Annotated in this window: 55 protein-coding genes and 1 other RNA gene (2 of these 56 cut by a window edge); 21 read left to right on the forward strand and 35 right to left on the reverse strand. The window is 44.7% G+C overall.

Annotated features, from left to right (window positions below):
* On the forward strand, positions 1-659 hold the 3' portion of the coding sequence (locus ABJF92_RS05435; RefSeq protein ID WP_446814806.1) for a quaternary amine ABC transporter ATP-binding protein. Its footprint begins 517 nt before the window's first position; 659 of the gene's 1,176 nt are visible here — the last part of the coding sequence; its start codon lies off the left edge, out of view; the stop codon is at positions 657-659.
* An 88-nt stretch (positions 660-747) separates the two neighbouring features.
* On the opposite strand, the gene dapB is transcribed toward ABJF92_RS05435, so the two are convergent.
* The 3 genes from dapB to pomA all read right to left on the reverse strand — a co-directional run bounded on the left by dapB (position 748) and on the right by pomA (position 3,468).
* Positions 748-1,548, reverse strand: a complete 801-nt coding sequence (dapB, locus tag ABJF92_RS05440; RefSeq protein ID WP_446814807.1) for a 4-hydroxy-tetrahydrodipicolinate reductase — start codon at positions 1,546-1,548, stop codon at positions 748-750.
* Between the two features lie 133 nt (positions 1,549-1,681).
* The gene (locus tag ABJF92_RS05445) at positions 1,682-2,686 is read right to left on the reverse strand and encodes a flagellar motor protein MotB (RefSeq protein WP_446814808.1); all 1,005 of its coding nucleotides are present in this window, start codon (positions 2,684-2,686) and stop codon (positions 1,682-1,684) included.
* Positions 2,687-2,712: 26 nt separating this feature from the next.
* Entirely contained in the window at positions 2,713-3,468 is a 756-nt protein-coding gene (gene pomA / locus ABJF92_RS05450; protein WP_446814809.1) for a flagellar motor protein PomA, read from the reverse strand.
* A 172-nt stretch (positions 3,469-3,640) separates the two neighbouring features.
* Between pomA and ABJF92_RS05455 the strand changes: the two genes are divergently transcribed.
* The 4 genes from ABJF92_RS05455 (at position 3,641) to ABJF92_RS05470 (ending at position 7,445) form a co-directional block, all read left to right on the forward strand.
* Positions 3,641-3,883, forward strand: coding sequence for an exodeoxyribonuclease VII small subunit (locus tag ABJF92_RS05455; protein ID WP_445977422.1), 243 nt, complete (start codon positions 3,641-3,643; stop codon positions 3,881-3,883).
* Positions 3,880-4,764 (forward strand): (2E,6E)-farnesyl diphosphate synthase, encoded by an 885-nt coding sequence (ispA, locus tag ABJF92_RS05460; protein ID WP_446814810.1) that lies wholly within the window; start codon positions 3,880-3,882, stop codon positions 4,762-4,764. The genes ABJF92_RS05455 and ispA overlap by 4 nt, the downstream gene beginning before the upstream one ends.
* Positions 4,765-4,812: 48 nt before the next feature.
* A complete protein-coding gene (gene dxs / locus ABJF92_RS05465; protein ID WP_446814882.1) occupies positions 4,813-6,696 on the forward strand; it encodes a 1-deoxy-D-xylulose-5-phosphate synthase in 1,884 nt (627 codons plus the stop codon).
* A gap of 77 nt (positions 6,697-6,773) precedes the next feature.
* The gene (locus ABJF92_RS05470; protein WP_446814811.1) at positions 6,774-7,445 is read left to right on the forward strand and encodes a GntR family transcriptional regulator; all 672 of its coding nucleotides are present in this window, start codon (positions 6,774-6,776) and stop codon (positions 7,443-7,445) included.
* 73 nt (positions 7,446-7,518) lie between these two features.
* Here ABJF92_RS05470 and ABJF92_RS05475 read toward each other — a convergent pair whose 3' ends face one another.
* The 6 genes from ABJF92_RS05475 to ABJF92_RS05500 form a co-directional block, all read right to left on the reverse strand.
* Positions 7,519-8,538 (reverse strand): Ldh family oxidoreductase, encoded by a 1,020-nt coding sequence (locus ABJF92_RS05475; protein ID WP_446814812.1) that lies wholly within the window; start codon positions 8,536-8,538, stop codon positions 7,519-7,521.
* Between the two features lie 70 nt (positions 8,539-8,608).
* Positions 8,609-9,862: an NAD(P)/FAD-dependent oxidoreductase gene (locus tag ABJF92_RS05480; RefSeq protein WP_446814813.1), complete on the reverse strand. Its 1,254-nt coding sequence runs from the start codon at positions 9,860-9,862 to the stop codon at positions 8,609-8,611.
* Positions 9,863-9,884: 22 nt separating this feature from the next.
* Positions 9,885-10,835 (reverse strand): 4-hydroxyproline epimerase, encoded by a 951-nt coding sequence (locus ABJF92_RS05485; protein WP_446814814.1) that lies wholly within the window; start codon positions 10,833-10,835, stop codon positions 9,885-9,887.
* Positions 10,823-11,785, reverse strand: a complete 963-nt coding sequence (locus ABJF92_RS05490) for a dihydrodipicolinate synthase family protein (protein WP_446814815.1) — start codon at positions 11,783-11,785, stop codon at positions 10,823-10,825. Before ABJF92_RS05490 ends, ABJF92_RS05485 begins: the two co-directional genes overlap by 13 nt.
* A 463-nt stretch (positions 11,786-12,248) precedes the next feature.
* Entirely contained in the window at positions 12,249-12,719 is a 471-nt protein-coding gene (locus ABJF92_RS05495; protein WP_446814816.1) for an effector binding domain-containing protein, read from the reverse strand.
* A 95-nt stretch (positions 12,720-12,814) separates the two neighbouring features.
* Complete coding sequence (locus tag ABJF92_RS05500; protein WP_446814817.1) at positions 12,815-13,687, reverse strand: LysR family transcriptional regulator; 873 nt, start codon at positions 13,685-13,687, stop codon at positions 12,815-12,817.
* A gap of 100 nt (positions 13,688-13,787) precedes the next feature.
* Here ABJF92_RS05500 and ABJF92_RS05505 point away from each other — a divergent pair, with 100 nt between their 5' ends.
* Entirely contained in the window at positions 13,788-14,288 is a 501-nt protein-coding gene (locus ABJF92_RS05505; protein WP_446814818.1) for a lactoylglutathione lyase family protein, read from the forward strand.
* A gap of 65 nt (positions 14,289-14,353) precedes the next feature.
* On the opposite strand, the gene ABJF92_RS05510 is transcribed toward ABJF92_RS05505, so the two are convergent.
* The 5 genes from ABJF92_RS05510 to ABJF92_RS05530 all read right to left on the reverse strand — a co-directional run bounded on the left by ABJF92_RS05510 (position 14,354) and on the right by ABJF92_RS05530 (position 17,656).
* On the reverse strand, positions 14,354-15,094 hold the full coding sequence (locus ABJF92_RS05510; RefSeq protein WP_446814819.1) for a DUF1499 domain-containing protein: 741 nt from the start codon (positions 15,092-15,094) through the stop codon (positions 14,354-14,356).
* Positions 15,095-15,192: 98 nt separating this feature from the next.
* Entirely contained in the window at positions 15,193-16,074 is an 882-nt protein-coding gene (locus tag ABJF92_RS05515) for a DMT family transporter (RefSeq protein ID WP_446814883.1), read from the reverse strand.
* A 146-nt stretch (positions 16,075-16,220) separates the two neighbouring features.
* A complete protein-coding gene (locus ABJF92_RS05520; RefSeq protein ID WP_446814820.1) occupies positions 16,221-16,928 on the reverse strand; it encodes a ZIP family metal transporter in 708 nt (235 codons plus the stop codon).
* Positions 16,929-16,968: 40 nt separating this feature from the next.
* Positions 16,969-17,214, reverse strand: coding sequence for a Rho-binding antiterminator (locus tag ABJF92_RS05525; protein WP_446814821.1), 246 nt, complete (start codon positions 17,212-17,214; stop codon positions 16,969-16,971).
* A gap of 46 nt (positions 17,215-17,260) precedes the next feature.
* The gene (locus ABJF92_RS05530; protein WP_446814822.1) at positions 17,261-17,656 is read right to left on the reverse strand and encodes a hypothetical protein; all 396 of its coding nucleotides are present in this window, start codon (positions 17,654-17,656) and stop codon (positions 17,261-17,263) included.
* 130 nt (positions 17,657-17,786) lie between these two features.
* Here ABJF92_RS05530 and ABJF92_RS05535 point away from each other — a divergent pair, with 130 nt between their 5' ends.
* Positions 17,787-18,986 (forward strand): putative manganese transporter, encoded by a 1,200-nt coding sequence (locus tag ABJF92_RS05535; protein WP_446814823.1) that lies wholly within the window; start codon positions 17,787-17,789, stop codon positions 18,984-18,986.
* Between the two features lie 43 nt (positions 18,987-19,029).
* Here the strand turns inward: ABJF92_RS05535 and ABJF92_RS05540 are convergent, their stop codons facing one another.
* Together ABJF92_RS05540 and ABJF92_RS05545 are read right to left on the reverse strand one after the other, a co-directional pair.
* Positions 19,030-19,380, reverse strand: a complete 351-nt coding sequence (locus ABJF92_RS05540) for a Fis family transcriptional regulator (protein WP_446814824.1) — start codon at positions 19,378-19,380, stop codon at positions 19,030-19,032.
* 54 nt (positions 19,381-19,434) lie between these two features.
* Complete coding sequence (locus ABJF92_RS05545) at positions 19,435-20,340, reverse strand: LysR family transcriptional regulator (RefSeq protein ID WP_446814825.1); 906 nt, start codon at positions 20,338-20,340, stop codon at positions 19,435-19,437.
* A gap of 413 nt (positions 20,341-20,753) precedes the next feature.
* On the opposite strand from ABJF92_RS05545, the gene ABJF92_RS05550 reads away from it, so the two are divergent.
* From ABJF92_RS05550 to ABJF92_RS05565, 4 genes are all read left to right on the forward strand, one after another.
* A complete protein-coding gene (locus tag ABJF92_RS05550) occupies positions 20,754-21,734 on the forward strand; it encodes a TRAP transporter substrate-binding protein (RefSeq protein WP_445977435.1) in 981 nt (326 codons plus the stop codon).
* 82 nt (positions 21,735-21,816) lie between these two features.
* Positions 21,817-22,314 carry a TRAP transporter small permease gene (locus ABJF92_RS05555; protein ID WP_446814826.1) on the forward strand — a complete coding sequence of 166 codons (498 nt, stop codon included), beginning with the start codon at positions 21,817-21,819 and terminating at the stop codon, positions 22,312-22,314.
* A gap of 39 nt (positions 22,315-22,353) precedes the next feature.
* Positions 22,354-23,628, forward strand: coding sequence for a TRAP transporter large permease (locus ABJF92_RS05560; RefSeq protein ID WP_446814827.1), 1,275 nt, complete (start codon positions 22,354-22,356; stop codon positions 23,626-23,628).
* Between the two features lie 57 nt (positions 23,629-23,685).
* Positions 23,686-24,522 (forward strand): aspartate dehydrogenase, encoded by an 837-nt coding sequence (locus ABJF92_RS05565; RefSeq protein WP_446814828.1) that lies wholly within the window; start codon positions 23,686-23,688, stop codon positions 24,520-24,522.
* Between the two features lie 71 nt (positions 24,523-24,593).
* Here ABJF92_RS05565 and hisC read toward each other — a convergent pair whose 3' ends face one another.
* From hisC to prfB, 3 genes are all read right to left on the reverse strand, one after another.
* Positions 24,594-25,652: a histidinol-phosphate transaminase gene (hisC, locus tag ABJF92_RS05570; RefSeq protein WP_446814829.1), complete on the reverse strand. Its 1,059-nt coding sequence runs from the start codon at positions 25,650-25,652 to the stop codon at positions 24,594-24,596.
* A gap of 83 nt (positions 25,653-25,735) precedes the next feature.
* Positions 25,736-27,238 (reverse strand): lysine--tRNA ligase, encoded by a 1,503-nt coding sequence (lysS, locus tag ABJF92_RS05575; protein ID WP_446814830.1) that lies wholly within the window; start codon positions 27,236-27,238, stop codon positions 25,736-25,738.
* 37 nt (positions 27,239-27,275) lie between these two features.
* Positions 27,276-28,371, reverse strand: a protein-coding gene (prfB, locus tag ABJF92_RS05580) for a peptide chain release factor 2 (RefSeq protein WP_445977441.1) whose coding sequence is annotated in 2 segments (ribosomal slippage) — positions 27,276-28,298 and positions 28,300-28,371 — 1,095 coding nt in all. Because the reading frame shifts where the segments join, the coding sequence is not laid out codon by codon here.
* A 144-nt stretch (positions 28,372-28,515) separates the two neighbouring features.
* Between prfB and ABJF92_RS05585 the strand changes: the two genes are divergently transcribed.
* From ABJF92_RS05585 to ABJF92_RS05595, 3 genes are all read left to right on the forward strand, one after another.
* Positions 28,516-28,809, forward strand: a complete 294-nt coding sequence (locus ABJF92_RS05585; RefSeq protein ID WP_446814831.1) for a cell division protein ZapA — start codon at positions 28,516-28,518, stop codon at positions 28,807-28,809.
* Positions 28,810-28,943: 134 nt separating this feature from the next.
* A non-coding RNA gene (ssrS, locus tag ABJF92_RS05590) (6S RNA) lies at positions 28,944-29,121 on the forward strand.
* A gap of 4 nt (positions 29,122-29,125) precedes the next feature.
* Complete coding sequence (locus ABJF92_RS05595) at positions 29,126-29,713, forward strand: 5-formyltetrahydrofolate cyclo-ligase (RefSeq protein WP_446814832.1); 588 nt, start codon at positions 29,126-29,128, stop codon at positions 29,711-29,713.
* On the opposite strand, the gene traF (ABJF92_RS05600) is transcribed toward ABJF92_RS05595, so the two are convergent.
* From traF (ABJF92_RS05600) to astE, 8 genes are all read right to left on the reverse strand, one after another.
* Positions 29,710-31,014, reverse strand: a complete 1,305-nt coding sequence (gene traF, locus ABJF92_RS05600) for a conjugal transfer protein TraF (RefSeq protein WP_446814833.1) — start codon at positions 31,012-31,014, stop codon at positions 29,710-29,712. The two genes, ABJF92_RS05595 and traF (ABJF92_RS05600), sit on opposite strands and share 4 nt — an antisense overlap.
* Positions 31,015-31,115: 101 nt before the next feature.
* Positions 31,116-32,429, reverse strand: coding sequence for a conjugal transfer protein TraF (gene traF / locus ABJF92_RS05605; RefSeq protein WP_446814834.1), 1,314 nt, complete (start codon positions 32,427-32,429; stop codon positions 31,116-31,118).
* Positions 32,430-32,659: 230 nt separating this feature from the next.
* The gene (kdsB, locus tag ABJF92_RS05610; RefSeq protein ID WP_446814835.1) at positions 32,660-33,454 is read right to left on the reverse strand and encodes a 3-deoxy-manno-octulosonate cytidylyltransferase; all 795 of its coding nucleotides are present in this window, start codon (positions 33,452-33,454) and stop codon (positions 32,660-32,662) included.
* Entirely contained in the window at positions 33,454-34,035 is a 582-nt protein-coding gene (locus ABJF92_RS05615) for a KdsC family phosphatase (protein ID WP_446814836.1), read from the reverse strand. Before ABJF92_RS05615 ends, kdsB begins: the two co-directional genes overlap by 1 nt.
* A 2-nt stretch (positions 34,036-34,037) precedes the next feature.
* Complete coding sequence (kdsA, locus tag ABJF92_RS05620) at positions 34,038-34,895, reverse strand: 3-deoxy-8-phosphooctulonate synthase (RefSeq protein WP_446814837.1); 858 nt, start codon at positions 34,893-34,895, stop codon at positions 34,038-34,040.
* Positions 34,896-34,951: 56 nt separating this feature from the next.
* The gene (locus tag ABJF92_RS05625) at positions 34,952-35,926 is read right to left on the reverse strand and encodes a KpsF/GutQ family sugar-phosphate isomerase (RefSeq protein WP_446814838.1); all 975 of its coding nucleotides are present in this window, start codon (positions 35,924-35,926) and stop codon (positions 34,952-34,954) included.
* A gap of 97 nt (positions 35,927-36,023) precedes the next feature.
* Positions 36,024-36,998, reverse strand: coding sequence for a zinc ABC transporter substrate-binding protein ZnuA (gene znuA / locus ABJF92_RS05630; protein WP_446814839.1), 975 nt, complete (start codon positions 36,996-36,998; stop codon positions 36,024-36,026).
* 95 nt (positions 36,999-37,093) lie between these two features.
* Positions 37,094-38,107: a succinylglutamate desuccinylase gene (gene astE, locus ABJF92_RS05635; RefSeq protein WP_446814840.1), complete on the reverse strand. Its 1,014-nt coding sequence runs from the start codon at positions 38,105-38,107 to the stop codon at positions 37,094-37,096.
* Positions 38,108-38,304: 197 nt separating this feature from the next.
* Between astE and ABJF92_RS05640 the strand changes: the two genes are divergently transcribed.
* From ABJF92_RS05640 to glnK, 4 genes are all read left to right on the forward strand, one after another.
* Positions 38,305-38,820, forward strand: a complete 516-nt coding sequence (locus ABJF92_RS05640) for an NUDIX hydrolase (RefSeq protein WP_446814841.1) — start codon at positions 38,305-38,307, stop codon at positions 38,818-38,820.
* Positions 38,795-39,598 (forward strand): DUF2927 domain-containing protein, encoded by an 804-nt coding sequence (locus tag ABJF92_RS05645; RefSeq protein ID WP_446814842.1) that lies wholly within the window; start codon positions 38,795-38,797, stop codon positions 39,596-39,598. The genes ABJF92_RS05640 and ABJF92_RS05645 overlap by 26 nt, the downstream gene beginning before the upstream one ends.
* 172 nt (positions 39,599-39,770) lie before the next feature.
* On the forward strand, positions 39,771-40,880 hold the full coding sequence (gene hemE / locus ABJF92_RS05650; protein ID WP_446814843.1) for a uroporphyrinogen decarboxylase: 1,110 nt from the start codon (positions 39,771-39,773) through the stop codon (positions 40,878-40,880).
* A 104-nt stretch (positions 40,881-40,984) separates the two neighbouring features.
* The gene (gene glnK / locus ABJF92_RS05655; RefSeq protein WP_446814844.1) at positions 40,985-41,323 is read left to right on the forward strand and encodes a P-II family nitrogen regulator; all 339 of its coding nucleotides are present in this window, start codon (positions 40,985-40,987) and stop codon (positions 41,321-41,323) included.
* An 86-nt stretch (positions 41,324-41,409) separates the two neighbouring features.
* On the opposite strand, the gene ABJF92_RS05660 is transcribed toward glnK, so the two are convergent.
* The 5 genes from ABJF92_RS05660 to ABJF92_RS05680 form a co-directional block, all read right to left on the reverse strand.
* A complete protein-coding gene (locus ABJF92_RS05660) occupies positions 41,410-42,120 on the reverse strand; it encodes an ABC transporter permease (RefSeq protein WP_446814845.1) in 711 nt (236 codons plus the stop codon).
* A 3-nt stretch (positions 42,121-42,123) separates the two neighbouring features.
* Positions 42,124-42,813 carry an ABC transporter permease gene (locus tag ABJF92_RS05665; protein ID WP_446814846.1) on the reverse strand — a complete coding sequence of 230 codons (690 nt, stop codon included), beginning with the start codon at positions 42,811-42,813 and terminating at the stop codon, positions 42,124-42,126.
* Positions 42,814-42,890: 77 nt separating this feature from the next.
* The gene (locus tag ABJF92_RS05670; protein WP_446814847.1) at positions 42,891-43,646 is read right to left on the reverse strand and encodes a transporter substrate-binding domain-containing protein; all 756 of its coding nucleotides are present in this window, start codon (positions 43,644-43,646) and stop codon (positions 42,891-42,893) included.
* A 73-nt stretch (positions 43,647-43,719) separates the two neighbouring features.
* Positions 43,720-44,487 (reverse strand): ABC transporter ATP-binding protein, encoded by a 768-nt coding sequence (locus ABJF92_RS05675; protein ID WP_445977459.1) that lies wholly within the window; start codon positions 44,485-44,487, stop codon positions 43,720-43,722.
* A 177-nt stretch (positions 44,488-44,664) separates the two neighbouring features.
* Entirely contained in the window at positions 44,665-45,684 is a 1,020-nt protein-coding gene (locus ABJF92_RS05680) for a GlxA family transcriptional regulator (protein ID WP_446814884.1), read from the reverse strand.
* A 294-nt stretch (positions 45,685-45,978) separates the two neighbouring features.
* Between ABJF92_RS05680 and ABJF92_RS05685 the strand changes: the two genes are divergently transcribed.
* The 3 genes from ABJF92_RS05685 (at position 45,979) to sbmA (ending at position 53,592) form a co-directional block, all read left to right on the forward strand.
* Positions 45,979-50,796 carry an NAD-glutamate dehydrogenase gene (locus tag ABJF92_RS05685; RefSeq protein WP_446814848.1) on the forward strand — a complete coding sequence of 1,606 codons (4,818 nt, stop codon included), beginning with the start codon at positions 45,979-45,981 and terminating at the stop codon, positions 50,794-50,796.
* A gap of 51 nt (positions 50,797-50,847) precedes the next feature.
* Positions 50,848-52,062: an aspartate aminotransferase family protein gene (locus ABJF92_RS05690; protein WP_446814849.1), complete on the forward strand. Its 1,215-nt coding sequence runs from the start codon at positions 50,848-50,850 to the stop codon at positions 52,060-52,062.
* 243 nt (positions 52,063-52,305) lie between these two features.
* Complete coding sequence (gene sbmA, locus ABJF92_RS05695) at positions 52,306-53,592, forward strand: peptide antibiotic transporter SbmA (protein WP_446814850.1); 1,287 nt, start codon at positions 52,306-52,308, stop codon at positions 53,590-53,592.
* A 73-nt stretch (positions 53,593-53,665) separates the two neighbouring features.
* Here the strand turns inward: sbmA and ABJF92_RS05700 are convergent, their stop codons facing one another.
* The 3 genes from ABJF92_RS05700 to ABJF92_RS05710 form a co-directional block, all read right to left on the reverse strand.
* The gene (locus tag ABJF92_RS05700) at positions 53,666-53,878 is read right to left on the reverse strand and encodes a hypothetical protein (protein ID WP_446814851.1); all 213 of its coding nucleotides are present in this window, start codon (positions 53,876-53,878) and stop codon (positions 53,666-53,668) included.
* Between the two features lie 63 nt (positions 53,879-53,941).
* On the reverse strand, positions 53,942-56,881 hold the full coding sequence (glnE, locus tag ABJF92_RS05705; protein WP_446814852.1) for a bifunctional [glutamate--ammonia ligase]-adenylyl-L-tyrosine phosphorylase/[glutamate--ammonia-ligase] adenylyltransferase: 2,940 nt from the start codon (positions 56,879-56,881) through the stop codon (positions 53,942-53,944).
* Positions 56,882-56,974: 93 nt separating this feature from the next.
* A protein-coding gene (locus tag ABJF92_RS05710) for a CYTH domain-containing protein (protein WP_446814853.1) crosses the window boundary here: on the reverse strand, positions 56,975-57,671 show its 3' portion. Its footprint extends 269 nt past the window's final position; only the last 697 of its 966 coding nucleotides appear in the window; its start codon lies beyond the right edge, outside the window — the gene reads right to left on this strand; its stop codon occupies positions 56,975-56,977.

Consider the following 57,671-nt stretch of genomic DNA (forward strand, 5'->3'; position numbering starts at 1 on the left):
GACAACAACAACGTGTCGGCCTTGCCCGCGCCTTGTGTACGGATGCCGAAATCCTATTGATGGACGAAGCCTTTTCTGCGCTTGACCCGCTCATTCGTAACGAGATGCAAGAGCAGCTAATCGAGCTACAAGAAACGCTGCAAAAGACCATCATCTTTATTACCCACGATTTGGATGAAGCTTTGCGCATTGGCGATCGTATTGCGGTATTAAAAGACGGTAAATTGATCCAAGTTGGTACACCGGTAGATATCGTATTGAAACCAACAGACGACTATGTAAAAGCCTTTGCAAAAGGGGTTAACCGAGCTCGTGCATTGACGGCCCATACGATTATGACCCCATGCCAGAACGTGGTAGAAGGTAGCACAGTCGGTCAAATTAAAGCGCAAATCACAGATAGCAATAAGCAATTGTTCGTGGTTGAAAAGGGTGTGTACAAGGGCGTTATTCCGGCTCAAGCCATGGCGGAAGCGGCAGACGATGTCAGCCTAGAAAGCCTATTTACACCACTTAAAACTTTCCACTCAGCCAGCCCGTTACAAGACATTGTACCGGTGGCATTAGTGACACCTTATTCTTTGCCTATCACGAATAAGAAAGGTGAGCTAAAAGGTCAGATTGAAGCCCATAAATTAGCCAAGGTATTGGATAACTAATTTCGGGGCCAAAAAAAAGCGGTTGTATGAGACATCATACAGCCGCTTTTTTATGTCTACTTCTCAGCCGGGAAAAGCGAAAGAAAATCTACTTAAGGTTCAACACATCTTGCATGTCATACATGCCTACTGGCTTACCTTCTAACCATTTCGCGGCACGTACCGCACCTTTAGCGAAAGTCATGCGACTGCTGGCTTTATGAACGATTTCAATGCGTTCTCCTTCTGTGGCAAACCAAACACTATGTTCACCGACAACGTCTCCGGCACGAATGGTCTCGAAGCCAATTTCTTTCTGGGTGCGCGCACCCGTTTGGCCTTCACGACCATACACAGCACACTCTTTTAAATCGCGCCCCAAAGCCTCTGCTACGACTTCCCCCATACGCAAAGCCGTACCGGAAGGAGAATCAACTTTATGTCTATGGTGAGCCTCAACGATTTCCACATCGTAATCATCTCCAAGGATCTGCGCTGCCGTCGCTAAGAGTTTAAGAGTTAGGTTAACGCCAACACTCATGTTAGGAGCAAAAACGACCGCTGAATCGCCAGAGGCATCGTCTAACGCTGCTTTTTCTGTATCACTAAGACCCGTGGTGCCTACCACAATAGCTTTATTATGCTGTGCACAAAATGCGGCGTTTTGAAGCGTTAGCGCTGGTGTAGTGAAATCAATCAACACATCAAAATCGTCGACACAATCAGCAAGACTTGCGACGGCGCTTACACCTAATTTACCAACGCCGGCGATCTCGCCTGCATCGGCACCCAACAAACTACTGCCAGGTTTTAAAATGGCCGCGCCCAAACTAACGGCTTGTTCATCGACAATAGCACTAATTAGGTTTTTTCCCATGCGTCCAGACGCACCAATCACTGCAACTCGCATTTTGTCTTATCCTCAATAAAAATCTGTGCAAACCATAGCAAAAAACCTAATTTTTCTCAGCATTTAAACCGCTAGCCGATAAAAAAATAGGAGCAAAAGCTCCTATTTTTTGGTTCTTAGAATGGTTTATTCATTAGAATATTTCATTTGGCGCCAGATCAAAGTTCAATCCCTCTAAACCTTGTTGACCAAATTCTAGTAAGTCATCATTGTTTTGGCTACTCACCCCAGGTTGTACAATCGGGCGAGACAGATCATTTTGCTTGATCACAATGTCCACTCGACGGTTGGTCGCGCGATTTTGACTGCTATCATTGGGCACTAGAGGTCGTGTATCTGCATAACCTGTTACCGCAAATCGCCCTTGATCGAGTTGACCTGTGGAAAATAACTCTTCGGCTACCGCAATCGCTCGTGCTGAAGACAGCTGCCAGTTAGAACGGAATCGCGCACTGTCAATCGGCACATTATCGGTATGACCTTCAACCGAGATCGTCCCCTGTATGCCTATCAAGACCTCACGTACCATGTCGATGATCGGAATAAAGTCATAGTTCAACTCTGCCGAACCAGACTCAAAAGACCCCTTATCTTTTAGACGTATGGTGATAGTTTGTTCCTGAGTTTCAATCTCCACGGTCCCTTTAGAAATCTCTTCACGCATCACAGAAGAAATTTGTCGTGCATCTTCTTCGGTCTGTTGGATTTTTTGCTCACGAGCAAGATCTGCAGAAGACTTATCCACATAACTATCTGGAGACTGGGACCCAGAGCCTTCTTTTTCATTCAGCTCCGCCGAATCAGGTTTACACAACACCTCCAAGGTATTCTCTGGGGCATCATCGGTTTTCTGACGAACTTCATTTATGGGTGTTGGTTCTGGCTTACCAGGACTAAACTCTTGAGCAATAATCGACGTCCCCATGGGGATGGATTCTGCTTCGATTTGTTTTTGAACACCAAAAGCGGCTCGCATGGATCCAGCCAGTTGTTTAAACTTCAGCACATCCATTTCTGCAAACGACAACAGCAGTACAAAGAAACACATTAGCAACGACATCAAGTCGGCAAATGTCCCCATATAGGCGGGTAAGCCCTCTATACATTCGGGGCAATCTGATTCTTCTTCATCACTCATTTGATTATCCGGCTACTTGTTCAATATTATTCGCGTTCAATACGTTTCTTCTCGGCGATGTAAGTTTTCAGCACACCATCCAATACACGTGGGTTTTGACCTGCTTGTATAGCTAATAAAGCATCGAGAATAAGTTGCTGACACATAAGTTCTTCTGTTGCACGGTTTTTAAGCTTAGCTTCTAGAGGAAGGGCTACCATGTTGGCCAATACGGCACCGTATAAAGTGGTTAACAAGGCTACCGCCATCGCAGGTCCGATGGACTTTGGATCATCCATGTTAGCCAACATCTGTACCAGACCAATTAGTGTACCAATCATCCCCATGGCAGGACCCGTATCACCGAGGGCTTTAAATATTTTTGCCCCATCTTCGTGTCGGGTAAAAGCCATTTTCATGTCTTTCGACATTTGTGCTCTGACCACATTGCCGTCTTGACCATCGACCAGCATCTGAATACCTTTCGACAAAAAAGGGTGACTCACCTCTTTACCTTCAAGTGAAAGCAGCCCACCCTTTCGAGCTTCGTCAGCTAACCCATAGATTTCATCGATCAAGGTATCCATAGGAACACTTTTAAACATAAAAGCTTTCCCGACTATTTTACCTGCACCTAGAAATTGTTTGAGCGGGTATTGCACCAAAACAACAAAGGTTGAACCAATCAATACAATCAATACTGAGGCAGGATCCAAGAACATCCCTGCAGAGCCACCTAAAAGGATGGCCATTAAGACAATCACAAAAGAGCCAATTAGCCCAACCAGCGTTGCGATATCCACACACGTCTCCTACCAAAAAAGCTATAATACGACAGAGTTTAACCAATATTATACGAAACTAAGCATAAGGCTAAGAACTTACTCCGAATTTTTTGTAACTTTCCCATGACTACACTCGAACAAGAAAGTAATTTCTGATACAAAACATGAGTAAATAAATTGAGAGAACAACATGTCCCGAAAAACCAGTGTTCGTCACTTTGAAGATAACCTCAATGAGCTCGACAGCATAGTCGTCCAATTAGAGTCTAATCAACTGTCCCTAGAAGAAGCTCTGAAAGCTTTCGAAAAAGGCGTAAAGCTCAGCCAAGACTGCCAAACAGTGCTCACTCAAGCCGAGCAAAAAGTTCAAATTCTGTTAGAAAAGCAAGATGGTGAGCACTTAGAACCTTTTGATGCGGAAGCCAAACTGTGACTCTAGACGACTTTTCTGTGTACGCTCGACAACGTGTTGACCAATATTTACAGCTAAAAATGAGCGGTTATACCCCGGCTGAAGATTTACAAGAAGCCATGGTTTACAGCTTATTCAACGGTGGCAAGCGAGTGCGTCCTATGCTCACTTACGCCAGTGCATCACTTTTCGGTTCCGCCAACGAATTGACTGATGCTTGCGCTGCCGCGATCGAATCGATCCACGCTTACTCCCTTATTCATGATGACTTACCTGCCATGGATGATGATGATTTACGCCGTGGTAAACCGACTTGCCATATTCAATTTAACGAGGCGACCGCTATTTTAGCGGGGGATGCACTACAAACCTTTGCTTTTGAGCTGCTCAGTCAAACAGAGCATCAGCAGAGCACTACACAGCTTCGCCTTATTCAAGAGCTTTGCTTGGCATCAGGTCGTCACGGCATGGTCACAGGACAAATGATCGACTTAGCCAATGTGGGTATCGAGGTGAGCTTAGCCACCCTAGAAAAAATGCATCAGCACAAAACCGGCGCCCTGATTCGTGCCAGTGTTCGTATGGGCGCGATCAGCAGTGGCACGGAGCTCAAAGAAGATCAATTACAAGCACTGGATACCTATGCTAACGCCATAGGTTTGGCCTTTCAGGTACAAGACGACATCATCGATATTACCAGTGACACCCAAACCTTAGGTAAAACCCAGTTTTCCGATGCCGATGCCAACAAGCCAACCTACCCTAAACTGTTAGGTTTGGAGGGTGCTCAGGAGCTTGCGAAAGCGCTTCATAAACAAGCCGTTACAGCCATTTCACCGTTTGGTGATGCGGCTCAGCCATTAGTCGAACTTGCTAACTATATTATTGGGCGCAACCACTGATATACTTACTGGCTTTTAGACTTAATCTTTGTGACCAAACTGGTGCCCATGTTCGAAACGATACCTACTACGCGTCCTAATACGCCTTTACTTGATCAGGTCAATTCACCGGCCGATCTGCGACGCTTTAAAAAAGAGCAGCTACCCGCGCTGGTCCGTGAACTACGAGAGTTTATGCTCTATAGCGTAGGACAAACTGGTGGCCATTTTGGCGCAGGGCTTGGCGTTATTGAACTCACTGTTGCACTGCATTATTTGTACAACACGCCTGAAGATCGTTTGGTATGGGATGTTGGCCACCAAGCTTATCCACACAAAATCCTTACTGGCCGACGCGACGCCCTGTTAAGCATTCGACAAGAAGATGGTATTTCCGGTTTTCCAAAACGTGAAGAGAGCGAATACGACACCTTCGGTGTGGGCCATTCAAGCACATCTATTGGCGCAGCACTTGGAATGTCCTTAGCGGCCCGCCAGCTCAATACGGGCCGTAAAGCTGTGGCCATTATTGGTGATGGTGCGATGTCTGCTGGTATGGCTTTCGAGGCTCTCAATCATGCAGGTGATGTGGACGCCGATATGCTGGTCATTCTAAATGACAATGAAATGTCCATTTCTAAGCCGGTAGGCGCATTGTCCAGTTATTTTGCTCGCATATGGGCCAGTAAAACCTACGACAATATTCGAGAAGGTGGCCGCAAAGTGTTCTCTGGGCTACCTTCCGCCCTAGAGTTGGCTCGTAAAGCCGAAGAACACATGAAAGGCATGGTGTCCCCAGGTATGATGTTTGAAGAGCTAGGGTTTAACTATATTGGCCCTATTGATGGCCATGACATGGACCACCTACTTACTACCATTGCCAATTTAAAAGATCGCTCTGGCCCGCAGTTCCTGCACGTTATAACAAAGAAAGGGAAAGGCTTCGAACCCGCTGAAGGCGACCCTATTGGCTACCACGCCATAAACAAAGTGGAACCTGACCCTAAACCGAAAAACAACAAAGCTTCCGGTCCTAAATATTGCAATATTTTCGGCCAGTGGGTGTGTGATGCCGCCGAGCAAGATGACAAGCTTGTTGCCATTACCCCTGCCATGAAAGAAGGTTCAGACTTAATCGCTTTTGCCGAGCGCTTCCCGAAACGCTACTTTGATGTGGCCATCGCGGAGCAACATGCCGTGACCTTAGCCGCAGGCATGGCCTGTGATGGGCTTAAACCGGTCGTCGCCATTTACTCGACCTTTCTACAGCGCGCATATGACCAACTGATTCATGATGTTGCTTTGCAAAACCTAGACGTATTATTCGCCATCGACCGTGCTGGTCTAGTGGGTGAAGATGGTCCTACTCATGCTGGTGTCTACGATTTAAGCTACCTACGTTGCATTCCAAATATGGTGGTTATGGCCCCTTCAGATGAAGATGAGTGTCGTAAAATGCTACACACAGGCTATCTCTATGAAGGCCCAGCGGCGGTACGTTACCCTCGCGGTACCGGACGTGGCATCTGTATTAACGAGGCATTAGAACCTTTAATCATAGGTGAGTCCCGCATGCTTCGTGAGGGTCAATCTGGCATTACCATTTGTGGATTTGGACGACCAACTTACGACGCACTACAAGCGGCAGAGAAATATGACGCGACATTGCTCGACATGCGCTTTGTTAAACCACTGGATGAAGTGGCGCTAAAACAGCAAGCAAATGCCAAATTAATCGTCACTATTGAAGAGAATGCCATTATGGGTGGTGCAGGTTCAGCCGTAAGTGAATACTTACTCGCTAATAACATTCATGTCCCCGTACTGCATCTCGGGCTTCCCGATCAGTACGAAGAGCATGCCAGCCATAGCACGATGCTAAAGAGAGTCGGCTTGGATGCAGCAGGTATTGAAACTGCCATTGCAGATAAACTGCAAACACTGACAGATTAAGTTTCGCGTTTTAAAGAGCCTCCGCAGAGTGGCTATTTATAATGAATAGAAGTGGTTAATTGTTCGAGGAAAAACTATTGGTTCAGAAAAGAGCTGTTTTACGTCAGAGTTTGCCAGATGCCATTACGGCAGACTTGCGTGATCGAATTTTGTCTGGTGATTTGGCTGAAGGTGAGCTAATACGCCAAGAACTGCTAGCAGCGGAATATGACGTTTCGCGTATGCCAATTCGTGAAGCATTGAAACGCCTAGACTCTGAAGGCTTAGTGGTCTTTATCGCCAACCGTGGCGCTATGGTGACCAAGCACTCTCTTGATGAAATTGCCGAAATTTTCGATGTTCGAATTCTTCTCGAAGTAGATTTGTTAAAACAATCTATTCCTTTAATGGAAGAGCAGCATTTTAGTCAATGCGAAGCCTTGCTCCTTGAGATGGAGACCTCTTATGCTGCGGGAAAAGTAGCGGATTGGGGGCCTTTAAACTCTAGATACCATGCCTTACTCTATGAAGCTGCCAATAGAAAGTTAACCATGCAGTTACTTGAGAGAGTCAGCGCACAGTCTCACCGTTATGTGGCTATGCACATAAATAAGCTCAAGCAATCAGATAATGCTGAACACGATCATAGAGCATTATTAGCGTTTGCTCGGAAAAGAGATATAGAAGGTGCCGCCAATTTATTGCACGCCCACCTTCTTATTACCAAACAGCACATACTTGAATTGATCTCTCAAACACGGTCAGATTGAAGATTGTCCTAGACATCCCTTTGATGTACTTTGCTGCTTCGTAGAACCGATAAAGTCTCTTGACGAAACCATTTCAAGCTTTGCGAAGCGCCAAAATATCTTCGTATAACGCCCGAGGAATACTTACTGCGTCTTGCTGAATATTTTGTTCTCGGGCGATATAGCGTCGCTGAGAGGGCAAACGTGCTCCTTGATCAACAATGTCAGCAAATAAACGCTCAGCCCTTTCATCATTACGCTCTGTATGGCCACCACTCAATAAGTCTGGGTTGAAAGCAATTAAAATTTCACCATGAAAAGGCGCTTCTGGTTTTCCTTGTGCAAACGCCATACTCTCTTTGCTGGTTAGATCATCAATGAGTGGCCCCGCCAATAGCTCAATCATTATGGACAAGGCAGAGCCTTTATAACCACCAAACGTCAACATGGCGCCTTGCATAGCCGCTTCAGCATCCGTTGTAGGATGACCAGCAGCGTCGATAGCCACGCCCTCAGGAAGTGCTTTTCCTGCTCTGCGATAGAGCTCAATTTCTCCTCGGGCAAATTCACTGGTGGCGAAGTCAAAAGTAAAAGGGTGCTTGCCTTGTCTTGGCCAACTAAAAGCAAAAGGATTCGTCCCCAGCGTACCTCGCGAACCACCAGCAGGCGCCACCCAAGCATGGCTAGGCACCATAGCAATAGCTGCTAAACCTGCCTCAGAAAGTCGCTCAACTTCCGGCCAAAGGGCGGAAAAGTGGTAGCAGTTATTAATCGCCAAGGCGGCGATACCATTCTGTTTAGTTTTTTCAATCAACATGGGTAATGCGGCGTTAAAAGCCAGTAATGAGATACCACTGTTGGCATTGGCTTTTACGACTGATGGCGCGACGTCCACGACCTCAGGACTGGCTTGACCATCAACTCTCCCCGATTGAATACTTTGCACACACATTAAGAGACGATAAAGACCATGGGAATGACAGTCATCTTGCTGGCAGGCATAAATTACATCGGTAATCGCTTGGGCATGATCTTGATTAAATCCATTACTCATTAATATACTTTCACTTAGCTCTCGCATACTCGCTAAGCTCAAGGTTACGTTGTCACTCATGTGCCCTCCATTATTTAAATTATGTTCCGTTTTAGCTATGTCATTACACTCGATAAAGTATTTAAGGCGATTAAAAGCGCTTAGCGGAAAAAGGTATCAAATTAATCTCTGGTGTTGCTTGGCTAAGTAAACTACTTACCAGCTCTGCTGTGCCTGCCGACTGGGTCAAACCAAGGTGACCATGACCAAAGGCATAGATCACCCGTTTTGTTCGACTGGCATAGCTTATCACTGGTAAGCTGTCAGGCATTGAAGGGCGAAAGCCCATCCATTGAACGCCGCCTTTGCTGGGCAACCCTGGTAAAAAACTAGCCGCTTTATTTAACAACAGTTCTGCACGTTTATAATTCGGAGCTAACGACAAACCACCCAACTCAACCGCACCTCCCACTCTTATATCGTCGCCTACTTTAGACACCACAAAACCATGATTACTAAAGCTTAAGTGCGTTTTTAACTCAAACTTTTCAGTAGAAAGCGTGGTGTTATAACCACGCTCAGTATCAAGAGGTATGTCATCTCCTAGTGAATGAGCCAACGGCTTGGACCAAGCACCAGCCGCTAGCACAAGATTACTCGCGATTAGAGTTTCACCATCTTCACACAGGACAATCACTTGTTCATTACTGGGCTCGATTGCTTTAATGGATGCGATACAAACCCTCCCGCCCAAACCTTCGAAAGCCCCAGCGAGGTGCTGCGTCCATTTTTCTGGATGCACTACATTCATCCATTCAGGAGTAAATACGCCATGGCTAAAGCGCGGATGGATTCCGGGTTGAATCGCAGCGATTGCCTCATGGTTTTCTAGAAATTGAAACACCACGCCATGTTCCTTTCGAATTTTCCAATCAGCAAGACTTGCCTTAAATTCCTCTAGGCCCTCATAAACTTGTAACTGTCCCTCTCGTCGAATCAAGGCATCTCCTTTCACAGCGGCGATTTGTCGCTCTAACGCTGCCTTAGAAAAAGACATCAGTTCTGCCTGTGCCGCCAAAGCGGCTTGATATTTATCTTGCCAACTTGATCGCCAAAATTTCAACATCCAAGGCATTATTTGCCAAGCGTAAGCAGGCCGAATAGACAAAGGTCCTAAAGGGTCTAACAGCCATTTTGGCGCTTTGCGCATAATACCGGGTGTCGCTAGAGGAATAATATCGCTAAAGGCAAAAGCCCCTGCATTACCCGCCGATGTTTCAGAAGCGACCCCTTTTCGATCAACAACTAATACACGCTTACCTTGCGCTTGTAACTTTAATGCGATGCTGATACCGACAATACCTGCACCAACGACAATGACATCACAACCCGCTTTTTCTTTCATACTCGCTCCTGTAGCCTCCCCCTTATGCAAGCACTATTCCTTTACGTAATGGATCACTTGGATTCGATATAAGTGTTGCTTCACGGGTAATAAAAGCCTGTCCAGTAATCGATGGTATAATGGCACCAGATGGAGAAGCTGGGTTATTGGATCGCTCATAGCTCAAGGTATAGCCGCTACCAATAGTGCTTTCTTGATAAATTTTTTCTCCGCAGGCTAGTTTATTATCAGCCGCGAGACAGGCTAAGCGAGCTGAGCAACCTGTTCCACAAGGAGATCTATCGTAAGCATCATCAGGGCAGAGTACGAAATTTCTTGAATGCCCATTGGACATTAAGGCGGGACCATAAAGTACAATATGATCAATCACGCCACTATTAGCCCCTTCGATACCTGCGGTGTACAAGGCTTCTCGGATAGCAATACTGGTTTGTGTTAGGCTGCGTATGTTGCTCGGGACAACTGGCGTAGGGCTATCATCCACCATAAAGAACCAATTCCCTCCATAAGCAATATCACCCGTTACCTTACCGATGCCCTTCACATCGACTGAAACCGCTTGCTGAAATCGATAGCTATCGACATTTTTTACGGTAACGGTATTTTTATCCGTCAATGTGACTTCCACAACGCCGACAGGGGTTTCAATTTTATGGGTGCCAATCGAAATTCGCCCCATGTGAGCAAGCGTTGCTGCCACTCCGATTGTGCCATGACCACACATACCGATTACTGCAGCACCATCAAAGAAAATCACACCAGTAACACACTCAGCATCCGTTGCAGGCGTTAATAACGCTCCGACCATGGCTTCTTGGCCATAGGGTTCAAGGACAACAGATCGATAAAAATTTTTATGTTCTGCTTCAAGTAAGGCGGCCCGCTCACTAAGCGATCCAGTACCTAGGTCTGGGCTACCATCCAAAATAACGCGGGTTGGCTCTCCTTCCGTATGGCTGTCTATGATAAACATTCGCTAATTACTCCGCCTTGTTGCACCCAGCTTGAGAACCATGTTTTAAACAAATGATACTGTGTTTCACAATACCGACGCTGCTCTTCATTTAGCTCATCGGTTTCATTAAAATGCAAACGATATTCATTTTCACCATTTAATACTAATAAATACTTAAAGAACAAGACCAGTTCAGGACCTTCATCAAAGCTCGCCAACACCGCCATGGCTTCTTCTAACTCTTGCGCTCGTACTCTTGCCTCAACATTCCCAGCGGCCGCCATTTTTGCTAATTGGATAAGTAACAGCACCTCTTTAGGGAGTGCGGTACCAATCCCGGTAATAGCGCCTGTCGCACCACAGTTCACCACACCGTGATAAACCCGAGTATCAACCCCCACCATAAGCAGCACATCTTCTTCTTTTGAAGTGATGTTTTCAGCCGCATAACGCATCGCTTCTTTACTACCAAACTCTTTGAAACCTATAAGGTTTTTATGTTCCTCACGAAGCGCAAAGAACACATCTGCACGGGTCTCAAAGCCGTACACTGGGCTATTATAAATGATCGCTGGTAACGAGGGTGCCGCTGACAAAATCGCCTTAAAGTGGTTCTTTTGGGCCGCAATAACAGAGCCTCGTGACAGTACTCGGGGAATGACCATTAAACCTGCAGCGCCCACTTTTTCAGCATGGGCCGCTAGAGCCACGGCAGACTTGGTATTGATAGCCCCCGTTCCCACCAAAACAGGAATCCCCGCGTTGACTAGACGCTCCACGCCCTCCATTCGCTCTTCATCTGTCAAAAGTGGCCAATCTCCCATGGAGCCACAATAAACCACACCGGACATACCAGCTTCCATCATTTGTAAGCCCTTACTCACTAAGCCATCAAAATCTGGTGTGCGGTCTGCTTTACAAGGTGTCATTAGAGCTGGAATTGCACCGTAAAATATATCCTTGTTCATATTATTACCCTTACATATTCATTAAGTTGGTTGCTACTGTTGATTAACAATATGAGCCAGCTTCACAGGCCAGAGACTACCCTGCGATACTTAAAAGCACTCAATTATGATGATTCATTAATTTTTTAGGATATTGGATACAATATATTTAAGCTTTAATTTCGTCAACTCAGAACTCGAATTAAAACAGCAATCGCAGAAACACCTCATTGGCACAAAAGCCTAACCCTGATCATTCGTTTTATGCAGAGCGCTTATTTATTAACACTATAATAAGCAGTCTCGAGAAAGAAGAAGTGAAGAAAGCGATGGAGGCGATCATAGAGCGCTAAAAAACGGCTTCCATGCTAATTTGGAAGGCAATGTCTAAAGGGCTCGCTGCTTGAAAACAGTGAATGTGTTTCAAAAATGGATAGTATGGAATGTGGAGCACGCCAGTAAAAAGGCCTGACTGGCGACCAGGTTATTGTACAGAAAGTTGCTTGTCAGTGACCGAGATATAGACGATTACGGTATTTTTGCTGCGGTAATACTCAAAATCCACATCAAATGCTCGATCGTACTTACAATCCGGTTGCTCAAAATAACGCCAGATACTATGCCAGACATCCATTACGACATTTGGCATTTCACCATGACCAGAGAAGACCAAATATTTGCCTTCAGGTATCGTCATTTTACTTAAAGGTTGTCTCTCTTCGATGTAGTGCGTATCTGTTCCCACAAAAACAGAGTAGTCTCCTTGAAGACCATTTTGATAATGATGATATACACCATATAAACGCGCTCCTTGTGAGTAATCCACATTAACGCTATCAATAAAGGAGTAATGCAACGCTTCAATAGTGTCACTTTGATTTTGTAAAGCGGGCTTATTTTCTATTCGCTTAAGTATTCCTGATAACTGCTTTTCTTTACGTCGAACCAAAATCATGACATTACTGCTCCGCTACGAGGGATTGTTATTAGCAAAACTCAACAATACAGAAACTCTCTATTTTTAAGCTGCGCTGACTTTACTAGATGGCTCTATTTTAAACATTGCTCCGCTGCTTTCAGTACCGTTTTAACACGATTTGTTAACACTTTATTGAGATACGTTGCTGAGTAAATCGGTTCGTAAACTTTTGTATCTAACTGATGTATGCATAATTTTTCCAACCCCACATAGGCCTCTACAGCATGGCGAGGTAGCACACTAAAACCCAAGCCTAAGGACACAGGTTCTAAGATCAAACTAATTTGGTTGCAAAAACCACTGTGATGAAATGCTTGATCTTGCTCATACTCAGAAAAATTAACCCCTAACAAGAGTGCTGCATGATGAGCCCCATCTGGATGATCAATAAAGCCTAAACGTTGTAAATCTTGCCAATGTACTTGCGGTGTTTGTTTCCCTGTGACCAGCAATAGCTCTTCTTGAGCTAAAGGCTGAATCTGTACATCTCGTCGAGAGGGTCGACACGTCATAAAACCTAGATCCACCTTGTTATCCGCAATTAAGCGTTCGACTTCATGATTCGGGGCAAATCGATAGTCTATGATCAGCTGCGGATGCTTCTGCTGTAAATTAAGCAATTGTTTGTAGAGCTTTAGCCCAATACTCCCAGGGGAAACAATCCGCACAACGCCCTCATATTCCGGGTCGTTACCCACCTGCACTTCTAACTCAGATAAGGCTTTAAGAATTGATAGGGATTCTCGATATAAGCGCTCACCAGCTTCCGTCAAGGTAAACTGCTTGCCTTGTCTAATCAGCAATGGCGTAACCAATTGGCTTTCCAGCTTATGTATATGCTGACTCACCCCAGACTGAGTCATGAATAATCGCTCTGCAGTTCGAGTAAAATGCCCCGTTTCCACCAAAGTACAAAAGCTACGTAAGAAAACCGGATTAATCATTACAAAAAATACTCATTATTATGATATTTGATAATTTTACTCAATTTATAGCCACTTGTAACCTAGCTCTATATTCAACAACGAACAAAGGAGTTAGAGCATGAGTTCAGCTTACCCTAGAAGCTTTTCACACATTGGTATTTCAGTACCGGATCTAGAAGCCGCTGTTAAGTTCTACACAGAGGTAATGGGCTGGTACTTGATCATGGAGCCCACTGAAATAGTCGAAGACGACAGTGCGATTGGGGAAATGTGTACGGATGTTTTTGGTGCAAACTGGCAAAAATTTCGCATCGCTCACTTGTCTACCGGCGATCGAATTGGTGTCGAAATTTTTGAATTTAAAAACCAAGAAAATCCTGAAAACAACTTTGAATACTGGAAAACCGGCATTTTCCATTTTTGTGTTCAAGACCCTAATGTAGAAGAATTAGCGGACCGTATCGTTGCCGCTGGCGGTAAAAAGCGCATGGCTGAGCCTCGTTACTACTACCCAGGCGAAAAACCTTACCGCATGATTTATATGGAAGACCCATTTGGCAATATCTTAGAAGTTTATAGCCACAGCTATGAGCTGATATACAGCGCTGGCGCTTACTAAGCCCCTAAAGCAAAAGACCCGCTAAGTTAGCGGGTCTTTTTTATCTTACCTAATGCAAAATTCGATTAACCTTGATTAAACGCGCTCACGAATGCACGAATTCGAGCCGCATTCACACCTCGGTCACTCCGGCCAATACGAGAAACACTGCGAATATCGACTCGCACCTGATTTTCAGTTGGCGAAACCACCACTACCACATCATCAACGAATTGGTACAGTGACGTTTTAGCACTGGCCTCAAAGCGATAAGCTTGCGAATCTTCAGCCACAATTGTCCAATTCATATCTTTGGCGACCGACAAGGCTTTTTGGAAGGCTTGCTCTGGGGTGGTAGACGCCATAATTGGCCCGATATCTGGGTAAGCCTGATGCTGCATGGCCGCCACTTCTGGACCACTATACGCCAAACTGTTGCGCGCACCTTCACGAGTGTCATCTAGCACTAAAAATTCTGGCGGTGTTTGGGTATTAGTGGTGATGTCATGAATTGGTGGCACTCTTGGTGGTGGCGAAATAGTCGCTATGATCATTGGTAGTAGAAGCCCTACCCCCATTAGAGCTGCCAGTATTGTTTTCACCATGCCTTTTCGGTTGGCAGCAAACAAATGGTAAAGCCCCCCTAGCGCACCTAAAGCCAGCACAGCATAACCCAATGGGTTCATATATTGGCGAACCAAGCCAAAACCTACAATTGGTAACCATAAATTAAATCGAGCGCCAAGCATCATGATTGCCACGGCAATTACCGCCAGCACAGCCACCAGCAAAATAATATTTCCTATTTGAGCGCGTAAACTTTCCATGAGGTCTTCCTACCAAATTTCAGTTCATTGAGATAAAAATCAGTTCAATGCATGATATACGCTGATGTATGAAGATTGACAAAACAATCTCAGATTTTTTATTTCCCATGAGCTTTTTGTTTTCTATTTACCAATATAACACCAATAAATATTAGACACACGGCAAGGTAATCGGTCAATTTAATGGCTTCACCCACTAACAAAACCCCAATGGCTAACGCCACAACAGGGGGAATATAGGTAACAGATGAGGCGGCTACCGCACCAAGCTGCTCAATCAAATAATAGTAAATAAGATAAGCTAAGCCTGTGCCTAAAACCCCTAGACCTATGATTGCTCCTAACGCTACATGAGTCGATTCAAAAATGTCTTCTATGCCATTAAGATCAGTAAAGAATAGCAAAATCAGCAAAGCAAAACCCAGCTGGTAACTTGTCAGTGCGGCGCCTGGTATCACCAGAGGCGTGATGAATTTTTTTGCATAGATAAAAGACACGCCAACGCTCAAAGAACCGACCACCATGTAAAACACCCCTTCCAGATCGGTACTGGCTACGTCGGAGGAAAAAGGATTAGCAATCAAAACGATGCCGACAAAACCTATGGCAATACCTATTACTCGGCGCCAAGTGGCCTTTTCTTCCGGCAGTACTAACATGGCGATCAAAAAGGCAAAAATCGGAATCGCCCCGCTGAGCACACCGGCAATACCAGAAGGCAGTAAAGAAGCGCCTTTTACGAATCCATAGTAATAAACTACGGTGGCAATCAAGGCCATGACAAAAAAGTGCCCGGCATGTTTTATGTGGGCTGTTTTTAACTCTCTTTTAAAAAGCGCATAGAGCAGCACTGGAATAAAGCCAAAAACCACCCTAAGCAATACAATTTGCTGTGCGTTGATGTATTCAGAGGCCCATTTCATATAGATGAAATTACTGCCCCACACCACACCTAATAGCCAGAATAAAATTAGCGCCATGGTTTTCAATAGCTTTCTCCTGAATTTAACAGTCATTCCACTTTAGGCTCTATCATGCCCTGAATTCTGCCAATACGGGAGTCCTGAGCGTCAATTATATCGCTCATTTACGACGTGGCTGAACGACTGGTTTTAAAGGGGTAATACTAGGCGGTCAGCATAAAACCCAGCATGCCCAACATAAAACCCAACACTGCTCCCATTGGGGGGGCCCAATGTTTCTCTAGTTTTACTTGTGGGGCAAGGTCCTGAAAAATTGAGTACAGAATGCCTCCCGCAGCAAACAACATAATGGCGGAGAGAATTTCCGGTCGCGTTGCTAACCAATAATAGCCAGCAGCGCCTGCCATCGGGCCAAACAAGGCCATCATACAAAATATCATAATCAGTTTATTGGCTCGAAAGGCGGGCTTACTACTCAGTTCACGATAGGCACTAAAACCCTCAGGTATGTTTTGTAAAGCAATGAGTAATGCCAGTACCAAGCCGCTACTGCTGCCAATCGCAAAAGCCGCCCCTAATGCAATGGATTCCGGAATAAAGTCAGACAGCATGGCGGCAAGTTGGCTGGCAGGAGTATCAAGTTTATAGAGTAAAATATCCAACCCCATAAAGCTCAAGGCTCCTAGCAGAAAGTAAAAACACGCCATAAGGGGTGACAAATGTTCAATACCCTCTGGCACCAGCACCAAAGCCACTGCAGAAAGCAGTGCTCCGCCCCCAAAAGCGATGACAGAATGACGAAACTCTTGCTCTAGCCAATCAACGCCAATTCTTTCAAAACGGGCGATGGACGCGCCAAGTGGCATGGCTAAGCCAGCAAAAAGTGTCGCTACTACAACTGTCCATAACATAATGCATCCTTTTATTTGACTGAGTTTGAGAGATTAAAAATCATGCAAAAGAAACGCTTTCAAAATAAGGATTTTTGATTTCACTGTGTATCTCTAAGATATCATCCAAACGAATCAGCACGACCTTGCCTTCTTCAAGTGCTTTTAAACATTCTTCATTCTGATCATTGCGGGCGGTATCTAAGGCTTTCACATGACGAACTTGCGAAGTCTTCAACATCACCTGTAGGGGATATTGAAAGGTACACATCATTTCAATGTAATCGTATTGATGACAACTCAGCATGCTAACGCTCCTACTCACCTAAAAATTAAAGTTTTCTCTACATTCTTCAAGACCGATTAAGGTGAACCAAGTAAGACTCTCCGAAACCATGTTGATTACATTTCGCTCTGATATGAACCTGATCAACTTGCTCTGGAATTTCAATATTACACAGGCTACGAGTAAAGGGCTGCTCCTCCACATGAGGGTGATAAAGCACTCTTTCTGCTAATAATTCACCTTCGCTATCTAATACCTGCCAAGCATCTGCGTAGTGAGACCAGCCCTCATCCCTATGGCGAACTTGCACATCAAAACACCATTGGGTTTGCGTACTTTGGCGAGTCACCACTTTCTCAACTTGGGCATAATCTAAATGATGAAGAGTATCCGCCAGCGACACCATAGAGCCCAAGAAAAATATTACGATGAATACAAGGTGCTCTAATGTACGTCTATTCATGATCACTCCTCTCTTGGCTAAAAAGTTAAAACCAGCTTAACCAATTCAATTTCGCTTTTCTAGACAAGAGTACTTGCAATAGATACCGAATGAGAACGATAATAAATATCATTTACACACAGGGATTGACGTGTCTTCCAAAATTATCACCTCCAACAAGCAATCCGTTTTTTTTAAGCAGCGCATTGTTTCTATGCGTATGGCCATTCCTTTGTTATTGCTGGTATTTCTGCTAACGCCTAGCTTAAATGAAATAGTGTTAACGGTATTAGCGGAAGCTTTTTTACAGGTATCCGCCTTTGTCGCGTTGACGCTAAGCCTTTACTACAGCATAAGCCACAACCTAAACACCAGTAAGTTGAATCAATGGCTACAGAGTAAGTCGCATCGAGAAATTATTTTTGCAGGTTTCATGGGCGTTTTACCGGGCTGCGGTGGCGCTATCATCATTATTACCCAATACACTCAAGGGAAAATTGGCTTTGGTGCCGTGGTTGCTGTCCTCACCAGTACCATGGGGGATGCGGCCTTCTTATTGATTAGCCAAAAACCCGATGATGCCGTGCTCATCCTCTCTATTAGTGTCTTTGTGGGCATCATTTCGGGATTGATATGTGAATACTTTTTGCCGGCACCGAAAAAAGACAACTCCAAACCCGTTCACTTTCAGCCAACCCCAACGACAAAGCAAGATGAACAAATGGATCTTTGGGTAAATCGCCTGAGCCTATCCTTCTGGTGCTTATTATTAATTCCTGCTGGCATCACCGCCATACTGATTGCCTTCCAAGTGGAGGTGAACGCGTTATTAAATTTTCCCGCCAACACAGTAGAACTTATCGGAGCCCTCGCCGGTTTTATTTGTTTATTACTCTGGGCACTTTCTACCAAGGGTGACGGCTATGCGATTATCGCTAAAGAAAACGATAATGCACTGCCTAAGCATTGGATTCGAAAAGTTGCCCAAGACACTCAGTTTGTGACTACCTGGGTAGTGGTGGCCTTCTTGATTTTTGAGTTGGCGTTATTTTTTATGGGGGATGGTTTCTTAGACGCCCTAAAAAACTGGGGCAGCACCAGTGTCTTAGTGGCAACGATTATTGGCTTATTACCCGGCTGTGGGCCACAAATCATGGTGACAGGTCTGTATCTGCAAGGAGCGATCCCTCTGTCGGCACAACTTGCCAATGCTATCAGCAATGACGGCGACGCTCTGTTTCCAGCCATCGCCCTAGCCCCAAGAGCGGCATTATTGGCCACGCTTTATTCCACCGTGCCGGCCTTGCTTACAGGCTACTCATATTACTGGTTTGTTGAGTTCGCCCCTTAGCTTTATAAGCGAAATGGTCTAGCGGTAGGATGAGCTGGCAACCCTAATGAGACGCTGATAAGCGCGCGGCCCAATTACCGCCATGGGTATGACGACATTGCTCCTCGCTATCATAAACAACGTGTTTATCGATTTTTGGCAAGGCGATGTTGATGGATAGTAACTTGGCCTTAATCACCGCATTCAATGCTTTAGCCCCTTCCTGTTGATGAAAGGCTTGCACATGTTCTTTGCTATCAAATACACAAGTTATCTTTAAGCTGCTAGGAAAGGCCTTATAATTCACCCTATGAGTCAGCCATTCAAAACCCATATATTTTTCCAGAGCCAATTCGCAAACTTGAGTCAGTGCCTTTTGCAATTGTTGCTCTAATTTTTTATCTGTCTTTCTCATTTTTATTCCTAACGCCTCACGACAGCTTTGTCGTGCAAACTCATACAGGGCGAGTCACTCGATAAAGCGGTACTTTTCTTCTGTGCAAGCACTCAAGATAAAGTCCCAAGTGCGCTTTAAATCTTTAAATTGGTGTAGATCTTTACTGGTCGATATCCACAACTCCCTATGCAACAAAAAATCCGGTAGTACTGGGGATAAGTCAGGGTCACCGTAGGCGACAAAGTGTGGCAATACACCAACCCCTAATCCTGCCCGCACGGCTTTGCGCTGGGTGTGTATCGTGGTGGATTTATAAATCAGTTGCAAATCTGGAGATATTTCATGTTGATACTTTAATAGATCGGAGAATACTTGGTCTTCGATATAGCCAATAAAAGCATGCTTCTCAAGATCCGCTTTCTTTTGTATTGCTTTGTTCAGTGCCAAGTACTCATTGGCAGCAAACAGTCCCAAGGTATAGTCTGTGAGCTTTTTTTGAATGATGTTCGAGCCTTTCTGCGGACCTATGGTGATGCTAATGTCCACTTCACCACTGGTAATAAAGGTGACCCCTGCCAGAGAGATCAGTTCAATATCAATATCTTTACCCTTTACCCAAACTGGCAATCGATCCGCAAGATAGTAGTTACTAAAACCTTCGGTTACGCCGATGCGAATTTTGGAACGAATCTCTTTGCCGCTACGATAGTTCTCATTTGCCAAACGTAATGTACGTTCACATTTCTCGGCATATGGAATGAGGTTTTCCCCTGCTTTGGTTAAATGGAAGCCTTTACTGTTTTGATAAAAAAGTCGGGTATCAATTGCTTTTTCCAATTGCTCAACCCGATTGGCAATCGTTACATGAGTACAACCCAGCTTGCTAGCAGCTAATGACAAGCGCCCGTATCGCCACAGTGCTAGAAAATACTTTAAATCATTCCAGTTTATTTCGAGTAAATCTAAATTTTCATTCACAGATTGCCCTCACAATATCTGTAGTCGCTTATTTCATTAGCGACGAACACTCGTTTCCTGTTTGAAGCTTTAGCACATCATTGGTGCGCCGAAGTATAGAGAAAAACACCAAATTGTAAAAAAATTTTCAGAAGACGAGTATTAGCTTATATTTTAGACAGCCCATAAAAACCACTAAAATGGGGCAAAACCTTGCAACAAGCACAAAATAAGTGCATTCGTACATATTCCCTATCAAGGGTAGCTCTCATTACTCTCTAAACCTGACAATCCATTGTAATTTTTTTTACAACCTATGTAATCAAAATGCTATTGTTTTTGATCCTTATCAAGCCTAATTTTTAACTTCGACATAGAACCTCTGAGCATTCATCAGAATCTATAAACAATCCTTTTTTTGAAATAGGTAACTCATGATGAAAAAACCATTACTCGCTACGTTAGCATTATTAGTTGGTTCAACCACTTTTGCAGCCGATTATAATTTCACTTTCGCTCACGTCCTTATCGATGAAACACCAAATGGCCAAGCCGCTTTAGCCTTTGAAAAAGAAGTGGAAGAAAAGTCTGACGGCCGTATCAATATTAATGTTTTGCCAGCGGCGCAACTTGGTGGTGATGTTGAAATCATCGAGCAGTTACAAATGAACATGGTACAGATCGCGATTCCACCAACGGCAACCCTTGGTAACTTTGAACCTCGCGTTCAAATTCTAGATCTACCTTTCCTACTACCTTCTAAAGACTTAATGATGAAGGTGTTGGACGGCGATGCCGGCCGTAAAATTCTCGATACCTTAGAAAGCCACGATATGCACGCCGTTAACTTCTGGGGCGCTGGCTTTCGACACATGACGAATAACGTTCGTCCAATTGAAAAGCCAGAAGATCTTAAAGGCATCAAAATGAGAACCATGCAGTCGCCGATCCTGTTGAGCACCTACCGTAACTTTGATGCCAACCCCACGGCCATGGCTTACACAGAGGTTTATAATGGCCTACAGCAAAGTGTTATTGAAGGACAAGAAAACCCTATCGCCAACATCACCAGTAAGAAATTTTATGAAGTGCAAAAGTACATGACCCTAACGTCTAATGCTTACCACGGCTATGCAGCGATTGTGAACAAACAGGCTTGGGAATCTTTACCAGCAGATCTACAAGCGGTTATGAACACCGCCTTCGATAATGCCCGTGACCTGTCTCGTAAACTAACCGATGAATTGGAAGCGTCAGCGCTTGAGAACATTAAAAAGTACACTCAAGTTACTGAGTTAACGGAAGAGCAAATGGCCGCTTTTGTAAAAGCAAGCCAGCCTGTTCATGAAGAGTTTCGTGAAACCATTACGTCTGATCTATTAGACGTTGTCTACGCAGAAATTAAGTCTAACTAATGACTAACGCTGCCTCGGTTAGCCAAGCTGAGGCAGCGCAATCTGCACCTTGTGTATTTCTAAAAATGCCTCCGAGAAGACTATGTTCGAAAAAATTAATACCTATTTAGACACCATAGAAGGCTTTTTCATTGCCAGTATCCTAGCCCTTGCTTCGGTACTGACGATTACCCAAGTTTTTTTCCGCTATGCCCTTAACGATTCGATTTTCTGGGCGGAAGAAGCGATTCTGTATTTGATTATTTCTATGAGTTTTCTGTGTACAAGTCTTGGTATTCGCAAAGGCTCCCATATTACGGTGGACGTTTTGAAGTCCTGCATCCCCAAACGTTTCTCCCCAGTCTTTAGTTTGGTGGCCGCTGTGTTAGGGATTATATTCGCTGCCTCTCTGTTCTACTTTGGTGGCAATTTATTTTTAAATACTTTGGCTCGTGGTCAGCTATCTCCAGCGCTGCGTATTCCTATTGCTTCAATTTACGCTTTTATCCCTATTACAGCGCTACTGCAGATGTTCAGGTACACAGGGATAATTTACTCGGTAATTAAAAAACAGCCCGTGCCTAATCACTCGCAACACTAATTTCAATATTTATCGCGCACATCCAAAGCCGAGGTTTTCATGATCACTCTTTTACTGCCATTATTCCTAATTCTGCTATTACTTGGTTTGCCTATCTATGGATCACTGGCTTTCTCAGTGATAAGCGCCATGGAGCTGTCTGGTTCAATGAACCCAACCATAGTTCCCATGAGAATGTTCTCTGGCATTAATAACTTCTCATTAATGGCCATCCCCTTTTTCATTTTAGCCGCCGAACTGATGCGCGTTGGTGGCTTATCAACAAGACTGATTCAACTAGCTCAAGTATTGATAGGCTGGGCACCAGGTGGACTGGCCTCTGCAGCCGTGCTTTCTTGTTTATTCTTTGGTTCCATTTCTGGTTCAAGCCCAGCGACAGTGGTGGCCATTGGCAGCATTATGTTCCCAGCGCTGGTTGAGGCAGGCTACAGCAAACGCTTTTCAATCGGTCTGCTGACCACAGCAGGAACCCTTGGCCCTATTGTGCCGCCAAGCATCGCTTTGATCATTTATGGCTCAGTGACCTCTACCAGTATTGGCCAACTTTTCGCAGCCGGTATATTGCCCGCCCTTTTGCTCGGCGGACTGTTAATCCTCTATTGCATGCTTTACTCAAAAAAGAATGGCTACGCAAAAACCCCCTTTCCCACCTTAAAAGAAATTTCTATGGCGTTTAAAGGTTCTGCTTGGGGGCTTGGGCTACCTGTCATTCTGTTAGGAGGGATTTACAGCGGTATTTTTACCGCCACAGAATCTGCCGCGGTCGCTTGCTTATATGGCCTATTTGTCGGCATGGTGATTTACCGTCAGGTCAGCGCAAAAGACTTGTGGGAGATACTTCAAAGCACAGGTTTAATTTCAGGTTCTCTATTGCTGATCACCGCTGGCGCATCTGCTTTCTCTTGGCTATTAACGATGACAGGTACACCTTCTACCCTAGCCAATGCTGTTTTATCGCTAAGTGATTCTTCCTTTGCAATCACGGCCTTGTTGAACGTCATCATGCTGATCGCCGGATTCTTCCTTGATAGCGCCTCTGCCATTATCGTTTTAGCGCCGTTAATGACGCCTATCGCAGCTCAAGTAGGCATAGACCCTGTGCATTTCGGCATCATCAATCTGGTCAACTATTCGGTTGGTATGATCACGCCTCCTGTTGGCCTAAACCTCTTTGTTGCCGTGAGTATTTCCAAAATGGGTCTTTTTGATATTTTCAAAGGCTGCATTCCCTTCCTACTCATCTTGCTGGTGGGGCTAATGATAATTACCTATGTCCCTTGGCTTAGCATGGCCATTCCTAGCTACCTGTTCTAGCCATTCCAAGCCTGCACCGCTTGATAAGAAAATGTTTTATACAATTAAAGGATTACAATGAAATCACAACCTACTCTAAAAGTGGCCATCATCGGCCTAGGGGCTATTGGTGGCCATGTAGCAAACAGCATTGCTAAAGGAGAAGCCGGCAATGCGAAGCTAGTCTCGCTACTATGCCGTAATAAAGAAAAATATTTAGAGATCAACGCTCACAAATCTGAAGCGTTTAAGTCCTTAATTACAGATGATATTTCAACACTTTTTGACGCTCAGCCAGATATAGTAATCGAAGCAGCAGGACAAACGTCTCTTAGCCAATATGGTACGGTTATTTTGTCTAAAGGCATTGATCTATTGGTTTCAAGCATTGGTCTCTTTACCAATGATGACATTCTCAAGGAGTTTACTACTCTCGCAGAACGGTCTGGTGCGCAGATGCTGCTTTCAGCAGGGGCTTTACCTGCCCTAGATTGGATGTCAGCGTCGTCTTTATCAGAGGTTAGCAAAGCCTGTATTACCCAAGAGAAGCCGGTTATTTCATGGCAGAATACCCATGCAGAGAAGCTTGTGAACCTTAACGCCATCACAGAGCCTACGTGTTTTTTTGAAGGGACGGCTCGAGAAGCGGCCAACATTTTTCCGAAAAGCAGTAACATTAGCGCTATGCTGGCACTGGCGACCGTGGGCTTAGATAATACTCAGGTCAGGCTGGTGGCAGACCCAATTAGCGACATCATGAACACTCATATTGAATTTGATAGCACCGTTGGCAAGTTACAATTAAATTGCCAAGGTATACCGTCACCAGAAAACCCAAGCACCAGTACAGGAGTACCTTTGTCGATCGTGAAGTCTATCAAGAATCTCAGCTCTTCAATTCACTACGGCATCTAGATGAAAACATGAACAAGGCCATTCAGCCTTGCTCGTTCATGCCTAAGAAGCGTTATAGGCACCAGCAAGACCTATAACGTTTTTAACGCCGTGATTAACGCCGACATCTCTTCATCCGTACCAATAGTGATACGCAAGTGGTTGCCGATTCTTGGTTTCTCACCAAAATAACGGACCAAAATACCCTGATCTTTTAACCCCAGATAAATATCTTTGGCGGCTTTGTCTGCATGACTGACAAACACAAAGTTGGTGGCGGAGGGAATCACCTCAAACCCTAGTGCCTGTAGTGCCGTCACGGTGGTTTCACGAGTCGCGATGGTTTTCTCACAGATCTCCGCCAGATACTCGGAATCTTCTACCGCGGCCGTCGCACCCGCGAGAGCAATACGATCAATCGGGTAAGAGTTAAACGAGTTTTTTAGACGTTCCAGCCCTTCAATAAGATCTTTATGGCCAAACGCATAGCCGACACGGATACCCGCTAATGCTCGGGATTTCGATAAGGTTTGCACCACCAGCAAGTTAGGGTATTGATTCACTAGTTGGGTCGCACTTTGGGCACCGAAATCTACATAAGCTTCGTCCACCAGCACCACTACGTCTGGGTTCGCCTGTAAGACTCGCTCTATGTCTGATAAAGGTAAGGCTTTACCCGTTGGTGCGTTCGGATTAGTAATCACCACACCCGATACATCAAGGTCTTGATAATCGGCCACGTCAATATCAAAGCTATCCGTTAATGGGATCAGCTTTGGTTCAATGCCATACAAGCCCGCATACACTTTATAAAAGCTGTAGGTAATATCAGCAAAAGCCAAGGGCTTACTCGCTGCAAAATACCCCATAAAGGCAAGAGCTAGCACTTCGTCCGAGCCATTGCCCACAAACACTTGCTCAGGCGCTAAACCATAGCTGGTCGCTAAAGCATTTTTTAGAGACTGGCAGTTTGGATCTGGATAAAGACGTAAGCGCTCACTTACTTGATCCATCATGGCTTGCAAGGACTTTTCTGATGGCGAATAAGGGCTTTCGTTGGTGTTTAATTTAATATATTGCTTATCTTGTGGCTGCTCACCTGGTACATAAGGGTCCAGTGAAGCAATCTTATCAGTCCAAAAACGGCTCATTCCAATCTCCAGGATTCAAGCAGATAACAGCAAAAAATAAGGCCTCATGAGAGGCCTTATTCGGTATTTTTCCTATGGCCCAATTAGTCTTGTGGGCGCATATGTGGGAACAACAATACATCACGAATAGACGGTGCGTCAGTAAACAGCATTACCAAACGATCAATACCAATACCTTCACCTGCGGTAGGTGGTAAGCCGTACTCTAGTGCATTGATGTAGTCCGCATCATAGTGCATGGCTTCGTCATCACCGGCGTCTTTTTCTGCCACTTGGCGCTTAAAGCGTTCCGCCTGATCTTCTGGGTCATTCAACTCCGAGAAGCCATTGGCGATTTCACGGCCACCAACAAAGAACTCAAAACGATCGGTAATGAATTCATTGTCATCGTTACGACGAGCCAAAGGTGACACTTCTGCTGGGTATTCAGTAATGAAGGTTGGTTGATCCAGCTTGCTTTCAGCCGTTTCTTCAAAGATTTCTGTCCATAGCTTACCCAAGCCCCAAATTGGCTTAACATCTATGTGTAGCTTCTTGGCTACTTGTGTCGCACTTTCTACTGTGGCGAGATCTTCTGCTGTTAGCTCTGGGTTGTAGTGCAAGATAGACTCAAGCATGGTCATGCGAACAAAAGGCGCTCCGAAGTCATACTCGGAGCCTTGGTAGGTCACCGTCGTTGTTCCCAAAACTTTCTCAGCCACTGTGCGAAGCATATCTTCCGTTAGATCCATAAGGTCTTTGTAATCTGCATAGGCTTGGTAGAATTCGATCATGGTGAATTCTGGGTTATGACGAGTCGATGTTCCTTCGTTGCGGAAGTTACGGTTGATCTCGAAAACGCGCTCGAAACCACCAACGACCAAACGCTTCAAGTAAAGCTCTGGTGCGATACGCAGGTACATGCTCATATCCATGGCATTGTGATGAGTAATAAACGGACGAGCGGATGCGCCACCTGGAATCACCTGCAACATAGGCGTTTCCACTTCCATAAAGCGACGATCTTCTAGGAAACGACGAATGGTCGAAATGATTTTCGAGCGCACTTGGAAAGTATCACGAGACTCTTCGTTAACGATAAGGTCCACATAACGCTGACGGTAACGCATTTCCATGTCTGCCAAGCCGTGGTGTTTATCCGGCAATGGACGCAAAGCCTTGGTTAATAGCTGAGCAGATTGCATATCAATGTACAGATCGCCTTTACCAGACTTGTGCACAGGGCCCGTCACACCAACGATATCACCAAGATCCCAGGTTTTCTGGTCTGCTAACAATTCTGCTGGCAAAGCCTTACGATTCACATAAGCCTGAATCTGACCCGTCATGTCTTGTAGCAACATGAACGCACCACGGTTACGAACAATACGACCGGCAATACTAACTTTATGGTCTTTCTCTTCTAGCTCAGCTTTTTCAAGCTCACCAAACTCCGCTTGTAAGTCAGCAGCATAGGCGGTTGGGCGGAAATCATTTGGGTAAGCATTACGCTCTTCACGAATGGCAGCCAATTTACTACGACGTTCGGCCACTAGGCGGTTGTCGTCAGCTTGGGTTGTGGACTCTGTGTTCTTTTCGTTAGCCATGGTTTTGCTATCTACTCTTAAAAATGGGTTCTGGCGCTTATAGGCCTTGTTTTAAACTTGCGACAATAAATTGATCAAGATTGCCATCTAATACAGCGCCGGTATTGGAGGATTCGACACCTGTGCGCAAATCCTTAATGCGAGATGCGTCCAATACGTAGGAGCGAATCTGACTTCCCCAACCGATATCTGATTTACTGTCTTCCACCGCTTGCGCAGCTTCGGTACGTTTTAACATTTCGAATTCATACAGCTTTGCTCGTAACTGCTTCATCGCGAAATCGCGGTTAGCATGTTGTGAACGCTGGTTTTGACACTGCACTACGATGCCTGTTGGTTCGTGGGTAATACGTACCGCAGAATCTGTGGTGTTAACGTGCTGACCACCCGCTCCAGAGGAACGGTAAGTATCAGTTCGTATGTCCGCAGGATTGATCTCAATCTCTACGTTGTCATCAATTTCTGGTGACACAAACACTGACGCAAAAGAAGTATGGCGACGGTTGCCTGAATCGAAAGGTGATTTTCGCACCAAACGATGCACGCCAGTTTCCGTACGTAACCAACCAAAAGCATATTCGCCTTCAAAACGAACGGTGGCTGATTTTATGCCTGCCACATCCCCCGCCGAGACTTCCATTAATTCCACTTTAAAGCCTTTGTCTTCTCCCCAACGCAAATACATGCGTAGCAGAATATTGGCCCAATCTTGTGCTTCAGTTCCACCAGAGCCTGACTGAATATCCAAGAAGGCGCTGCTTTCATCCATTTCTTGGGAAAACATGCGGCGGAACTCTAATTTACCTAATAAAGCATCCAGTTCTGCTAACTCAAGCTGAACGGCTTCAACAGAGTCGGCATCATCGTCTTCAACCGCTATTTCTAGTAGCTCTTTTGAATCCTCAACACCTGACTCAAGGCTATCAAGCGTTTCGACGACAGCTTCAAGAGAAGAACGCTCTTTGCCTAGTTTCTGCGCATAGTCTGGGTCGTTCCAAACATCAGGGTCTTCCAGTTCTCGGTTTACTTCTTCTAAACGTTCTTTCTTTGACTCATAGTCAAAGATACCCCCGAAGGGTTAAAGCACGTTCAGACAGGTCTTTTATCTTAGAAAGTATCGGGTTGATTTCCATATTGGCGTCAATTTGTTATAAACAGTGTGAATAAAGTTAATGGCGAATTGTAACGAATTTACTCGCCGCATAAAATGCTATTCTCTACACAATGATGGAAAAACAGACCATTTTTTGTGGGTCTTGCTATCAAATGGAGTCAATATGGACAAGCCAACCGTTGCCGTCGAAATACTCGGCCAAACTTATAAAATTAATTGCCCTAAAGGCCATGAAGCCGAACTGAAAGAAGCGGCTGAATATTTGAATAATCAAATGCGTGAAATCAAAGCCAGCGGCAAAATTGTCGGCCTTGAAAAGATTGCCGTATTAGCGGCATTGAATATTACTCATGATATGCTTTCTGGCCGTAAATACGCGAATTCGAATGAGCAGCAACTGCGAGAGTTGACCTCACAGCTTGATGCGGCATTAACTCATCAAACAAAAACTGGTTAAACGGCACTCAACACTGTTTACTCCCTAACCAAATTGATGGTCGTGCAAGTCTAGAAAGCGAATTTTCTTCATAGAGAGAAAAAGACCAAACCGACAAAAGTCGATTTCTATTTTCAGTTGCTCTATACTGCGCTTGTTTCCTGGGTTGTTCGAGGCGGCTTAACGCCCTTGAGCCTATGAGTAATACCCCGGAGAGAGCCTGTTGGTTTGGTGTGCATGTCCGTGCGTCGGAAAGCCTAAAGAGTCACAGTTCTTTCCACCTTGAACCACTGGGTTCAAGGCCAATAGTCGAAACGGCAACCTGGGAAACCCTTTTATGCTTTTATCTCAAGCGCATAGAAAACAACAGCGCCAAGCTTTACGACAAGCCAGAAATAACCTTTCCGAAAACGTCCAACAAGCAGCCTCTCAAGCGCTTATTCAGCAATATTCCACCCTCATTGAACGACTCAAGCTAACACCTCATCGTGTTGCTCTTTACATGAGTAATGATGGCGAAATATCGCCGCAGCTTTTGTGTAATCAACTCTGGTCGCAAGGCATTAGCACTTACCTCCCTATTTTAGACAATCAGGCACTGCGCTTTAATCTTTATAATCAAGACAGCCAATGGCAAGACAATCGCTTTGGCATTCCTGAGCCAGTGAACGGCCACGTATTAGCTGGGCAAGAACTGGATATTGTTTTCATGCCACTGGTTGGCTTTGATCGACAAGGTGGTCGCCTAGGCATGGGTGGCGGTTTTTATGACCGAACATTTGAAGGCAAGAACCCAACTCAACCCCCTCTATTAATTGGGCTAGCGCACGACTGCCAAGAAGTTGATAACCTATCCATTGAAAGTTGGGACATCCCTTTGAACGGCATTTTAACGCCGACACAAATCGTTTTAACGGATCGTTAGAACGCTGAGCCATAGCCCATCGATAAATAGAAGCTGCGCGGGAGAGAGCTGCTTCCGCCATCTCCTCTCAAGTCATCCAATCCATAGGCCACATCAACATCGAGTCGCTGAAACAAGGTTAAACCTGCGGTTAGATAGCTAAGCTTAGAGCCCGCAGTATTTTTTCGATAACCCAAGCGAACACCAGGTACAACCACATTATCGCTAAAGAAAGACATTGAAACCGTCTGCCATTGATAGGCATCCCCCACAGGGTCATCCACTCCATTTACATCAAATGATCCAGCTAATGACAAACGTCTGTCTCTGGAAACCACCGCCCCTTCTAGCGTTAATTGCGTTTCCATTTTATAGCTGTCCACCAGCTTAAGCTTGCCTGCGCTGGCAAAACTGACTTCTGCTTCACATGAAATTAAATTTGAGCCAGTTAAACCGCTGCAATTACCAAGACTTTCGTAATCAAACTCAGGCTCATTAATATTGGCTAACGTCGCCCCTAACTGATAGTAATCGGATACCCAAATAGCCCCTAAGTCCAAACCCACACCGGATGTCGATTTTTGACTATCAAACAAACCATCAGAAAAAGCACCGCCAGAATCTTCACTGTCATCCACTAGCACCGACACATCGCGGCCTAAAGAGATTTGATGAAAGTTTGCTTTTGCTCCTAGAATTAACGCCCCACTCACAAAGCGACCAAACACCTGACTATAACCTAACCCTAAACGCAGGTCGGTAGCGGATTGCACGTACAAAGACGTATCAGAATCCAACGAAAAATCCGTACCTGATAAGGTATAGCTAATCTCATCCGCCAGAATATTTGCGCGCCCCACAAAGGAAGCACTGGCGTCCAACATAAAGGCACCGTTACCACGAGTTTTATATATAAGCGGCATAAAAGGAATCTGAGAAGAGCCCGAAAGCTTGATGTAAGCAGTATCTGCTACATCGTTAATAATGCTATTAGCAGACGCTATGGCATCATCCACTTCCGCTTGGCTGCGATAATCGCTATTACTTAAAATATCTTCTAATTCGTCCACTCTATCAGTGAGATTGCTGATTTCACCCATCTCATAACCAAAGCCTGCAGGGCCTAGATAGCCAGCTCGAAAGCTTTGAAGACGGGTCATTAAGTAAGGTGATGCAGGGTTGGCGAGGGACGTAGATAAAGCACGCTTATTGGCCATGGTTCCTAATGTAAAAGCAGAGCCAACAGGCTGGTAAACTGGCATGGCCGCCATGGCATTAAGACTGACTAAGCCGCCTAAGAATATCGTAATCGCTTGCTTCATTGCTCTTCCTATTGATTCTTTAATCCAGCAGCCCATCAATGCAAAAAGGCCGATAACATAGATAATGTTATCGGCCTTTTTGCAATTTCTTTACGACTTTCTTAGAAAGCCGTATCGTAGCCTAATGAAATAAATCCACTGCGTGGGATTTCATCGCCGTCTTCATCTGTCACCGTATCAAGAGCAATGGCGACATCCAAATTCAGACGCTTAAGTAGCGTAAGACCCGCCGTTGCATAGCTTAGCTCTGTACCGGCCATGTTTTGGCGGAAGCCTGCACGCAAACCAGGAATAAAGTGTGAATCACCATAGTAAGAAACCGAAGCAACCGCCCATTGGTACTCGTCACCTACGGCATCATCAACTGGGTTTACATCATAAGACAAACCTAGTGTTACTTGCTTAGCCGGAGTGGAGACAGAGAAGTCCAACGTAGTCTGTGTTTCCATAGTATAAGTATTAGTCGCACTTAATTTGCCCGCAGCAATAAAGGCGGCAGCGGCATTACAACTGGTTAAAGCTGATCCTGTTTTAGAACTACAGCTAGTACCAACGGCGTTGTAATCAAACTCAGGCTGGTTAATGTTCGCAACCGTAATACCCGCATGATAAATATCAGAGAACCAGATAAGCCCTAAATCTAGACCTACTCCTGTCGCACTCTCTGCATCATCTGTAATCGTATCAGAGAACACATCACTGGCATCATCACTGTCATCACTTAATACCGATAATGCTTGCCCTAAAGATAGTTGATGGAAATTGGCTTTAATACCACCTACTAGTATTCCTTTATCGCTCTCTGGTTGCCAAATTTTTTGGCTATAGCCCACACCGATATTAAGGTCTGTCGCGACATTTGCGTACATAGACGTATTAGATGTTAATTCAGGTGACACACCAGACGTATCAACAGTAACATCACTCGCCAATAAACTACCACGCCCCACTAATGAAACACTCGCATCTATCATAAAAGCACCACTGCTTTTGGTTTTATAGATGATAGGCATCAAAGGTATCTGTGTAGATGCCGATACTTTCACATAAGCAGTGTCAGCTATATCATTCAATATCCCATTTACTTCTGTAATGCCTGCATTTGCCGCTGAAACAGATGTATAAGTAGCATCCAGAATTTCTTCCGCGCGATCAATTTGATCACTTAGGTCACTGATATCACCAAACTCTACCCCTACGCCAATTGGGCCAATAATGCCGAAGCGAAAACTATCATCCTCTTGGGCATTAACCATTAAAAATGGCGCGGCAGGGTTTGACGATGCCGTAGCAAGGGCTCTTTGGTTAAGAGAGCTACCCAGAGTAAAGCTTGAGCCGATTGGCTGATTGACAGGTGCTGCGGCCATAAGAGCCGTACTGATAAGCGAAGTAGAAGCGAGCAATAACTTTTTCATGACCTTATTCCTTGTGGATCAGTTTAAAGTAGTTTTAAGCGGTAAAACTTAAAATCATTGTAAACGCTTTTTTTACACTTTACATACACAAAAAGGAAAAAACTGACAAAAACAGTGTTGAACAGTTATTGCTATTTGGTCGGTCAAACCAGTGGTCAAATAATAATAAGCACAAAAAAGGCGCTATCTAGGTTAGAAAGCGCCTATTGAGTAAACTCTTTTAAAAAGCATTAAGAAGCCAGATGATCCCGTAAAGCCTCTAAGTCTTGTGGCGTATCCACTCCATGGGGCGGCAACTGATCCGCTAAGGCAACTTGCACCTTGATTCCCTGATGCAAGAATCTAAGTTGCTCTAATTTCTCCCAACGCTCTAAAGGCGACATGGGTAAATTGGCATAATTAGCCAATAAGCTAGCACGATACACGTAGAGACCTATGTGTCGAAAAGCCGGAAAGTCTTGCTCTAGACTCTCACTCTCATGTCCTTTATTCGCAAAGCCGTCTCTGTCCCAAGGCATGGGAGCACGACTAAAATACAAAGCACGCTGCTGCTCGTCACAAACTAACTTGACCACATTAGGGTTAAAGAAGTCCTCTGCATTTTTAATAGGGCAAGCAACTGTCGCCATTTCGGCTTGAGCATCTTTTTGCAAAGCCGCTACGGCAGAATGAATCAGCTCTACGGGTAGAAAAGGCTCATCCCCTTGCACGTTGACAACAATTTCATCCCCCTGCCATGCCATTTTCGCCGCCACTTCCGCCAAGCGTTCCGTACCATTTTCATGGTCATCTCGTGTCATAAGTACTGGCGCAGCAAAACCTTTCGCGGCCTGCTCGATGATTGCATGATCCGTAGCAATGGTAACGGACTTCGCTCCTGCCTTTAAAGACAGCTCATAAACCCATTGCAACACAGGCTTACCACCAAGATCCGCCATCAGCTTTTGAGGAAAACGCTGGGAAGCATAACGAGCCGGTATAACAATATGAAATTCAGGTAATGAGGTTAATTCAAGAACAGTCATTATTTTTCAAACTCCGGTCGTTGGGCTAATTCGTAGGCTTGCTCTAACGGCATACGCGTTGAGAGCAGTAAATCTGCTACCTCCCTTGCAACACCCTGACCACCTAAGGACGCTAAACAGACTTTTGCATAACGTTTCACAAGCGTGTGGGCATCTTTTGGGCACATTGGCACAGCAACATTCGGCATCACCTGCAGGTCGATCACATCATCTCCAACATACACAGCTTGCTGCGGGTCGAGCTTGAGATCCTGACAAATTTGCTCGAAGGCTTGGGCCTTATTGTGGCAACCGGGATAAAAGTGTTCCACTTTTAAGTCCGTCATACGTTTGTGCAAAGGCGCTGAATCTTTCGCGGTAATCACCGCCACCTGCACACCCCATTTTGGCAATAGCTTCATGGCCACGCCATCTTTGACATTAAAGCGCTTTATGGACTCCCCTTGCTCACCGTAAAGTAAACCACCATCCGTGAGCACTCCATCTACATCAAACACCACCAACTGAATACTTTGCAGCTGGCTTAACAAAGTGCCATCTTCAAGTATCGCGGGGTATTGCTCAAGGAAGCGTTTATCCATGATTAGGCGCTCGTGTCCAATTCTTCAAAGGTTTTCACCAGCTCATCAAGCTGCTTCATTTGCTTTAAGAATGGCGCTAACTTGCTAAGCGGCAATGCACATGGGCCGTCACATTTCGCATTATTAGGATCTGGGTGAGTTTCCAAAAACAAGCTCGATAGACCAAGGGACATGCCAGCACAGGCCAGTTCAGTGACCTGTGCACGACGACCATCGGCAGAGTCTTCACGACCACCTGGGCGCTGCAAGGAATGAGTCACGTCAAACATCACTGGGAAGCCGAACTTTTTCATTTCGCCAAAACCTAGCATGTCTACAACAAGATTGTTATAGCCCATCATGGTACCGCGCTCGCACAGCATGAGCTGATCGTTACCAGCCTCTTGGCACTTGGTCAGAATATGCTTCATTTCGTGAGGCGCTAGAAATTGAGCTTTCTTAATGTTGATAACCGCACCAGTCTTGGCCATGGCTACCACAAGATCCGTTTGGCGAGATAAGAATGCTGGCAACTGAATCACATCCGCTACTTCCGCCACTGGCGTACACTGATATTCTTCATGCACATCCGTAATAACAGGTACGCCGAAGGTTTGCTTAATTTCTTGCAGAATTTTCAAGCCTTCTTCCATGCCTGGACCACGGAATGAGGTAATAGAAGAGCGATTCGCTTTATCAAAAGAGCCTTTGAAAACATAAGGAATACCCAGCTCTTCCGTAATTTTGACATGCTCTTCCGCGACTTTCATCGCAAGGTCTCGTGATTCTAGAACATTCACCCCACTAAAAAGTACAAAGGGTAGGTGATTTGCGACCTGAATATTCTTACCTATGTTGATAATCTTTGATTCAACTGACATCTTATTCTCCAATTTTTTACAGTGCTGCCCCATGTAATAGGGTCAAGCCTACATGTCTAACGATCGTAAATTTCTAAAATACCCGACAGTTTATCTTCATCGTCAACGGCCACCAGCAAGGTGATTTTGTCTTTGAGCATACGCTCTTCCGCTTGCACTATCATGGTGTTTTCATTAATGGTTTTCGGGTTTGCTGTCATCAGTTCGCGCATCGGCTTGTCGATCATATTCGCGGTTTCTCGTAACATAGCGCGACGTAAATCCCCATCGGTAAAGATACCTACTAATTGCGAGTGTTCTTGGATGAGTACCACCCCCATGCGACCATGAGTCATCACCGAAATGGCTTCTTTCAAATGGGTGTCAGGGCCACACACAGGCAGGTTTTCTTTATGCATAAGATCTTTCACGCGAGTAAGTAGCTTTCTTCCTAAGCTCCCCCCTGGGTGAAAACGCGCGAAGTCTTGAGGCTGAAAATGACGAGATTCCATTAGCGCTACAGCGAGCGCATCACCCATCGCGGCGGTCATGGTGGTCGAGGTGGTTGGGGCAAGATTGTTAGGACAGGTTTCTCGGTCTACCGATATGTCCAATACGCAATCGCTGTGCTGAGCCAGTGTTGAATCAAGATTACCAACTAGGGCTATAGAAGGATTACCAAAGTTTTTTAACGATGGAAGAAGACGAATCAACTCTTCGGTTTCCCCAGAATAACTGATCAGAACCAGTGTATCTTGTGCCTGTATCATGCCGAGGTCGCCGTGGAAGGCTTCGCCTGGATGCAGAAAGAAACTCGGTGTACCAGTGGAGGCTAACGTGGCGGCAATTTTTTTGCCTATTAGTCCAGACTTACCCATACCACAAATAATAGTTCGACCTTTGCTCGCAAGTATCATGCGAACCGCTTGGGCAAAGCTTTCCGTCACTCGGTCAGCCAGATCTAGGAGGGCTTGAGCTTGTGTGGATAAAGTGTGGTGAGCACTTTTGATGAGAACGTCAGATCGGATGTCTGATATTGCGATATCGTCCATATGGCTCTCTACATGACCTCTGTATAAAAAGTGAAGTTATTATACAGAGGTCACAGGGAGTCGCCTACTTTATTAGTGGCGGAACAAACGAAATAGACTAGCCTAGGCAGCTCAGGAATTGGTCACCCAAACCTTCTAGAAAGTCAAAGTAGGCTTGCGGCGCAATATCGACACTTGAGCCTAAAGGATCCAATTGAGCCGTTTTCACTTCACTACCGCTTAGCAAAGTTTTTACTATAGCAGGACTAAACTGTGGCTCACTAAAGACACACTGCACATTGTTTTCTTCGATCTCATGGCGTAGTTCAGCGATTTTCTTAGCACCAGGTTTACGCTCTGGACTAACAGTCACTTCACCAGCATGATTTAAACCGTAATGCTCTTCGAAGTAGTGGTAAGCATCATGGAAAACAATATATGGCACTTGTTTCACTTTACTTAACTTGGCGGCAAGCTGAGTGTCTTGTTGATCAAGCTTTTGCAAGAAAGCGCTTAAATTTGTTTCATAATATTCTGCATTGTCGCTATCGATCTTAACAAGGCGTTGAGCAACGGCTTGAGCGAGCACTTTTGCATTGACGGGAGACAACCAAACATGTGGGTCAACACCTGAATGATCGTGGCCTTCATGGCCGTGTTCGTCGTGGTGCTCGTCATGGTCATGTTCGTCGTGGTGCTCATCATGGTCATGATCATCGTGATGCTCGTCATGGTCATCGTGATGCTCGTCTTCTTCACCATAACGGCGTTGAACCGTGCCTTCTAATGCTAACCATTCAATGGAGTCTTCCGCTTTGTTAGCATTAACTAATGGTTTTTCTAAGAAGTTCTCTAGAGACTCACCTACCCAAACAACGGCATCAGCCTGTGAAATTTTTCTTAAATCGGATGGGCGAAGCGCATAATCGTGTGGAGATGCTGAGTTTGAAACTATTTGTTCAATGTCTGCTTTATCGCCCGTAATGGCAGCAACGATCATAGACACAGGGGTCACACTTGTCACAACTAAAGGTTTTGCTAGTGCAAAAGGTGCTATGGTGCAAACACCCATCCCTAAAAATAGTTTTTTCATCAGATCAACACTCCCAAAAAATTAAATACGTTATAACATAACAATACAATGGTGAGAGAAAATTTTCAAGATAGCTTAATGGCTAAATAATAGATTTAGCCTAAGGGAATTTTCTCTAAAGTTTGAGGGCGGACAACCAAACCGGTTCTTTGACCTATCGGTACTGCAGCGTTAGGGAAAATCAGCGCATCCCCTGTACTTTCAACCAAGTAACGGCTTTTAGAGGACTCCGCGAGAACATAACCTTGCTCAAAGGGCGTGAAATTTTCTAGCTCAGAAGAAATGTGTAACTGATAATCTTCCGCATCTTTTATAAGCGCCTCTTGCACACTAAAAACCAATAGTTTGTTCAGATCTCCCTGAGGCAATTGACTGTCTGTAATAAGGTCAGCCAAACTTTGCGCAATGGCAGAAAAACGGCTTAGGTCGTTTTGCCCAAAACCATACACTTTACCAAGCTCCACGGTAAAGGCATGCGCTCCATGATGCTGAGCACTGTAATAAGAAAAGGTCGTTGTTGGCTGATGAGACAAGAGCACAGCATCGATTCCACAGGCGGCTAAAAACGCGAGTTGCTGACGACTATAAGTGGCTTCTTCCATATAAGGGTAAACAGCAAATTTTTCATGCTTTGAGCCCCGAATGGCGGTATGTAAATCATAATGCAATAACTCATGACCCAAACGTTTCGAAGGTTGAAAGAAGTCCGTTACCGCTTGTTCAAGTCGCTGCGCACGTTCTGCCTCGTAGCCGTGATAATTCTGCCAAGCACCACTAAAAAGTCGATTCATATTGACCTTGCAAAAGCGCTGCTGAGCAATGGCTGATAAGGGGTTACCAAACAACACCAGCAGGCGTACCGTCAGTTTATAGCGACCTGCCAAAATATCCGCTACTAACTGATTTACTAACTCAATCGGCCCGGTCTCATTGCCATGTACACCAACAGATAAAATGAGGCTGATTTTACTGTCATCTTGGGGCTCCAAACGTAGCATTCCAACACCTTCTACAAAAGCCTTTCCTGAAGGAAAATCAAAGGTCATAGGCTCTTGTTGTTCAGGGTTGGCTAATGTTGTGGACAAAAAATCATAGGCTGAAAGGGTCATACGCTCACTTTATACAGAAAAAAATTATAGGCATGTTAACAACATACAATATCTAGGAGGAAGTTTTCTCGTCTGCCTAGGGCAAAACTAAAAATTAGGTCGCTTTTTCTACAAATTAACAATATCCCTTGGCGGCCTTTGGACTTAGCTTGGAATACTCTCTAAAATGATGCCAACCACTTAATCGAGCGTTTTGCATGTCACAGAGTGAAGAAGTCATAATACTGGTCGATGAAAACAATCAAGTCATTGGCGATATTCCACGCCGACTAATGGATTTTGACCGCGATTTCCATCGCGTCACCTACATCTTGGTGTTCAACCAAGAAGGCCAACTGCTGGTACAAAAACGCACCGACAACAAGGCATTTTGCCCAGGTTATTATGGTATAACTACAGGTGGCGTGGTTGAGAAAGGCGAATCCTATCTAGAATCAGCCCACCGAGAACTTAAGGAAGAATTGGGGTTTGACGCGCAGCTTGAAAGCCATGGGGTATTTTGCACCCGCGGCAAAGGTTTTAATATTTGGGGTAGCCTATATTCCTGCCAATATATTGAAGGTCAACATACGCTTAACTTACAACCAAAAGAAGTTGCCTCCATCCATGTAATGAGTATGGACAGCATTCTTTTGAACCTTGACAATTTAGCTTTTACACCTGACTCTTTGGACGCATTAAAATATTATGTTAATTCGACTGCTAAGCCTTAATTTGAAGCTACTTTGTGCGCTTGCAATATTTCTTACCAGCGCCATTTCACAAGCCAAAGAGCGCTGGGAAGATGACACCTACATACAAGAAAGCTTTATTAAAATAGCTCTTGAGCGGGAATACAAAGAGACCAAAAACCCGAAACTCGTACGCTGGAACAAACCGATCAAAATCTATTTTGAAAGCGACAGTGGCGATGCTACTTTCCAAAAAGAGTTGCTCAGTGTTCATGCTCAGCATTTATCCCATATTACTGGCGTCCCAATCGACTTCACGCCACAAGCCAATAAAGCCAGCATAGTGGTGGTCTTCACTCAGTACGACAATCTTGAAGAAAAAGTTCGCCAGTACATAGGTAATCCAGACAAAATCCGTGCCGCCCTTAATGAGGCCATTTGTTTAGGCAACTTTCGTATCAATCGTTTTTCTGAAATCACTCGTGGCACCATCATTATCCCGGTGGATTACGCTAGGTTGAAACTACGCTTCCTAGATTGCATTGTGGAAGAAATAACCCAACTTATGGGCCTCCCTAACGATTCCAATGACGTTTACCCTTCAATCTTTAATGACGTTAGCACGGACTCTTACTTAAGCCCGTTAGACTACATTTTGCTAAAAACCCTCTACTCTCCTCAGTTAAAACCAGGTATGACAGTGAAAAACGCCAACGCAGTACTACCTAATATCATCGCCAGTTTGCATGATCAGGGCGAAATAGAAAACGCTGCACAGCGCGTCCAACAATACAGCCTGAAGCGATATTTAGGGGAGTAAATCCCCTTCATCTGCACTGATGCTATAGGGAGATCTTAAGCACTGCGATAGATCAATATAATTGTTGTTTTCATTACCAACACTCTAAACTCTTGATATTGCTTCTGCTTTTACAGTTTAAATTAGGTAAAATGCACCCCATTTATTAGATACCCACTGGAGATACCCTTAAATGTATCCAACCCTAAAAAATGATCGTTTCATTCGCGCCTTACTTAAGCAGCCTGTCGACACCACGCCAGTTTGGATGATGCGTCAAGCTGGTCGCTACCTTCCTGAGTATCGCGCCAGCCGTGCTACGGCCGGTGATTTTCTAAGCCTATGTAAAAACAACGACTTTGCTTGCGAAGTGACTCTGCAACCTCTGGAACGCTATGATCTAGATGCCGCTATTTTGTTTTCCGATATTCTCACCATCCCTGATGCTATGGGGCTTGGTTTATATTTCGAAACAGGCGAAGGCCCAAAATTCAAACACACTATCCGCACTAAAGAGGATGTAGAAGCGTTGCCTGTCACCAATGAAAGTGACCTAGATTATGTCATGGGTGCCGTATCGACCATCCGTCACGCGTTAAATGGTCGTGTTCCTTTGATTGGCTTTTCTGGCAGCCCTTGGACCCTTGCTACCTACATGGTAGAAGGTGGCTCTAGTAAAGATTTCAGACATATCAAGGCGATGATGTTCCAAAGCCCCGAGGTACTACATCAACTACTCGACAAACTTGCTCGATCTGTTATTGATTACCTTAATGGTCAAATTAAAGCCGGTGCTCAAGCTGTGCAGATTTTTGATACCTGGGGTGGCGTACTGAGTGGTCCAATGTACCAACAGTTTTCGCTACTTTACATGAAACAGATTCTCGACGGCCTCATTCGAGAACATGAAGGGCAAAAAATCCCCGTTATTCTGTTCACTAAAAATGGCGGCCAATGGTTAGAAAACATAGCAGCCACAGGGCCTGATGCCTTAGGTTTGGACTGGACCACAGACATCGCGGAAGCGCGCGCGCGCGTGGGCGACAAAGTTGCCCTGCAAGGGAACATTGACCCTTGTGTCTTGTATGCAGGCCAAGAGGTCATTGAAAGAGAAGTGGAAAACGTTTTGGCGGGGTTCGGTCATGGTACCGGCCATGTTTTTAACTTAGGTCACGGCATCCATCAGTTTGTCGACCCTGAACGTCCAAAATATCTTATTGATGCGGTTCACAAATTGGGTGAAAAGTACCACATGACACAATATGATGATTTAGATGCACTTAATGGGCTTGATAACGAGTAAATCCGCTCTAATTTAAGTGGTGAATAACGCTTGCTGGTAGCGAGTTTTGTCTTAGAGTGTTACTTTTAAAGAAAAATGACATGTTTGGTATGGAGAAAAATAAAATGAAATTAATCACGGCCATTGTTAAGCCCTTCAAATTAGATGAAGTGCGTGAAGCTCTTTCTGAAATGGGTATTAACGGCATTACCGTCACAGAGGTAAAAGGTTTTGGTCGTCAGCGCGGCCACACTGAATTATATCGTGGTGCAGAGTACGTCGTTGATTTCCTGCCGAAAGTAAAAATGGAGCTGGCGGTTGAAACCGATCAGGTTGAGCGCGCGATTGAAGCTATCAAAAACAGTGCTAATACAGGCAAGATTGGTGACGGTAAAATATTCGTAACTGAGTTAGAGCAAGTGATTCGTATTCGAACTGGCGAAACAGGTGCCGACGCTTTATAACGCAACCCTTTGCTAAGACAACCAATGCTGTCTTAACAGCTATAAAAAAAGAGGCCTAGGCCTCTTTTTTTATAGCTTATTTGCTATCAACCTTTATCAGCCACCTTAATGGATAAGGTGCCAAGATAGCGGTTTTGACGCAATTCGATCTGCCGGAAAATCGCAATTATCACCATACTGATCAATAAATAGATCACCCCGGCCGCAAGGAAAATCTCCATAGGCGTGTAGGTTCTGGCAATAATGGTTCGCGCCATGCCTGTGATGTCTAGAATGGTGATGGTACTCGCCAAAGCACTTCCTTTAAGCATCAAGATGATTTCATTACCGTAAGCAGGTAATACGATCCCAAAAGCTCTCGGTAGCAGGATGCGACGATACATTTTTGCCTTCGTCATCCCGACGACTTTACAAGCCTCAACCTCACCTGGAGGAATGGCTTGGATCGCACCACGAAATATTTCAGCCGTATACGCTGAGGTATTCAGGGTAAAGGCGATAATGGCACACCAAAATGGCTCACGTAGTATCGGCCATAGCGCACTTTCGCGGACAGCATCAAATTGCGAAGCACCATAATAGACCAAAAATATTTGCACTAATAATGGTGTTCCTCGGAAAAAGAAAATATAAGCAAAGGGAATCGCTCTAATCCAACCGACAGGAGAGATTCGCGCCAAGGCAATTGGCAACGCGAAAATCGCACCCAGAACAACAGAAAGCACTACTAACTGTAGACTAACCCAAGCACCGCTTAGTAAGCGTGGGAAATATTCAACAACGACAGAAAAGTCCATCTGTTAACCTCTTGTTAATCCACGGTTAGCACGTTTTTCCATATAAGAAACCAACACCATAGAAATGATTGTTAGTCCCAAATACATAAAAGCAGCCACTAAATAAAATAGAAATGGTTCCTTGGTACTGCTTACTGCGACATTTGCTTTACGCATAATATCTTCCAAGCCAACGACAGAAACCAAAGCCGTATCTTTCAAAAGCACGAGAAATAAGTTTCCTAACCCTGGTAAAGCAATACGCCACACCTGAGGCAAAATGATGCGGCGGAACTTACGCATTGAGCTCATTCCTAAAACAGTCGCAGCTTCATGCTGACCTTTAGGAATAGACTGAAGCGCCCCTCGAAAAACTTCTGTCGCATAGGCACCAAAGGTTAAGCCTAAAGCGGTAACACCTGCGGCAAAAGCACCTACTTCAATATATTCGTCATAGCCAAATAGGCTCGCAATGGCCATCAAAACACTGGTGGCACCGAAGTAAATAATTAGTACGGTAAGCAGCTCAGGCACACCACGGATAATGGTTGTATAACCGTTCGCAATCCATTGCAGCACTCTTACGGATGACAGCTTCGCAGAAGCACCCAATAGCCCTAAGAATAGACCTAGCACTAATGAAGAAAGTGCCAACTCTAGGGTCACTACTGCGCCAAGCAACAGTTGATCACCAAAGCCATGAAGATCAATCATAGTATTCTCTCAGAATTCGCTGGAGGAAATTCTCTGGCTCATGAAAGAGCCAGAGAAAATAGGGAATACTCTAACAATTAATAGATAGAGAATGGGAAGTACTTAGCGTTGATCTTCTGGTATGTTCCGTCCGCTAGGATTTCAGCCAAAGCTTTGTTGATCTTATCTTTCAACTCGTCACCTTTACGTACGGCAACAGCGATGTTGTCAGTTTTCAAGAACGCATCACCTTTAAACTCAAATTTGTCGCCATCTTCTGAGGTTTTCAACCAGTTGTAAGTCGGCAGTTCATCAGACAATACGATGTCTAGACGACCAGCCACTAAGTCTAGGTAAACATTATCTTGGTTATCGTAGAATTTAAGGTCTGCTTTCCCTTCAAAGTTGTCTTCAAGGTATTGAGCACCGAGTGTCGCACGCTGTGCGCCAATCACTTTGCCGTCAAGGTTTGCAAGATCAAAAGTTTCGCCAGCACGACCCATGAAGCGCAAGCCACCAGAGTAATACTTGTCAGTGAAATCAACGACTTTTAAGCGATCTTCAGTAACAGACATAGATGCGATGATGGCATCGTATTTTTTACGTTGTAGTGCAGGAATCAAACCATCCCAATCTTGCGTATGAATTTCACAATCTGCTTCCATACGAGCACATAGTGCACGGGCGATGTCTACATCGAAGCCCTGTGGATTACCAGCGTTATCAATAAAGTTAAATGGTGCCCAAGCACCTTCTGTCACAAATTTAACCTTGTCTGCAGCGTGAGCTGAGAAAGAAGAAATAGCAGCGCCTAGTAACAATGTTGAGCTTAACGCAATTGTTTTTAATTTCATGAAATGGTTCCTTATTTTTTAATTGTTTATCTTTTATATCAAACCGTTAAGCGAATCGCCACGGCAAGTTTTGCTAAAAAACGCTTGAAATGAACGCTTTACAACGTTCAGAATCTGGCGAGCCAAACACCTTGTCTGGAGTTCCTTTTTCTTCTACAACGCCTTGATGCAAAAACACCACATCGCTCGACACTTCACGAGCAAAATTCATTTCGTGTGTGACGATTAACATCGTTCTGCCCTCGTCCGCTAAGTTACGCATAACCCCCAACACTTCACCTACCAACTCTGGGTCTAGGGCGGACGTCGGCTCGTCAAATAATAGCACCTGAGGATCCATTGCCAACGCTCTGGCAATCGCCACTCGCTGCTGCTGTCCACCGGACAATTGGTTAGGGTACATGTGTTTTTTATCGGCGATGCCCACTTTATTTAATAAGTGTTCAGCGTATTCATACACTTCATTTTTAGGGCGTTTAAGGACGTGAAGGGGGCCTTCAACCACATTTTGCAATATGGTCATGTGAGGCCAAAGGTTAAAACCTTGAAAAACAAAACCGATTTGTTGACGCATTTTGGTGAGTTGGCGCATGTTGTTAGGCACCAAGTCTCTTTCCCCTGTTACCAGGTCAAGCTGATCACCATTGAAAATAATATTTCCTTTGGTAGGGTTCTCCAGCAAGTTTATGCAGCGTAAAAACGTACTTTTACCTGATCCACTGGAGCCAAGAATGGAAATTACATCCCCATCGTAGGCCTTTAGAGAAATACCTTTCAGCACCTCTACATCACCAAACGTTTTATGAATATCAATGAGCTCTAACGCTGGGGTTTTCGACATTTTTTCATACCTTCTTCAGTGTGCTTCTAATGTGGTCAGTTCATTTAACAGTCATTTACCACAATCTGTTTTTTATTTTTGTGCGTTTATGCCCAGAGTGCTCAAACACAACCTTCATTTCGCGATTAAAAATATTTAGCAAAAAACACGCCATTTTAGCAAAAAATCTATTTTAGATCATCTTCGCCAAAGCTGCCGCTTCTTCCTATCCGATTGAATCGTCACAGCTTCTTCCCCGGCAACATGCTTCCGCTCTTTTCTTGGTGTAATACCAAAAAAACCTTTATAGGTAGTACTGAAGTGCGGCGCAGAACCAAAGCCACATTCGATACCGACTTCAGTAATAGATTTATCTGTCTGAATCAACAACTGTTTGGCATGCTGCAAACGCATTTCCAAATAATATCGTGACGGTACGATATTCAAATTTTGCTTAAAAAGCCTCTCTAGGTGTCTGCGAGACACCCCGACATGATAGGCTAAATCATCCGTCGACAAAGGTTCTCTTATATTCGCTTCCATTAATTGAACCGCATCAATAAGCTTTGGTTGACCATTGCCTATTCGTGTTTGTAATGGAATGCGTTGCGGGTCCTCATGTGAGCGTATACGCTCACAAACGAACTGCTCAGAGATACTGCTTGCCAGCGTCATACCATGTTGTTTACCAATCAAAAATAGCATCATATCCATGGCGGCCGTACCACCACTGCAAGTAAACCTGTCTCGGTCCACTTCAAACAAATGATTCGAAACAATGGTTTCCGGAAACTCATCCCTAAGGTGGGCTAAACTCCACCAATGAATAGTTGCCCGATAGCCATTTAATAAACCAGATTTGGCAAGTAAATGGCTGCCAGTACAAATACCTCCTAAACCAAGACCTTTTTTAGCCTGACCAACCAGCCAAGATTCTAAAGTTGGACTTTCGTTTTTCGTTATAGGGGAGACCCCGCAAACAAAAATAGCATCCAAATCACTCGGCACATTACTTGTCGTATAGTCTGTAACCGTGGAAACACTGGTATTAGAGGCTATCTCTTTCGATTCATGACCAATGGTGCAAAACTGATAAAGCTCTTTTCCTGATACCCAGTTCGCCATATACAAGGTTTCAATCGCCGAAGAGAATCCCAACATAGAATAGTTGGGTAAGAGTAGAAAACCGTATTTAAGCGGCTTTTTACTCGCCAGCATGATTTCTCTTGATGCAAATTCGCGCTCGTACAAATTATTATCCTGTGACATAGGCGTAAAAAAGAAGTTTATTTCGTTTAGAATGGATAACAAAGGGTTTTCTAGTTTGTTTCAAGGCTTTTTTGCCCTTTAGATCCAGATACAGGAAAGAAATGTCGCATTTTGAAAAATAGCACTCTATCAAAGTCGTGCTTTTTTCATAATAATTCAAATCACTGTCCTGAATGAAAACTTTCGCTAACTGGTTTTGACAACTAGCATTATTCGGCACACCACTCATGAGGATGAGTTCTAATGACTAATCACAAAAAAAACGAATTAATCGAACGCATTGGAATTGAAATACAAGAAAACTTTAATGCGCAAGAAGCTCAAAATATTATTCAACTCGCTCATTTACACTTCCAAGACTCCTTAGCGGAAGACTTAATAAATGAATCGATTGAAAACCTATACGGCACGGTTGTGTGCCTATGGGACTTCCTGCAGCAACGTCCAAATAATGCTCCAAAAATTCGTGTTTATAATCCGAATTTTGAAGAACACAGTTGGCAATCAACCCATACCGTTATCGAAATTCTGACCGACGACATGCCTTTCTTAGTGTCCTCTTTCAACATGGCACTGGTTCGTCTAGGACACACAATCCACTTTACTGCTCACCCATTACTTAATGTCATTCGTAACAAAAAAGGTGACCTGACTTGTCTTGATAAAAAATCAGACACTCAAGAGTCTTTAATGCGTTTTGAAATTGACCACCTATCTGACGTGAATCAGATGGAACTGATCAAAAATGGGCTATTAAAAAGCTTAGGCGATATTGTCACAACCGTCGCAGACTGGCCAGCAATGAAAAACAAGCTGGACGACATTGTGACTGAATCCGAAAAGCTTACGCACCTAAAAAACAATGAAGAGCACCAAGAAAACTTGGATTTTTTACGTTGGGTAGCGGGTAACAACTTCACCTTTATTGGCTTTAGGGCGTATGACCTAACGGTTGAGGGTAACGAGACTCACCTTAAATTAGTCGATGGTTCAGGTCTAGGGACCTTTCGTGATCTGAATGATAAAAAAGTTAAGCGTGATATTGTCCTACAAGATCGCCTTGCTGAACTGGCGATAGACCCTAGTAACATTTTGATCTTGACCAAGTCTACGGCGATTTCTACCGTTCACCGCCCTGTTCATCTAGATTACCTAGGCGTTAAGCGCTTCGATAATAAAGGTAAGGTGATTGGTGAATGGCGTTTCTTTGGTTTGTACTCTTCAGCAGCTTATGTAGCTCGCTTGCAAGATATTCCATTGTTGCGTAAAAAACTCGACCATATTGTTGAGCGTGCCAATGTTGACCCAAACAGCCATAAAGGCAAAAACTTAAAGCATATTCTAAACAGCTACCCCCGTGACGAAATGCTGCAAGCGCCTGTGGATGATTTATACGGCACGATAGCTAGCATCTTAGCCATTCAGGAAAGACGCCAGCTTAGAGTCTTTTTACGCAAGGACATATACGGTCGCTTCCTCAACGCCCTTGTTTACGTGCCTCGTGATCGTTACAACACCGAATTACGTATCAAGATGCAAGACATCTTGATGAAGGCCTGTAATGGTACAAGCTCTGAATTTAACGTGCAGTTCTCTCAGCTAGTACTTGCTCGAGTAAACTTCACAATCCAGATTGCTGATCCTAAACAAAGCCCAAGCATTGACGTTGATGACATCCAACGCAATATGCAAGAGGCCATGAGTTCTTGGGAAGACAAACTACTTAACGCGCTACACACCAGTCATGGTGAAGAGTCCGGTAATGAGTTGTTTACCACCTATGCTCATTACTTACCTGCTGCGTACCGTGAAGATTTCTCACCCAATACCGCGGTACTGGACATTGATCGCCTTAGCCAATTAGCGGGTGAAGGTGAAATCAGTACTCACTTATACCGTCAAGTAGGTCAGTCTAAGAACAACTACTTCTTTAAAGTATATGGTTCTGGGACCACTCTTGTTTTATCCGATGTATTGCCGATCCTAGAATGCATGGGACTGCGTGTACTTGAAGCACGTCCTTATGAGCTTGATCAAAACGGTGATGGAAAAGCGAATACTTGGGTCGTTGAATTTGCGATTATTGTGGATTCCGACGTTAACCTTGAGAAAAGTGCTCAGCGTGAAGCTTTCCAAGATGCCTTTAATCAAGTGTTCCGCCGCCGTGTTGAAAACGATCGCTTCAACGCGCTTGTTCTGGATGCGTCACTTACTTGGCGTCAAGTCACTATGTTGCGTGCATTAACCAAGTACCTAATGCAGTTACAAGTGCCTTTCTCTGTGCAATACATGCAGCAGACATTGGAGAAAAACGCCAACATCACCCGCTTATTGGTGCAATTGTTCGAGCAACGCTTTGATCCGAGCGCAACCGCCAAACGTGGTGAAAAAGTTGATAAGTTACTGGACAAGATCACTCAAGAACTTGATCAAGTCGCCAATCTAGATGAAGACCGAATCCTGAAACATTACTTGTCTGTTATTCAGGCAATGTTGCGTACTAACTTCTATCAAGCCGATGCGAATGGTGAAATTAAGGATTATGTGTCCTTTAAACTAGATCCATCCTTGATCCCTGCGGTGCCACTACCTCGCCCTAAATTCGAGATATTTGTCTACGCGCCGTGGGTTGAAGGTGTTCACATGCGCGGTGGCAAAGTCGCTCGTGGTGGTCTGCGCTGGTCTGATCGTATGGAAGATTTCCGTACGGAGGTTCTGGGCCTAGTGAAAGCACAAATGGTGAAAAACGCCGTTATCGTGCCTTCTGGTGCAAAAGGTGGCTTTGTTGCCAAGCAACTGAAGAAAAACGCTTCTCGTGAGGAAATTCAAGCAGAAGTCGTACATTGCTACACCACCTTCATTAGCGGTTTGCTAGACATTACAGACAACTTGGTACAAAACGAATTGATCGCTCCAGTGTCCGTACAACGCTACGATGAAGACGATCCATACCTCGTTGTTGCCGCCGACAAAGGCACAGCAACTTTCTCAGATTTGGCCAACAGCATCTCTGAAAAATACGGTTTCTGGTTGGGTGATGCCTTTGCGTCTGGTGGCTCTAACGGCTACGACCATAAGAAAATGGGCATCACGGCCCGTGGCGCATGGGAGTCTGTTAAGCGTCAATTTAAAGAAATCGGCGTAGATTGCCAAACAACTGATTTTACAGCTGTGGGCGTGGGTGACATGGCTGGTGACGTATTTGGTAACGGTATGTTGCTTTCCAAACACATTCGTTTGGTGGCGGCATTCAACCACATGCACATCTTCATTGACCCAACACCAGATTCGGCAACCTCTTTCCTTGAGCGTGAGCGTTTGTTCAACCTGCCTCGTTCTTCTTGGGAAGATTACAACAAAGAGCTGATCTCGAAAGGTGGTGGCATCTTTAATCGCTCGGCCAAATCGATTCCTATCAATGCCGACATTCGCAAGGCATTGGGCATTGAAGGCAACGTTAAATCTATGGCACCAACGGATTTACTTAACGCCATCTTGAAAGCCCCTGTTGATCTATTGTGGAATGGCGGTATTGGTACTTACGTTAAAGCAGAAAGCGAGTCTCATGCGGATGTCGGCGATAACGCAAACAACAGCCTTCGAGTGAATGGTAAAGAACTGCGTTGCAAAATCGTTGGTGAAGGCGGCAACCTAGGTCTGACTCAACAGGGTCGTATTGAATTTGCCCAAAACGGCGGTTTAATCAGCACCGATGCGATTGATAACTCAGCCGGTGTGGATAGCTCCGACCACGAGGTAAACATCAAGATCTTGTTAAACCGTGTGGTTGAAAACGGTGACATGACTGAGAAACAACGTAATTCCTTGCTGGCTGAAATGACGGATGAAGTGGGCAACCTAGTATTGCATCACAATCGCGGCCAAAGTCATGTATTGTCCTTAGCGAATGCGCAAGCACCAGAACGCCTAGCAGATCACTGGCGCCTTATATTGTCCTTGGTTCGTGAAGGTCGCTTGAACAGAGAAATCGAGTTCTTGCCAAGTGATGCGCAAATTAAAAAGCGCTTGAACAAAGGGCTTGGTCTGACTCGCCCAGAAATCTCAGTATTGTTGGCTTACTCTAAAATTAAGTTATCTGAGCAACTGGTAGAAGATGGCATTGGTGAAGACGAAGATCTGATCACTCAGATTCACCAGTACTTCCCAACTCAGTTGACCAAGCGCTTCTCGGACCAAATGGCGTCTCACGCGCTGAGCCAAGAGATTATTGCTGGGCACGTTACCAATAACCTTGGTAACCGCATGGGACCAACGTTTAGCACTTACATGCAAGATGAAACCAGTGCGTCGGCATTGAACCTAGTGCGCGCGTACATGGCAGCAGAAGATATTTTCGACATTCCCTCTTTGTGGGATGACGTCAATGCACTGGACTTTAAAGTACCAAACCAAGTACTAAACCGTTTGCTTATTCGCATCCAAAATCTAATGGAAAGAGCGACTTTATGGTTACTGCGCAACACTCGCGAGTCTTTGTCTATTCAGCGTTTAAAAGACACCTACAAACCTGGGGTGGAAATCATTAGAGCGAATATGCAGGCGATCTTAACGGAACCGAGCCAAGCCCACTTGACTGACATTATTTCAGGTCTTGTCGAGCAAGGTATTCCAGCGGAACTTGCGGAAAGACTTTCTGCCCTTCATTACCTCTTCTACGGTTTAGACATTATCCGCGTAGCCAGTAATACAGAGAAAGAAGTACTCGATGTTGCACAAACCTACTTTGCTTTGGAAATGGATCTAGAGCTGCACTGGTTACGCCATAGCGTTAATGAGTTGCCAGCCGATGACATGTGGCAACGCCGCGCCAAAGCAGGTTTGGGAGACGAAGTGGATAACGGCTTGCGTACGCTTACTCAAGAAGTTATCCAATCCAGTGCTCAAGTAACAGATCTGAACCAACGCCTAGAACATTGGCGTGAGCTGAACAGCGACAATATCAAGCATTACCGAACCACCTTTAGCGAAATTAAGGCGGGCTCGGAACTTACCCTTGCTATGGTAACCGTTGCTATTCGTGAATTAAGAAATTTGATATAACCCACCAGGCGGTCGGAAATTCCGACCGCCTAATTAAAAGAGGTATCTAACGTGGCACAAGAAGTAACAAGAGCAACCTTTGATGAGGTAATGGTCCCTAACTACGCACCTTCTGCGATTATCCCTGTTCGTGGTGAAGGCTCTCGCGTGTGGGACAAAGACAATAAAGAGTATATCGATTTTGCAGGGGGTATTGCAGTAACCGCTCTAGGTCACTCTCATCCGACTCTTGTTAATGTCATGCGTGAACAGGCAGGCCAACTTTGGCACCTATCTAACGTCATGACCAATGAACCAGCTTTGCGCCTTGCGAAGAAACTGACTGAAAAAACGTTTGCTGATCGCGTTTTTTATGCCAACAGTGGTGGCGAAGCAAATGAAGCGGCTTTCAAACTCGTACGCCGTTACGCTTACGACCATTTTGGCCCAGAAAAGCATGAGATCATTGCCTTCAATAAGTCTTTCCACGGACGCACACTGTTTACCGTTTCTGTTGGTGGTCAAGCTAAGTACAAAGAAGGCTTTGAGCCAACACCCGGTGGCATTAAGCACTGTGATTACAACGACATCGAGCAACTTAAGGCTCTCATTAGTGACAAAACTTGCGCCGTTGTTATGGAACCAATCCAAGGCGAAGGCGGTATTGTCCCAGCCGATGCAGAATTTGCTAAACAAGTTCGTGAACTATGTGACCAACATAAAGCTTTGCTAGTGTTTGACGAAGTTCAATCTGGTGTTGGCCGTACTGGTACTCTGTACGCCTACGAACAACTAGGAGTAACACCTGATGTACTGACTACAGCTAAAGCGTTGGGCAATGGTTTCCCTGTTGCTGCCATGCTAGCCACAGAAGACGCAGCAAAAAGTCTAGCATTCGGTACACACGGCAGTACTTATGGCGGCAACCCTATGGCGTGTGCCATTGCAGAAGCAGTCATTGATATTGTGGATACCCCTGAAGTGTTGTCCGGTATTCAAAAGCGTCATGACTTATTCGTGAAAGGCTTAACGGCTATTAACGAAAAACACCATGTCTTTAAAGACATTCGTGGCCAAGGCTTGTTAATTGGTGGCGAAGTGGTTGATTGCTTAGCCGGCAAAGCGGCTGAGTTCATTAAAGCGTCAGCAGCAGAAGGATTGTTCGTTCTGGTTGCGGGGCCAAACGTGTTGCGTTTAGCGCCTTCACTTATTATCCCTGAAGAAGATATCCAAGAAGGCCTAGCTCGACTGGAGAAAGCGATAGCCACTGTGATGGCGGCTCAATAAGCCTTGCTTTACAGATGCTATAACAAATGAAAAACGGGCTTAGGCCCGTTTTTTTTTATAGCCAGGTCACCACTTAACAGCTTTCCGAAGCCTTAATTTACATTTGTCTTACTTTTTTACAGATTCCTGATCCATACCATGATTGTTCTTCATCTTGTGGTAGTTTAAGCTAACTATCATGCGCCATTGAATTAGCCTCAAATCAATGGCTTAACGGTACTTAACCTAAAGAGAAGCAAAACTGTGTTTCGATCCTTTTTTCCAAATCCTAAAATATTTTTTCTAAGTTTTGCTGGTTGGGCACTTATCTGTGTGCTGGGTTGGTATTTGGCCATCCAAGACTTCGGACACCTACTCAGTCTTGGTTCATTATTTGGCGTTGAGTTTCCACAAGCCTTAGCAGAAGGCGCTGACGCCGCCGCACAAATGGCCTATCAAGCCTCCTATCAAAGTGCATTAGACATTTGGCTCTACCAATATATGGCTCTGTGCTATCTATTGTTTGTCGGAGCATGGCTATTAATTGGTGGACAAAAATGGGGGAAATGGTCGGTCATTGGTTCGGCACTCATTGTCTTTATTACTTGGTTCCAAGTACAAGTCAGTGTCATGCTAAACGAATGGTATGGCGGTTTTTACGACCTTATTCAAAAGGCCCTTGGTAACCCTCAGAGTATTACCTTAGGGGAATTCTATGGGCAGTTATCTACCGTGGCGATCATCATCATGGTCGCAGTGACGGTTTCCGTCTTTAATAACTTCTTTGTTAGCCATTATGTTTTTAGATGGCGTACTTCCATGACCGAATATTACACGTCGAAATGGCAACAAGTACGTCAAATTGAAGGGGCCTCTCAGCGTATCCAAGAAGACACCATGCGTTTTGCCAGCATTATGGAAAGCTTAGGGGTACGTTTTCTTGATTCCATTATGACTTTAATCGCCTTCCTGCCGATTCTTTGGGCTTTATCGGAGCATGTGAAAGTATTACCTATTATTGGTGAAGTGCCACAAGCCTTAGTATTTGTCGCCATCATCTGGTCGATTTTTGGTACTTTCTTATTGGCTATTGCTGGTATTCGCCTACCCGGACTTGAGTTTAAAAACCAGCGTGTTGAAGCCGCTTATCGGAAAGAGCTTGTGTACGGGGAAGATTATGCCGACCGAGCAGAGCCTGCTAAATTATCCGAACTTTTCTTCAATGTGCGTAAAAACTACTTCAGACTGTATGCCAACTATTTGTATTTCAACGTTGTACGTTACAGTTATTTGAATGTTGGACAATTCGTTCCTCTTATCGCTTTAGCACCATCCATTGTGGCCGGTGCGTTTACTCTAGGTATTATGCAGCGAATTCTGAATGCCTTTAATCAGGTTGAAGGGTCTTTCCAATTTTTAATTAATTCGTGGACAACCATTGTCGAACTCATGTCTATTTACAAACGTTTAAAAGCCTTTGAATCCGCCATTAATGATCAACCGTTACCAAACATTGATGCGGACTATATAGAATCGAATGACTCGCTTTAGAAGTCTCTAGATATAAAAACGCTCCTGACCTTATGAAGGTCAGGAGCGTTTTCTTATGATACGTTTATTTGGGCTAGACGCGAATATTGATGTTCTGCCCCAACACATCCGTCGTAATATGGGCACCACTGCTCGCTGGTGGAGTAATCGGCTGAACCGCTGCGCTCTCAATCAAAGATAAAGATTGCTGAGCTTCCTGATGCTGTGCAGACTTCGCCAAACTTGCGCTATAAGCCTCGCTTGCATAAGCCATTGCCTCACTTCCAACTCCGCTAATATTTGCCATAAAAGCCCCCTTACTCACATAATTTACCGTTATTAGGGACAGTATAGCCGTTAATTGATCACTTTACGAACAATTATCCGTATCATTAGAGAGGATGAAGGCCTGCCAATATTCACTGACTAGTGCCTGATTCTCCGCAAGCGCTGCATCTTGCACCACTCGCCCTTGCTGCTGTAGCGTTAAACGGTGCGCTCTAGCTCGATAAAGTGTATAGATTTCAATCATCTTCTGAGCTTTTTGAGCGTCCAACAGACCTGCCTTAGAAGCGCTTTCTAGCTGACGCACGTTATCGGAAAAACGCATTAGTTCTGGATACTGATGAGACCAAGCAAGCACAATAAACTGCACCATAAATTCGATATCTATAATACCGCCCGCTCCCTGCTTCAAATCAAAGCCTTTATCTCTGCCGCCAGTATCTAAATGAGTTCGCATCTTTTCACGCATCTTGATGACCTCTGTTTTCAACTCAGAAACATTTCTCTGGGTGGAAAGTGTGTCTTTTCGGCACTTTTCAAAGCGCTCTAAAAGAACTTGATCGCCCGCAAGCCCCCGTGCTCTGCTTAACGCTTGATGCTCCCAAACCCAAGCCTCTTTGGCTTGGTATTCTTTAAAGGACTCAAGACTGGCTACCAGCAAGCCCGAATTCCCAGAAGGTCTTAAGCGCATGTCTACCTCATACAAGCGCCCAGCACCGGTAAAACTGGTCATCATGTGTATAAGGCGCTGCCCAAGGCGGGTATAAAAGGTCAAGTTATCCACACTGCGCGCGCCATTGGTCATGCCATTTGACTGGGCATCATAGATAAACACCAAATCTAAATCCGAGTCATAACCCAGCTCCCAGCCACCCGATTTACCATAGCCAATAATAGCAAGCTGTGGGTTCTGCTTAACCTCGTTATCACTCACGGGATAGCCATGTTTTTGAACCAAATGATGCCAAGACTGAGAAAGCACTTGTTCGAGCAGCACTTCTGCCAACCAAGTCAAATGATCACTTACCTTCATAACAGGCAAAATACCAGTGATATCACAAGCTGCGATACGCAAAGTGATGGACCGCTTAAAGCGCCTTAGGGCATCCATATGCGCTTCTTCATCATCTTCAGGTAATCGCAAAACGATTTGTCTTAACTCATCCTCTAACATGACTTTATCTGGAGGAGAAAATAAAGTATTAGCGTCCAGCAATTCATCTAATAGTGCCGGAGTGGCTGAAATCGCCTCGGAGAACCACACACTTTCACGACATAAACGGATAAGGTGAGTGATCGCTGTAGGGTTTTCACACAGTAAAACCAGATAAGCCGTGCGGCGCAGCACCGCCTCTAAAATAGGTAGTATCCTTTCCAAGACAAGATCTGGGCGCTCCTCATCGGTCAGTTTTGTCATGAGAGCCGACATAAACAAAGCCAAGCGTTCCTGACCAACTGCTTGCATAAACACTATGGTTTTAGAATTAAGCAATTGCGACAATCGGTTCACGACTTTATCGCTATCTTGCCAAGCAACCTCGGCAATGGCATCCAGTATGCTTTCTTTATCTTCTGGTGTTTTTAGCAATAATCGCCAGCTTTCTTGGCTTTCTTTCTCACTGCTGGACTCTTCCCCGTCATCAATCAAATCGACAAATTGAGCATGAACCTGCTTTCTGACTTGCCACAATTTGTCTTCTAACGCTTGCCAAGAAGAAAAACCTACCATGATGGCCAGCGCAAGACGCTTATCTGGATCCGTTGGCAGCAATTGGGTTTGTTCGTCGTTCATCCCCTGTAGAGCATGCTCTGTGCGGCGCAATAATTCATAGGCATCGATCAAGGCTTGCATATCTTCAACAGAAAGATAGTGTTGCTGAGCAAGATAAGGCAACACAGTTAATAAAGACGCTTCTTGTAAGCCTTGATCTCGGCCACCATGCAATATTTGCAGAGCCTGTACAATAAATTCGACCTCTCGAATACCACCCTCGCCCAACTTTATATTGTGCTCAATACCTTTTCGGCGCACTTCTTTCGCGATCATTTTCTTTAAATCACGAAGCGCCCCCAAGGCACCAAAATCTAGGTATTTTCGATACACAAAAGGTTTACGCAATGCCTCGAAATCTTGTACCCCAAGTTTGCCACCCGCCATCACACGAGCTTTGATCATGGCATACCTTTCCCAGTCTCGACCTTGGTCTTGGTAGTAGTTTTCAAGAGAGTCTAGATTCAGCACTAGAGCCCCAGATTGGCCGAAGGGGCGTAAGCGCATGTCCACTCGAAAGACAAAACCGTCTGCCGTAATTTGATCTAAATGCTGAATAAGCTTTTGCCCAAGCTTAGTGAAGTATTCTTGATGAGAGAGACTTTTCTTGCCGCCTTGGGTGTCGCCATGTTCATGGAAAGCAAAAATCAAATCAATATCGGATGATAGGTTAAGCTCATACCCTCCTAGCTTCCCCATGCCAATGACTATCATGGCTTGTTCTTGACCCTGATGATCCAACGCACTGCCGTATAGGGCCCGGTAATAATGCTGACTCCATTGCAAGCTTGCATTCACACACACGTCAGCAAGCTCACTTAAATATCGAGTAAGATCACACAAGGTGATCTTTTGTTCTATATCTAAGGCGATCAAACGCACCATCCACCACTGACGAAACAGTCGTAGGCGTTTCATGAAATCCGCTTCATTGATGCTATTAAAATCGATGTCTACAGCATCGCTTGTCAGCTCAGAAAAATGCGCTTCTCCCCCTAATAAAGACGCAATTGAGGGAGAGTTTGGCAAGACTGAAGTCTTTGCCAGTTCGTCTAACCAGGCAGGGTGACGCAAACACTGTTGATGCACATAATTGCTTAACAGCCAGATGGGCTCCAAATCCTTAACCTGCTCACGATCTAGCACTTTCAGGCCCTGTCTTTGCCTAGCATCTTGTAGGCTTTGTAATAATAGATCACGGTTCTGGGTGAGATCACAAAACTCTTGAAAAGCGGGATTCATTGCTGGGGTCATCTAGCTGACTTCCTTATTTTTATAGATAGATTATTGCCATATTAAGGAAGGTTTATCCACATGCTGAAGCCAGTGGACTTGTTCGTACCTTCCTTAAACACTTTGTTTATTGAGCCATAAACCAATTTCAAGCATAGCAAGGCCCGTTTCTTTCATGCTGGCAAAAGCCAGCAATGTTTCATGACTGGTTTGACTAACCACTTCGGTTTCAAAATGCATCGCTTGCTGTTCAAACAAACGATCAAGTTGCACTAACGGCTCTTGTAGATCCTTAGGCAGGCAACGCCCTAATTGAGCCATCGAATCCCTAACGGGCTGAATGAGCACCTCGTCTTTCATAAAGAACATGGCTTCCCAATACACCAACCAGACTTCATACCAGTAGGCCGCTAATGCCATAGGCTCCAGATTGCCCTTAGGCTTATCGGGAAAATCAATATGACCATGCTGTAAACGACTGCCTTTTTGGGCTTTTGAGACCACACTCACTTGTAATGGTACTTGCTCAGCAATGGTTCGAGCAAACTCGTACAACCCAACTTCATCACCACTTTTTAGCTCTAGCTCTAGTTCGCTGATGGCATCTTCACCATATTTAGAAGTCACTCGACCTTGGTCGCTCACCACTTCCATGACACAACTAGCCGCCTCGACTCGCCAAACTTGACGCTGAAAATCCGTACGAAAAACTTCCACTAGCTGACGCCCCCAAGCCATGTCCTGCAATGCAGAAGGAAGAGGGACTTCTTGCAGTAAATTGAGATCCAGTTGGTCATTAGCGAGCTGCCAT

The sequence above is a fragment of the Marinomonas sp. genome, assembly GCF_039940335.1.
Taxonomy (GTDB): domain Bacteria; phylum Pseudomonadota; class Gammaproteobacteria; order Pseudomonadales; family Marinomonadaceae; genus Marinomonas.

Excerpts from the sequence above, each read along its gene's own strand:
- hisC (WP_446814829.1), bottom strand. The coding sequence starts at position 25,652 with ATGAGCCGTTTTTGGACTGATAAGATTGCTTCACTGGACCCTTATGTA.
- ABJF92_RS05500 (WP_446814817.1), bottom strand. The coding sequence starts at position 13,687 with ATGATTAATCCGGTTTTCTTACGTAGCTTTTGTACTTTGGTGGAAACG.
- dxs (WP_446814882.1), top strand. The coding sequence starts at position 4,813 with ATGTTCGAAACGATACCTACTACGCGTCCTAATACGCCTTTACTTGAT.
- ABJF92_RS05560 (WP_446814827.1), top strand. The coding sequence starts at position 22,354 with ATGATCACTCTTTTACTGCCATTATTCCTAATTCTGCTATTACTTGGT.
- ABJF92_RS05480 (WP_446814813.1), bottom strand. The coding sequence starts at position 9,862 with ATGAAAGAAAAAGCGGGTTGTGATGTCATTGTCGTTGGTGCAGGTATT.
- ABJF92_RS05640 (WP_446814841.1), top strand. The coding sequence starts at position 38,305 with ATGTCACAGAGTGAAGAAGTCATAATACTGGTCGATGAAAACAATCAA.
- kdsB (WP_446814835.1), bottom strand. The coding sequence starts at position 33,454 with ATGACTGTTCTTGAATTAACCTCATTACCTGAATTTCATATTGTTATA.
- traF (WP_446814833.1), bottom strand. The coding sequence starts at position 31,014 with ATGAAGCAAGCGATTACGATATTCTTAGGCGGCTTAGTCAGTCTTAAT.
- ABJF92_RS05530 (WP_446814822.1), bottom strand. The coding sequence starts at position 17,656 with ATGAATAGACGTACATTAGAGCACCTTGTATTCATCGTAATATTTTTC.
- ABJF92_RS05520 (WP_446814820.1), bottom strand. The coding sequence starts at position 16,928 with ATGTTATGGACAGTTGTAGTAGCGACACTTTTTGCTGGCTTAGCCATG.
- ABJF92_RS05510 (WP_446814819.1), bottom strand. The coding sequence starts at position 15,094 with ATGGAAAGTTTACGCGCTCAAATAGGAAATATTATTTTGCTGGTGGCT.
- ABJF92_RS05505 (WP_446814818.1), top strand. The coding sequence starts at position 13,788 with ATGAGTTCAGCTTACCCTAGAAGCTTTTCACACATTGGTATTTCAGTA.
- hemE (WP_446814843.1), top strand. The coding sequence starts at position 39,771 with ATGTATCCAACCCTAAAAAATGATCGTTTCATTCGCGCCTTACTTAAG.
- ABJF92_RS05625 (WP_446814838.1), bottom strand. The coding sequence starts at position 35,926 with ATGGACGATATCGCAATATCAGACATCCGATCTGACGTTCTCATCAAA.
- ABJF92_RS05670 (WP_446814847.1), bottom strand. The coding sequence starts at position 43,646 with ATGAAATTAAAAACAATTGCGTTAAGCTCAACATTGTTACTAGGCGCT.
- ABJF92_RS05660 (WP_446814845.1), bottom strand. The coding sequence starts at position 42,120 with ATGGACTTTTCTGTCGTTGTTGAATATTTCCCACGCTTACTAAGCGGT.
- ABJF92_RS05550 (WP_445977435.1), top strand. The coding sequence starts at position 20,754 with ATGATGAAAAAACCATTACTCGCTACGTTAGCATTATTAGTTGGTTCA.
- znuA (WP_446814839.1), bottom strand. The coding sequence starts at position 36,998 with ATGAAAAAACTATTTTTAGGGATGGGTGTTTGCACCATAGCACCTTTT.
- ABJF92_RS05525 (WP_446814821.1), bottom strand. The coding sequence starts at position 17,214 with ATGCTGAGTTGTCATCAATACGATTACATTGAAATGATGTGTACCTTT.
- kdsA (WP_446814837.1), bottom strand. The coding sequence starts at position 34,895 with ATGTCAGTTGAATCAAAGATTATCAACATAGGTAAGAATATTCAGGTC.
- ABJF92_RS05555 (WP_446814826.1), top strand. The coding sequence starts at position 21,817 with ATGTTCGAAAAAATTAATACCTATTTAGACACCATAGAAGGCTTTTTC.
- ABJF92_RS05455 (WP_445977422.1), top strand. The coding sequence starts at position 3,641 with ATGTCCCGAAAAACCAGTGTTCGTCACTTTGAAGATAACCTCAATGAG.
- ABJF92_RS05595 (WP_446814832.1), top strand. The coding sequence starts at position 29,126 with ATGCTTTTATCTCAAGCGCATAGAAAACAACAGCGCCAAGCTTTACGA.
- ABJF92_RS05495 (WP_446814816.1), bottom strand. The coding sequence starts at position 12,719 with ATGATTTTGGTTCGACGTAAAGAAAAGCAGTTATCAGGAATACTTAAG.
- ABJF92_RS05585 (WP_446814831.1), top strand. The coding sequence starts at position 28,516 with ATGGACAAGCCAACCGTTGCCGTCGAAATACTCGGCCAAACTTATAAA.
- ABJF92_RS05645 (WP_446814842.1), top strand. The coding sequence starts at position 38,795 with ATGTTAATTCGACTGCTAAGCCTTAATTTGAAGCTACTTTGTGCGCTT.
- glnK (WP_446814844.1), top strand. The coding sequence starts at position 40,985 with ATGAAATTAATCACGGCCATTGTTAAGCCCTTCAAATTAGATGAAGTG.
- ABJF92_RS05445 (WP_446814808.1), bottom strand. The coding sequence starts at position 2,686 with ATGAGTGATGAAGAAGAATCAGATTGCCCCGAATGTATAGAGGGCTTA.
- dapB (WP_446814807.1), bottom strand. The coding sequence starts at position 1,548 with ATGCGAGTTGCAGTGATTGGTGCGTCTGGACGCATGGGAAAAAACCTA.
- ABJF92_RS05675 (WP_445977459.1), bottom strand. The coding sequence starts at position 44,487 with ATGTCGAAAACCCCAGCGTTAGAGCTCATTGATATTCATAAAACGTTT.
- ABJF92_RS05515 (WP_446814883.1), bottom strand. The coding sequence starts at position 16,074 with ATGGCGCTAATTTTATTCTGGCTATTAGGTGTGGTGTGGGGCAGTAAT.
- ABJF92_RS05665 (WP_446814846.1), bottom strand. The coding sequence starts at position 42,813 with ATGATTGATCTTCATGGCTTTGGTGATCAACTGTTGCTTGGCGCAGTA.
- astE (WP_446814840.1), bottom strand. The coding sequence starts at position 38,107 with ATGACCCTTTCAGCCTATGATTTTTTGTCCACAACATTAGCCAACCCT.
- ABJF92_RS05485 (WP_446814814.1), bottom strand. The coding sequence starts at position 10,835 with ATGTTTATCATAGACAGCCATACGGAAGGAGAGCCAACCCGCGTTATT.
- lysS (WP_446814830.1), bottom strand. The coding sequence starts at position 27,238 with ATGGCTAACGAAAAGAACACAGAGTCCACAACCCAAGCTGACGACAAC.
- ABJF92_RS05680 (WP_446814884.1), bottom strand. The coding sequence starts at position 45,684 with ATGCTGGCGAGTAAAAAGCCGCTTAAATACGGTTTTCTACTCTTACCC.
- ABJF92_RS05685 (WP_446814848.1), top strand. The coding sequence starts at position 45,979 with ATGACTAATCACAAAAAAAACGAATTAATCGAACGCATTGGAATTGAA.
- ABJF92_RS05615 (WP_446814836.1), bottom strand. The coding sequence starts at position 34,035 with ATGGATAAACGCTTCCTTGAGCAATACCCCGCGATACTTGAAGATGGC.
- ABJF92_RS05490 (WP_446814815.1), bottom strand. The coding sequence starts at position 11,785 with ATGAACAAGGATATATTTTACGGTGCAATTCCAGCTCTAATGACACCT.
- ABJF92_RS05700 (WP_446814851.1), bottom strand. The coding sequence starts at position 53,878 with ATGGCAAATATTAGCGGAGTTGGAAGTGAGGCAATGGCTTATGCAAGC.
- glnE (WP_446814852.1), bottom strand. The coding sequence starts at position 56,881 with ATGACCCCAGCAATGAATCCCGCTTTTCAAGAGTTTTGTGATCTCACC.
- traF (WP_446814834.1), bottom strand. The coding sequence starts at position 32,429 with ATGAAAAAGTTATTGCTCGCTTCTACTTCGCTTATCAGTACGGCTCTT.
- ABJF92_RS05565 (WP_446814828.1), top strand. The coding sequence starts at position 23,686 with ATGAAATCACAACCTACTCTAAAAGTGGCCATCATCGGCCTAGGGGCT.
- ABJF92_RS05475 (WP_446814812.1), bottom strand. The coding sequence starts at position 8,538 with ATGAGTGACAACGTAACCTTGAGCTTAGCGAGTATGCGAGAGCTAAGT.
- ABJF92_RS05540 (WP_446814824.1), bottom strand. The coding sequence starts at position 19,380 with ATGAGAAAGACAGATAAAAAATTAGAGCAACAATTGCAAAAGGCACTG.